Source organism: Burkholderia sp. 3C, assembly GCF_054589155.1.
The window spans coordinates 79,521-135,334 of the sequence record NZ_BAAILN010000125.1 but is presented as its reverse complement, the minus strand read 5'-3'; the positions used below and the strand labels follow the sequence as shown (position 1 = coordinate 135,334).

Annotated in this window: 51 protein-coding genes and 2 pseudogenes; 20 read left to right on the top strand and 33 right to left on the bottom strand. The window is 67.3% G+C overall.

All coding sequences use genetic code 11. From position 1 onward, the window contains the following. Positions 1 to 23: 23 nt before the first annotated feature. Both cydB and ACYP33_RS25620 read left to right on the top strand, forming a co-directional pair. Entirely contained in the window at positions 24 to 1,031 is a 1,008-nt protein-coding gene (gene cydB, locus ACYP33_RS25625; RefSeq protein WP_459624406.1) for a cytochrome d ubiquinol oxidase subunit II, read from the top strand. Beyond that, a complete protein-coding gene (locus ACYP33_RS25620) occupies positions 1,003 to 1,173 on the top strand; it encodes a hypothetical protein (RefSeq protein ID WP_459624405.1) in 171 nt (56 codons plus the stop codon). The genes cydB and ACYP33_RS25620 overlap by 29 nt, the downstream gene beginning before the upstream one ends. A 13-nt stretch (positions 1,174 to 1,186) precedes the next feature. Here the strand turns inward: ACYP33_RS25620 and ACYP33_RS25615 are convergent, their stop codons facing one another. The 5 genes from ACYP33_RS25615 to ACYP33_RS25595 all read right to left on the bottom strand — a co-directional run bounded on the left by ACYP33_RS25615 (position 1,187) and on the right by ACYP33_RS25595 (position 6,385). Further along, positions 1,187 to 2,110 carry a LysR family transcriptional regulator gene (locus ACYP33_RS25615; RefSeq protein WP_459624404.1) on the bottom strand — a complete coding sequence of 308 codons (924 nt, stop codon included), beginning with the start codon at positions 2,108 to 2,110 and terminating at the stop codon, positions 1,187 to 1,189. A 576-nt stretch (positions 2,111 to 2,686) separates the two neighbouring features. Continuing rightward, positions 2,687 to 3,397 (bottom strand): SDR family oxidoreductase, encoded by a 711-nt coding sequence (locus ACYP33_RS25610; RefSeq protein ID WP_459624403.1) that lies wholly within the window; start codon positions 3,395 to 3,397, stop codon positions 2,687 to 2,689. Between the two features lie 43 nt (positions 3,398 to 3,440). After that, a complete protein-coding gene (locus ACYP33_RS25605; protein WP_459624402.1) occupies positions 3,441 to 4,568 on the bottom strand; it encodes an alkene reductase in 1,128 nt (375 codons plus the stop codon). Beyond that, complete coding sequence (locus tag ACYP33_RS25600) at positions 4,552 to 4,998, bottom strand: VOC family protein (protein ID WP_459624401.1); 447 nt, start codon at positions 4,996 to 4,998, stop codon at positions 4,552 to 4,554. The genes ACYP33_RS25605 and ACYP33_RS25600 overlap by 17 nt, the downstream gene beginning before the upstream one ends. Positions 4,999 to 5,335: 337 nt before the next feature. Further along, positions 5,336 to 6,385 carry a phytoene/squalene synthase family protein gene (locus tag ACYP33_RS25595; RefSeq protein ID WP_414440408.1) on the bottom strand — a complete coding sequence of 350 codons (1,050 nt, stop codon included), beginning with the start codon at positions 6,383 to 6,385 and terminating at the stop codon, positions 5,336 to 5,338. Between the two features lie 212 nt (positions 6,386 to 6,597). Between ACYP33_RS25595 and ACYP33_RS25590 the strand changes: the two genes are divergently transcribed. Further along, positions 6,598 to 6,885, top strand: coding sequence for a hypothetical protein (locus ACYP33_RS25590; protein WP_414442030.1), 288 nt, complete (start codon positions 6,598 to 6,600; stop codon positions 6,883 to 6,885). Positions 6,886 to 6,990: 105 nt separating this feature from the next. On the opposite strand, the gene ACYP33_RS25585 is transcribed toward ACYP33_RS25590, so the two are convergent. The 4 genes from ACYP33_RS25585 to ACYP33_RS25570 form a co-directional block, all read right to left on the bottom strand. Further along, entirely contained in the window at positions 6,991 to 7,539 is a 549-nt protein-coding gene (locus ACYP33_RS25585; RefSeq protein WP_459624400.1) for a carboxymuconolactone decarboxylase family protein, read from the bottom strand. Positions 7,540 to 8,110: 571 nt separating this feature from the next. Then, entirely contained in the window at positions 8,111 to 8,422 is a 312-nt protein-coding gene (locus ACYP33_RS25580) for an H-NS histone family protein (protein ID WP_414442031.1), read from the bottom strand. Continuing rightward, positions 8,398 to 8,613, bottom strand: coding sequence for a hypothetical protein (locus ACYP33_RS25575; RefSeq protein WP_459624399.1), 216 nt, complete (start codon positions 8,611 to 8,613; stop codon positions 8,398 to 8,400). The genes ACYP33_RS25580 and ACYP33_RS25575 overlap by 25 nt, the downstream gene beginning before the upstream one ends. Before the next feature lie 111 nt (positions 8,614 to 8,724). Continuing rightward, positions 8,725 to 9,369 (bottom strand): hypothetical protein, encoded by a 645-nt coding sequence (locus tag ACYP33_RS25570; RefSeq protein ID WP_459624398.1) that lies wholly within the window; start codon positions 9,367 to 9,369, stop codon positions 8,725 to 8,727. 164 nt (positions 9,370 to 9,533) lie between these two features. Between ACYP33_RS25570 and ACYP33_RS25565 the strand changes: the two genes are divergently transcribed. Together ACYP33_RS25565 and ACYP33_RS25560 are read left to right on the top strand one after the other, a co-directional pair. Next, positions 9,534 to 9,935, top strand: coding sequence for a heme-binding protein (locus ACYP33_RS25565; RefSeq protein WP_459624397.1), 402 nt, complete (start codon positions 9,534 to 9,536; stop codon positions 9,933 to 9,935). Positions 9,936 to 10,042: 107 nt separating this feature from the next. Beyond that, the gene (locus ACYP33_RS25560) at positions 10,043 to 12,211 is read left to right on the top strand and encodes a malate synthase G (RefSeq protein ID WP_459624396.1); all 2,169 of its coding nucleotides are present in this window, start codon (positions 10,043 to 10,045) and stop codon (positions 12,209 to 12,211) included. Positions 12,212 to 12,321: 110 nt separating this feature from the next. Here the strand turns inward: ACYP33_RS25560 and ACYP33_RS25555 are convergent, their stop codons facing one another. From ACYP33_RS25555 to ACYP33_RS25545, 3 genes are all read right to left on the bottom strand, one after another. Continuing rightward, entirely contained in the window at positions 12,322 to 13,155 is an 834-nt protein-coding gene (locus ACYP33_RS25555) for a helix-turn-helix domain-containing protein (protein WP_459624395.1), read from the bottom strand. 40 nt (positions 13,156 to 13,195) lie between these two features. Beyond that, positions 13,196 to 13,750, bottom strand: a complete 555-nt coding sequence (locus tag ACYP33_RS25550; RefSeq protein ID WP_414448870.1) for a carboxymuconolactone decarboxylase family protein — start codon at positions 13,748 to 13,750, stop codon at positions 13,196 to 13,198. 113 nt (positions 13,751 to 13,863) lie between these two features. Beyond that, positions 13,864 to 14,793, bottom strand: coding sequence for a LysR substrate-binding domain-containing protein (locus ACYP33_RS25545; protein WP_459624394.1), 930 nt, complete (start codon positions 14,791 to 14,793; stop codon positions 13,864 to 13,866). A gap of 195 nt (positions 14,794 to 14,988) precedes the next feature. Here ACYP33_RS25545 and ACYP33_RS25540 point away from each other — a divergent pair, with 195 nt between their 5' ends. From ACYP33_RS25540 to ACYP33_RS25530, 3 genes are all read left to right on the top strand, one after another. Next, positions 14,989 to 16,200 (top strand): YbfB/YjiJ family MFS transporter, encoded by a 1,212-nt coding sequence (locus tag ACYP33_RS25540; RefSeq protein WP_414448869.1) that lies wholly within the window; start codon positions 14,989 to 14,991, stop codon positions 16,198 to 16,200. A 52-nt stretch (positions 16,201 to 16,252) separates the two neighbouring features. Beyond that, positions 16,253 to 17,560: an MFS transporter gene (locus tag ACYP33_RS25535; RefSeq protein ID WP_459624393.1), complete on the top strand. Its 1,308-nt coding sequence runs from the start codon at positions 16,253 to 16,255 to the stop codon at positions 17,558 to 17,560. A gap of 114 nt (positions 17,561 to 17,674) precedes the next feature. After that, positions 17,675 to 17,899 carry a hypothetical protein gene (locus ACYP33_RS25530; RefSeq protein ID WP_414440417.1) on the top strand — a complete coding sequence of 75 codons (225 nt, stop codon included), beginning with the start codon at positions 17,675 to 17,677 and terminating at the stop codon, positions 17,897 to 17,899. A gap of 157 nt (positions 17,900 to 18,056) precedes the next feature. Here ACYP33_RS25530 and ACYP33_RS25525 read toward each other — a convergent pair whose 3' ends face one another. The 8 genes and pseudogenes from ACYP33_RS25525 to ACYP33_RS25490 form a co-directional block, all read right to left on the bottom strand. Continuing rightward, on the bottom strand, positions 18,057 to 21,902 hold the full coding sequence (locus ACYP33_RS25525; protein WP_459624392.1) for a DUF748 domain-containing protein: 3,846 nt from the start codon (positions 21,900 to 21,902) through the stop codon (positions 18,057 to 18,059). A gap of 277 nt (positions 21,903 to 22,179) precedes the next feature. Next, positions 22,180 to 22,982 (bottom strand): annotated as a pseudogene (locus tag ACYP33_RS25520) (IS5 family transposase). 42 nt (positions 22,983 to 23,024) lie between these two features. Beyond that, complete coding sequence (locus ACYP33_RS25515; protein ID WP_414448866.1) at positions 23,025 to 23,726, bottom strand: hypothetical protein; 702 nt, start codon at positions 23,724 to 23,726, stop codon at positions 23,025 to 23,027. Between the two features lie 205 nt (positions 23,727 to 23,931). Then, positions 23,932 to 24,330, bottom strand: a complete 399-nt coding sequence (locus ACYP33_RS25510) for a PIN domain-containing protein (RefSeq protein WP_414440419.1) — start codon at positions 24,328 to 24,330, stop codon at positions 23,932 to 23,934. Continuing rightward, entirely contained in the window at positions 24,327 to 24,572 is a 246-nt protein-coding gene (locus ACYP33_RS25505; protein WP_414448865.1) for an AbrB/MazE/SpoVT family DNA-binding domain-containing protein, read from the bottom strand. The genes ACYP33_RS25510 and ACYP33_RS25505 overlap by 4 nt, the downstream gene beginning before the upstream one ends. A gap of 95 nt (positions 24,573 to 24,667) precedes the next feature. Further along, a complete protein-coding gene (gene lhpI / locus ACYP33_RS25500) occupies positions 24,668 to 25,600 on the bottom strand; it encodes a bifunctional Delta(1)-pyrroline-2-carboxylate/Delta(1)-piperideine-2-carboxylate reductase (RefSeq protein ID WP_459624391.1) in 933 nt (310 codons plus the stop codon). Positions 25,601 to 25,664: 64 nt separating this feature from the next. After that, a complete protein-coding gene (locus ACYP33_RS25495) occupies positions 25,665 to 26,906 on the bottom strand; it encodes an NAD(P)/FAD-dependent oxidoreductase (protein WP_459624390.1) in 1,242 nt (413 codons plus the stop codon). A 103-nt stretch (positions 26,907 to 27,009) separates the two neighbouring features. Beyond that, positions 27,010 to 27,915: a LysR substrate-binding domain-containing protein gene (locus tag ACYP33_RS25490; protein WP_459624389.1), complete on the bottom strand. Its 906-nt coding sequence runs from the start codon at positions 27,913 to 27,915 to the stop codon at positions 27,010 to 27,012. Between the two features lie 160 nt (positions 27,916 to 28,075). Here ACYP33_RS25490 and ACYP33_RS25485 point away from each other — a divergent pair, with 160 nt between their 5' ends. Further along, complete coding sequence (locus ACYP33_RS25485) at positions 28,076 to 29,122, top strand: 2-oxoadipate dioxygenase/decarboxylase family protein (RefSeq protein WP_459624388.1); 1,047 nt, start codon at positions 28,076 to 28,078, stop codon at positions 29,120 to 29,122. A 27-nt stretch (positions 29,123 to 29,149) separates the two neighbouring features. Here the strand turns inward: ACYP33_RS25485 and ACYP33_RS25480 are convergent, their stop codons facing one another. From ACYP33_RS25480 to ACYP33_RS25470, 3 genes are read right to left on the bottom strand one after another with little or no spacing between them, the layout of a single operon-like run. Then, positions 29,150 to 29,803, bottom strand: a complete 654-nt coding sequence (locus ACYP33_RS25480) for a helix-turn-helix domain-containing protein (protein ID WP_459624387.1) — start codon at positions 29,801 to 29,803, stop codon at positions 29,150 to 29,152. A gap of 43 nt (positions 29,804 to 29,846) precedes the next feature. Continuing rightward, complete coding sequence (locus ACYP33_RS25475) at positions 29,847 to 30,770, bottom strand: hypothetical protein (RefSeq protein WP_459624386.1); 924 nt, start codon at positions 30,768 to 30,770, stop codon at positions 29,847 to 29,849. Then, positions 30,767 to 30,913, bottom strand: coding sequence for a hypothetical protein (locus ACYP33_RS25470; RefSeq protein ID WP_414448859.1), 147 nt, complete (start codon positions 30,911 to 30,913; stop codon positions 30,767 to 30,769). Before ACYP33_RS25470 ends, ACYP33_RS25475 begins: the two co-directional genes overlap by 4 nt. On the opposite strand from ACYP33_RS25470, the gene ACYP33_RS25465 reads away from it, so the two are divergent. From ACYP33_RS25465 to ACYP33_RS25450, 4 genes are all read left to right on the top strand, one after another. Continuing rightward, positions 30,912 to 32,063 (top strand): branched-chain amino acid ABC transporter substrate-binding protein, encoded by a 1,152-nt coding sequence (locus ACYP33_RS25465; RefSeq protein WP_414448858.1) that lies wholly within the window; start codon positions 30,912 to 30,914, stop codon positions 32,061 to 32,063. The genes ACYP33_RS25470 and ACYP33_RS25465 overlap by 2 nt on opposite strands. 147 nt (positions 32,064 to 32,210) lie before the next feature. Beyond that, positions 32,211 to 33,710, top strand: a complete 1,500-nt coding sequence (gene amaB, locus ACYP33_RS25460; protein ID WP_459624385.1) for an L-piperidine-6-carboxylate dehydrogenase — start codon at positions 32,211 to 32,213, stop codon at positions 33,708 to 33,710. A 146-nt stretch (positions 33,711 to 33,856) separates the two neighbouring features. After that, the gene (locus tag ACYP33_RS25455; protein ID WP_414440429.1) at positions 33,857 to 35,029 is read left to right on the top strand and encodes an NAD(P)/FAD-dependent oxidoreductase; all 1,173 of its coding nucleotides are present in this window, start codon (positions 33,857 to 33,859) and stop codon (positions 35,027 to 35,029) included. Between the two features lie 31 nt (positions 35,030 to 35,060). Continuing rightward, complete coding sequence (locus ACYP33_RS25450) at positions 35,061 to 36,263, top strand: aminotransferase-like domain-containing protein (protein WP_459624384.1); 1,203 nt, start codon at positions 35,061 to 35,063, stop codon at positions 36,261 to 36,263. A 46-nt stretch (positions 36,264 to 36,309) separates the two neighbouring features. Here ACYP33_RS25450 and ACYP33_RS25445 read toward each other — a convergent pair whose 3' ends face one another. After that, entirely contained in the window at positions 36,310 to 37,233 is a 924-nt protein-coding gene (locus tag ACYP33_RS25445) for a DMT family transporter (RefSeq protein ID WP_459624383.1), read from the bottom strand. A 99-nt stretch (positions 37,234 to 37,332) separates the two neighbouring features. Between ACYP33_RS25445 and ACYP33_RS25440 the strand changes: the two genes are divergently transcribed. Continuing rightward, positions 37,333 to 38,229 carry a LysR substrate-binding domain-containing protein gene (locus ACYP33_RS25440; protein WP_414440432.1) on the top strand — a complete coding sequence of 299 codons (897 nt, stop codon included), beginning with the start codon at positions 37,333 to 37,335 and terminating at the stop codon, positions 38,227 to 38,229. A 16-nt stretch (positions 38,230 to 38,245) separates the two neighbouring features. Here ACYP33_RS25440 and ACYP33_RS25435 read toward each other — a convergent pair whose 3' ends face one another. Both ACYP33_RS25435 and ACYP33_RS25430 read right to left on the bottom strand, forming a co-directional pair. Beyond that, entirely contained in the window at positions 38,246 to 38,572 is a 327-nt protein-coding gene (locus ACYP33_RS25435) for a low molecular weight protein tyrosine phosphatase family protein (protein ID WP_459624382.1), read from the bottom strand. A 241-nt stretch (positions 38,573 to 38,813) separates the two neighbouring features. Further along, positions 38,814 to 40,247 (bottom strand): DUF1254 domain-containing protein, encoded by a 1,434-nt coding sequence (locus tag ACYP33_RS25430; protein ID WP_459624381.1) that lies wholly within the window; start codon positions 40,245 to 40,247, stop codon positions 38,814 to 38,816. A 344-nt stretch (positions 40,248 to 40,591) separates the two neighbouring features. Between ACYP33_RS25430 and ACYP33_RS25425 the strand changes: the two genes are divergently transcribed. From ACYP33_RS25425 to ACYP33_RS25415, 3 genes are all read left to right on the top strand, one after another. Further along, on the top strand, positions 40,592 to 40,945 hold the full coding sequence (locus tag ACYP33_RS25425) for a DOPA 4,5-dioxygenase family protein (RefSeq protein WP_414448851.1): 354 nt from the start codon (positions 40,592 to 40,594) through the stop codon (positions 40,943 to 40,945). Between the two features lie 44 nt (positions 40,946 to 40,989). Further along, positions 40,990 to 41,289 (top strand): putative quinol monooxygenase, encoded by a 300-nt coding sequence (locus ACYP33_RS25420; protein WP_414448850.1) that lies wholly within the window; start codon positions 40,990 to 40,992, stop codon positions 41,287 to 41,289. Positions 41,290 to 41,434: 145 nt separating this feature from the next. Continuing rightward, positions 41,435 to 44,767, top strand: a complete 3,333-nt coding sequence (locus ACYP33_RS25415; RefSeq protein WP_459624380.1) for a heavy metal translocating P-type ATPase — start codon at positions 41,435 to 41,437, stop codon at positions 44,765 to 44,767. Between the two features lie 144 nt (positions 44,768 to 44,911). On the opposite strand, the gene ACYP33_RS25410 is transcribed toward ACYP33_RS25415, so the two are convergent. The 3 genes from ACYP33_RS25410 to ACYP33_RS25400 all read right to left on the bottom strand — a co-directional run bounded on the left by ACYP33_RS25410 (position 44,912) and on the right by ACYP33_RS25400 (position 47,384). Next, positions 44,912 to 45,067 carry a hypothetical protein gene (locus tag ACYP33_RS25410; protein WP_414440493.1) on the bottom strand — a complete coding sequence of 52 codons (156 nt, stop codon included), beginning with the start codon at positions 45,065 to 45,067 and terminating at the stop codon, positions 44,912 to 44,914. Positions 45,068 to 45,274: 207 nt separating this feature from the next. Further along, positions 45,275 to 46,378: a hypothetical protein gene (locus tag ACYP33_RS25405; protein WP_459624379.1), complete on the bottom strand. Its 1,104-nt coding sequence runs from the start codon at positions 46,376 to 46,378 to the stop codon at positions 45,275 to 45,277. Positions 46,379 to 46,688: 310 nt separating this feature from the next. Next, the gene (locus ACYP33_RS25400; protein ID WP_414448847.1) at positions 46,689 to 47,384 is read right to left on the bottom strand and encodes an MgtC/SapB family protein; all 696 of its coding nucleotides are present in this window, start codon (positions 47,382 to 47,384) and stop codon (positions 46,689 to 46,691) included. Between the two features lie 107 nt (positions 47,385 to 47,491). Between ACYP33_RS25400 and ACYP33_RS25395 the strand changes: the two genes are divergently transcribed. Continuing rightward, on the top strand, positions 47,492 to 48,601 hold the full coding sequence (locus ACYP33_RS25395; protein ID WP_459624378.1) for an AGE family epimerase/isomerase: 1,110 nt from the start codon (positions 47,492 to 47,494) through the stop codon (positions 48,599 to 48,601). 181 nt (positions 48,602 to 48,782) lie between these two features. Then, positions 48,783 to 49,226, top strand: coding sequence for a PaaI family thioesterase (locus ACYP33_RS25390; RefSeq protein WP_414440497.1), 444 nt, complete (start codon positions 48,783 to 48,785; stop codon positions 49,224 to 49,226). A 72-nt stretch (positions 49,227 to 49,298) separates the two neighbouring features. Here the strand turns inward: ACYP33_RS25390 and prpF are convergent, their stop codons facing one another. The 4 genes from prpF to prpB all read right to left on the bottom strand — a co-directional run bounded on the left by prpF (position 49,299) and on the right by prpB (position 55,396). Next, positions 49,299 to 50,489, bottom strand: a complete 1,191-nt coding sequence (gene prpF / locus ACYP33_RS25385) for a 2-methylaconitate cis-trans isomerase PrpF (protein ID WP_414448845.1) — start codon at positions 50,487 to 50,489, stop codon at positions 49,299 to 49,301. A 109-nt stretch (positions 50,490 to 50,598) separates the two neighbouring features. Beyond that, on the bottom strand, positions 50,599 to 53,193 hold the full coding sequence (gene acnD, locus ACYP33_RS25380) for a Fe/S-dependent 2-methylisocitrate dehydratase AcnD (protein WP_459624377.1): 2,595 nt from the start codon (positions 53,191 to 53,193) through the stop codon (positions 50,599 to 50,601). A gap of 57 nt (positions 53,194 to 53,250) precedes the next feature. Then, on the bottom strand, positions 53,251 to 54,420 hold the full coding sequence (prpC, locus tag ACYP33_RS25375) for a bifunctional 2-methylcitrate synthase/citrate synthase (RefSeq protein WP_459624376.1): 1,170 nt from the start codon (positions 54,418 to 54,420) through the stop codon (positions 53,251 to 53,253). 82 nt (positions 54,421 to 54,502) lie between these two features. Next, a complete protein-coding gene (gene prpB / locus ACYP33_RS25370) occupies positions 54,503 to 55,396 on the bottom strand; it encodes a methylisocitrate lyase (protein WP_459624375.1) in 894 nt (297 codons plus the stop codon). Between the two features lie 209 nt (positions 55,397 to 55,605). Here prpB and ACYP33_RS25365 point away from each other — a divergent pair. Then, positions 55,606 to 55,814, top strand: a pseudogene (locus tag ACYP33_RS25365) (propionate catabolism operon regulatory protein PrpR); the annotation flags it as partial.

Sequence of the window (55,814 nt, the reverse complement as noted above, 5' to 3'; positions counted from 1 at the left end):
CAGAACACGCACAAGGAACCATCATGGACGTCACCGTCATCTGGGCTGCGATCATCGCGCTCGGCCTTTTCATGTATGTGGTGCTCGACGGCTTCGACCTCGGCATCGGCATCGTCTTCCCGTTCTTCCCCGACGAGAAGGAACGCGACCTGATGATGAACACCGTCGCGCCCGTCTGGGACGGCAACGAAACCTGGCTCGTGCTCGGCGGCGCGGGGCTGTTCGCGGCATTCCCGATGGTCTATTCGACGGTGCTCTCGGGGCTCTACCTGCCGCTGATCTTCATGCTGGTGTGCCTGATCTTCCGCGGCGTGTCGTTCGAGCTGCGCGCCAAGGCGCGCCGCACCAAGCACCTGTGGGATCTCGCGTTCATCGGCGGCTCGGCCGGCGCGACGTTTTTCCAGGGCATCGCGCTCGGCGCCTACCTGCAGGGCATTCCGGTGCAGAACGGCCAGTTCGGCGGCGACCCGTTCGGCTGGCTCACGCCGTTCTCGGTGCTGACCGGGCTCGGCCTGATCGCCACCTACGCGCTGCTCGGCTGCTGCTGGCTGGTCGCGAAGACGGAAGGCGACCTGCAACGCCGCCTGCATCGCGTGGTGTTGCCGCTGACGATCGTGCTGCTCGGCATGATCGGCGTGGTCAGCATCTGGACGCCGCTGCAGGAGCCGGCCGTCGCGCAGCGCTGGTTCGGTTCGGGGCTGTTCGTGTACCTGATGCCGGTGCCGTTCCTGGTGGTGGCCTGCGGCGTGTGGATGGTTCGGGCGATCCGTGCGCGCCGTGATACGCTGCCCTTCGTGCTCGCGCTCGCACTCGTCGCACTCGGCTACATCGGCCTGCTGGTCAGCCTGTTCCCGTATGCGATCCCGCGCAGCGTCACGATCTGGGAAGCGGCCGCGCCACATTCGAGCCAGATGTTCACGCTGGTGGGCGCGGCGGTGATCATCCCGATCATCATCGCCTACACGACGCTCGGCTACTGGGTATTCCGGGGCAAGATCCGCCATGAAGACAACCACTACTACCACCACTGAAACCGGCGCGGGCCGACCGCGCCGCCTGCCGGGCTGGGTGTGGTTCATCCTGCTCTGGGCAGGCGGCGTGACCGGCGCGGTCGCGCTCGGCTACGCGTTCAAGATCTTCATGAACCTGACGCTGTTCGCCGTCACGAAGTAGGCGGCGTTCGCGTTCAGCGCAGGAACGGCGCGATCTCGCCGGCCGCCTCGTCGAAGCGCTGCGTCAGGAAATCGAGCAGCGCACGCACGCGCGGCGCCATGTACTGGCTGCGCTGGAACAGCGCGTGCACCGGCAGGTCCGGGCAGCGCCACTCGGGCAGCAGCAGCACCAGACGCCCGGCGCGCAGGTCGGCGCCCACGTCCCAGATCGATTTCATCACCGCGCCGCGCCCCTCCACGGCCCATTCGCGGGCCAGCGCGCCGTCGTTGGTCTGACGCGCGCGCTCGGGCGGCGCCGTGAACGACACCGTCTCGCCGTCGCGCGAGAACGTCCACTGGTTGGCCACGCCGGCCGACGAACCCAACAGGATGAAATCGTGCGCCGCCAGCGCGTCGGGATGCTCGGGCGTGCCGCGCGCGGCGAGATAGGCCGGCGACGCGCACAGCACGCGGCGGTTGTCGGCCAGCCGGCGCGCGATCATCGCGCTGTCTGCCGGCACGCCGAAGCGGATCGCCAGATCGATGTCGTCGTGCAGCAGGTTCGACAGCGAATCGGCCAGCACCAGCGTGAGCGCCACTTGCGGGTGACGATCGTTGAATTCGTCGAGCCAGCGGCGCAGCACCACGCGCCCGAAATCGGAGGTGGCGGACACGCGCAGCGCGCCGCCGATCGAGGCGCGGCCCAGTTGCAGGGCGGCGCGTGCGTCGTCGAGCGTCTGCAACGCGTGCCGGCAGTGCGTGAGGTAGAGCCGCCCCTCGTCGGTCAGGCGCAGCTTGCGCGTCGAGCGCTCGAACAACTGCGTGCTCAGCGTGCCTTCGAGTTTCAGGAGCCGTGCGCTGGCCGCGGCCGGCGACAGGCCGAGCTTGCGGCCAGCCGCCGACAGGCTGCCGAGATGCGCGGCTTCCACGAAGAGACGGATGTCGCCGAGGTTGTCCATGAGGGTGGCGGTGAGGGTCGGGAATGGGGTGGCGTGGGCGTGCGCTGCTTGCGCACGACGCGCGCGCGGCCGGTGCCGCTGATGCCGCGAGCGGCGATGCGGATCGCGTGGCACCCGGCATGGTAACGCGGTGAGGTGCGGCTTGGCTTGGCTTGGCTTGGCTTGGCTTGGCTTGGCTTGGCTTGGCTTGGCTTGGCTCGGCTTGGCTTGGCTTGGCTCGGCTTGGCTCGGCTCGGCTCGGCTCGGCTCGGCTCGGCTCGGCTTGGCTCGGCTTGGCTCGGCTTGGCTCGGCTTGGCTCGGCTTGGCTCGGCTTGGCTCGGCTTGGCTCGGCTTGGCTCGGCTTGGCTCGGCTCGGCTTGGCTCGGCTTGGCTCGGCTCGGCTCGGCTCGGCTTGGCTCGGCTTGGCTCGGCTCGGCTCGGTGCGGTGCAGCTCGGCACGACGGCGAACGACGCGTGCCCGGTTCATCGGACACGGCCGACGCGCAGCGCGCCGCCGATCGAGGCGCGGCCCGGTTGCAGGGCGGCGCGCGCGTCGTCGACGGCGAGCGCCAACGGTTCGCCGCGCCCCCTTTCGCTCAGGCGATCGCGCCGCCGCCGTCGATCAGCACGGTGGAGCCGGTCGCATACGGCGTGGACGCCAGATAGACGATCGCGTTCGCGACGTCCTCGGGCTGGCCGACGCGCCGCGCCGGCAGCCGTCCGGCCGCGCCCTGATAGAGCTTCTCGCGCGCTGCCTCGTCGAGCTTCGACCACAGCGGCGTGGCGATCAGCCCCGGCGACACGGTGTTCACGCGCACCGGCGCGAGTTCGAGCGCCAGCCCGCGCGCCAGCGCTTCGAGCGCGGCGTTGATCGCGCCTTGCAGCACCGACGCGCCGCTCGGCCGCACGCTCAGGAAACCCGACACGAACGTCAGCGAGCCGCCCTCGCGAATCTGCACGGCGCGCGCGACGCGGTAGGCGCCCCAGAACTTGCTGTCCATCGCCGCCTGCGCGTCCTTCAGGTCGAGCCCGCGCACCGGGCCGGTGGCCGTCTGCGCGGCCGACACCACCACGTGATCGAACGCGCCCGCCGCGTCGAGCCAGGCGCGCACGCCATCGTCGTCGGTGATGTCGAGCGCGGCGGTGCGCACGCCGTGGCCGATGCGCGACGCGCTCTCGGCCAGCTTCTGCGCGTTGCGCGAGACGATCGTCACGGTCGCGCCGCGCTCCGCGAACGCGCGTGCCGCCGCCTCGCCGATGCCGGAGCTGCCGCCCACCACGAGTACCTGCTTGCCGTCGAATGTCATCGGAAATGCCTCCATCAAGGTTGGTTCACGGGAATGCGGGCGCTTACCGCGCCGCTTCGGCCTCGCGCGCGAGCGCGGGGTAATCGGTGTAGCCGCGCGCATCGCCGCCGAACAGCGTGGCGCCGTCCGGCTCGGCCAGCGGCAGGCCGTGTTCGAGCCGGTACGGCAGATCGGGGTTCGCGATGAACGGCCGGCCGAACGCGACGAAATCGGCGTAGCCGTGCCCGAGCACCCAGTTCGCACGCTCGACGTCGTAGTTGCCGGCCACGATGATCGGTTGTACGAAACGTTCGCGGATCTCGCGGCGGAACGTCTCGGTGAATTGCGGCGCGTCGTCCCAATCGGCCTCGACCAGATGCAGATAGGCAATGCCGCGCGCCTGCAGGAACACGGCCGCCTCCAGAATGGTCGGCAAAATGTCGGGGCAGGCCATGCCGCGTGCGGTCAGGAACGGCGCGAGGCGGATTGCGGTGCGTTCGGCGCCGATCTCGTCGGCGATCGCGTCCACCACTTCCTTCAGGAAGCGCAGACGGTTCTCGCGCGAACCGCCGTATTCGTCGGTGCGCTGGTTCGACAGCGTGCGCAGGAACTGATCGACCAGATAACCATTCGCGCCATGCACCTCGACGCCATCGAAGCCGGCTTCGATCGCATTGCGCGCCGCTTGCCGGTAGTCCTGAACGATTTGTCGAATCTCGTCGATATGCAACGCGCGTGGCGTGGGGCAATCGACCATCGCGCCCTGGCCGGTGGCCGGATCGACCTTCCAGATCTGCGCGTCGAACGGCACCGCCGACGGCGCCACCGGCAGCGCGCCGTCGTGGAAATCCGGGTGCGACATGCGCCCGACGTGCCACAGCTGCAGGAACACGCGGCCACCCTCGGCATGGATCGCATCGGTCACGCCACGCCAGCCCGCGATCTGCGCGTCGCTATGGATGCCGGGCGTAAACGAATAGCCCTTGCCCTGCGGCGAGATCTGCGTGGCCTCGGTCACGATCAGCGCCGCCGAGGCGCGCTGCGCGTAGTAGCGCGCGTTCGTCGCGTTCGGCACGTCGCCGGGCTGCGTGCTGCGGGCGCGCGTCATCGGCGCCATCACGATGCGATGGGCGGTATCGCGGCCCGCCAGCGTGGCGAGGCTGAAAAGATCTGGATTACTGATGATCGTCATGGTCGATGTCACTCGTTGCGGATGAAGGAGGTGTGATGGCGCATGGGGCCGGTTCTTCCTGCATCGCCATGACGAACTCGATCGTCACACCGGGGGCGAGCGGCACGAACAATTGCAGCTCGCCGGACAGCGGCACGCGGTTCACCTGATGGCGCAGCCCGTGCTGCTGCACGCGCGCGATCAGGGTGGCCCATGCATCGCTGTCGTCGACGCGCAGCGCCACGTGATCGATGCGCGGCACGCCGCGGCCGGCCATCGCCGGCTGCGTCGCGCGCACCACGTGGATCACCGCACGGCCGTCAGCGTAGAACCAGCCGCCGTCCACCGCGAACGGCGGGCGCGGGCCGCGTGTCAGGGCGGCCACCTCGGCGAAGAAGCGGCATACGCCGTCGAGGTCGTCGGTGACGATCGTCGCGTGATCGAGTCGCATGAGTCAGCCTGGGCAAGAAGAACTGAAGCCCATTCTGAAACCGGCGCTCAATATTGAGAATTGGGCCGACTATTGAAGGATTTTCAAATAAAACGGAAAGATGTGAAGGCGGGGTGTGGGTGGGGAAGTTGGGTTGCGTTTGGCGGGGTGGTGGCTTCGGCGACCACGGTCGCGGTGGGCGCAGTAGCTCCGGTGGTCGAGCAGTGGCCGAGGCTGGCCAACCAATGCCCATGCGGTGGTCAAACGGCAGCCCAGTGGCAGCCGACCGGTATCAAGCCACAGCCGAGCAGTGCTCAAGCGCCAAACCCAACCACCACCGCCGTCAGCGCGCAGCCCGTTACGCGTCGAGCGCTCGCTCGATATCGCCGAGCAACCCGTCGAACCAGCGGCGCAGGCTGCGGTTCGACAGCGAACGCGGAATCGACCACGCAATCAGCTTGTAAACATCGTTGCGGCGCACCTTCGAGGCGCGGCCCGGCGCGAGCCATGCGTCGTTCTCCACCAGCAAGCGCATCGTCTGCAGGCCGATCACGATCGGCCAGATGCAGGCGAGGCGCAGCCGCATCGCCGTGGGCGGAATCGCGAACGTGTAATCGACGGCCGCGCGGAAATGGCCGAGCGACACGCGCACCAGATCGAGCATCACCGGCCGCGCAAGCTGCGAAGCGTCCTCGCGAAGCAGATCGGCCGGCGCAATGCCCGCGCGCGACAGCCGGTCGAGCGGCAGATAGCAGCGGCCGATCCGCACGTCCTTGGCTGCGTCGCGCAGCACATTGGTCAGTTGCAGCGCCTTGCCGAAACGAATGCCGAGCGCCTTCATCTCGTCGCCGTCGCGCAACAGCTTGCCGGGCTGATGAACCAGCGTCATGGTCGTCCAGAATTCCCCGACGCAGCCGGCCACCATATAGGTATAGCGATCGAGCGCCGCGTCGTCGGGCAGCGCGGCGAGCTGCCCCGAGGTTTCGTCGGGGAACGTGACGAGGTCGAACTCCATGCCCTGGCTCAACGTCGTGACGATACCGCGCACGGCCGCGCGATCCGTATCGTCGAGCTGCGCGAGGATCGCGAGCGCCGGCCCGAGCGATTCGAGCAGCACCTTCTCGTCGGATGCGGTTTGCTGGCTCGCCACCTCGGCCGCAATGGTGCGCAACGCCGCCTCGTCGGGCCGGCCATTGGTCTGCTCGCGCAGCGACAGCAGCCATTCGAGACGCCGCGCGGGCGGCAGCAGCGAGGTATCGGCGATCGTGTCCGCCGCTCGCGCAAGCAGGTAAGCGAGGCCGATCGGATCGCGCATGCCGGCGGGCAGCACGGCGAGCGTCAGGTAGAACGAGCGCGACACCCCTTTCAGCAAGGGGCCGAGCAAGTACGCGCGGGAGGCTTGGGTCATGCGGTGTTCGTGTGGGTCGTGGTTCCGGGCTGCCGCATTGTAGCCGCCATCCCCTGGCCGCCGCGCCATGCGCGCCGGAATCGCACCACCCCGCACGGTTTATGCGCAAAAAGATTTATTTTTTGAATTGCCCCGCGCCATCAAGAGCGCCCGCAGCGCCCCGCCGATGCGTACAATCGCACCCATTTGAACGAAAGAGTGTGGTGCCGACGATGGCAATGAAGAAGACGGATCTAGAAAAGAACAAGGCATTGAAGCTGACCAACCCGCTGAAGCAGACGGGTTCCTCGCCCTTCGGCAAGAGTGCGGTCGATTCGGCAGCGCTCGACCGGCGCGAACGCCGCCGCATCGAACAGGCGCAGGGCCTCGTGCCGTTCGCCTGCAAGCTCAACGTGGAACTGGTGGCGGACCTGCAAAAGCGCGCAGCCGAGCATCCGGAAGGCATGACGGGCCTGCTGACCGAACTGATCCAGGCCGGCCTCGCGCAACGCGGGCAATAAGCCGCCGGCCGATCGACAAACCGAAAAGTAAGCGGTCACTAACGGGGCGGAGCACAGTGGACACGACGTCCACGTGCCCCGGCCCGTTTCATTTGCTGCGCGGCATCAGGCTTCGATCGGTGCGGCGGCCGGGTAATCGAGCGTCGTGTCGTTGCTGCGGTTCACGAGGTTCGTGAACGTGATCGCGGCGATCGTCAGGCTCACCTCGATCACCTGCCGCTCGGTGAAGCCGGCCGCGATGAAGGCGTCGAACGCGTCGGCGGGCACCGTGCCGCGCGTCGTCACGAGCGTGCGCACGAAGCGAACCAGCGCGTCGCGGCGGTCGTCACCGGTTGGTTGGCCGGCGCGCACCTGCCGCATCGTGTCGGGCGACAAGCCCGCGTACTTGCCGGCCAGCGTGTGCGCGGCGAGACAGTAATCACAGCCGGCGTTTTCGCTGACGGCCAGCTTGACTGCTTCGATCTCGGCCTTCGTCAGCGTGCCGCCCGCGAGGAGCGCGTCGATACCCAGCATGGCGGACAGCGCTTCCGGGTGATGGGTGCCGATCGTCGCGTAGGCGTTCGGCACCTTGCCGACAGCCTTGCGGATCTTCGTGAACACTTCGGCGGTGGTGCCGGTGGCATCGGCGGGGGCGATCGTGGACAGACGGGACATGGTGGCTTCTCCTGCTTCGGGTTTCGGTTTGAGCGGTTCGTCACGGCTGTGACGGTGAAGCCAGTTTAGGCGTCCAACCAGAGTTATTTAATACTCAATTTTCGCTTAATCATGCTCATTCGTCTCACCACGACACCACCTCTGCAACAGCGTCGTCAACGCCCGGTCGCGCCAAGCCACGCGCATGCCAAGCCGGCACGTGCAAACGACGCGATCGATCTCCAGACTTAAATTCAGTACATCTGAACATTACGGCGCCACATGAAATCGACGTCGTCTCGACTCGACATCACAGCGCCATTAAAGCCGATGTATATGCATCGACCATCTTTCCCGCGAACGTGGCCGGGCCGCCTGATTCGACAGAAAGACATCGGCATCAAACGACTAAGAAACAACGAAGGAACGGCGAAGAAAGCTTAAAGCGGTACAACGAGGAGGGAATGGAACACCGGCACGAACGGCCGGTGCAAGGAACGCAGCGAAGGCGTTCCGGCTTCCCGCCGCGCCGAGCGGCGCGGGGAAGCCTCGCGCATCGTTCAATGATGCGCAAGCCATGCTTTTAAACGGCTTATTTCGCGATCAGGAAGCGGTCGCGGTTCTTTGCATCGCGAATCCACAGCGGTGCGCGGCCACGGCCCGACCAGGTTTCACCGGTCTTCGGATTATGGTATTTCGCTTCAACCGTGCTGGCCGGCTTGGCGGCCTTGTTCGATTTCGACGCGCGCTTGCGGCCGTAAATCTGATCTTCGGTAATGCCGAACTCGGCAACCAGGCCACGGATTTGCGCGATCACGGCGTCCAGTTCGGTAACGCGTGCGGCTTCGGTGCGCTCCTGGAGTGCGTCGAGTTGCGCTTTCAGTGCCTTGTAATTTTCTGCCATTTTATGACTCCCATTTTTTCGTGCAATTGAAACGATTGAGCAATCCCGTCATCGCTCGTCGGCAGTATAACCCTTGATAAACGCCATACGCCAACATCCGGTGCATTGGTGCGGTGCGCGATGCGCCACATTGGCTCGTGATCCCTGGCATGAATCGCCTGGCAATCGAATCCGGCATCGCCAATTTTCATTCGGATTCGGATGAAAATTGGCGATGCCGGCGCAATGTTTTCGAGGTGGAAAGCGTTTTAAAGGAATCCGTAACACCGGATCAACCACATTGAATCGCCGTTCAATCAATCCTATGCAGAAAAGACCACGGCAGCCATGCCGTCCATCTGGGTAAAGCTGCGAACGAAACGGTAAGGCTGATCGCCAATTCGAATGTCATTGCCGCCCGACGAAGTCAAACCGAGCATATCGTCGGCAAGTGAGACGGCAATCGTGCCGATCTTTTTCAATTCTTCACGCGGTTCGGCCGGATCGCCCAGATACACGGTGCAGACGTCCGGCGCGTGACGCATCATCACGACGCTGGTGGCCTTGTCGAGCGCGCGCTCCAGGTATTCGGCCAGCGCCTGCAATGATTCGGGTGCGCCGGTGCGGCCGCCATAGGCAGCCTGATCGTTTTCCATGATGTTGACCTCCCGGTGGGAATCGGTTGCCGGATTTGAATACGGCTCAACGCGACAAGCCGGTGCACACAGTATGGCCTGTGTTTGTCGCCGCGAAGACAAGGCGGCAAACGATCGGTGATGACGACCGGTGCGGTAGGGGAAAAAGCAGCGGAATACGGCCGATACGGAGCGGCGGCCGCTAGAACTCAGCTTGCCATGGATATCGATTCCATAACAAAAAGTAAAAAGTCCTTGTACCTGACATTGGATAACATCCATCACAGACATGAATCGTCGCGCGATAGAATCGTCCATCACGCAGAAACGCATACGTTTCCTCCGCCCCGTTGCAGAGCGTGGGTCGATTCCGACCTGCTGTCTTGACCGTGGCAAGCGGGTCGCCGCGCAGCCAGAACCGCCGCGCCCAACCCGTTCGCAGTCCGCAGTATGCCGAATGCGCCGACACCATACATATCCAGACAGGAATCCTCAATATGCAGACCAAGCCGTTCATCGCCCTTGAAGACGCAACCCGGGTTCTCGCCGCCGCCCGCGCGGAAGCCGAAGCCAACAAGTGGGCCGTGTCGATCGCCGTCGTCGATGACGGCGGCCACCTGCTCGGCATGGTGCGCCTCGACGGCTGCGCGCCGATCGGCGCGGAAATCTCGATCGGCAAGGCGCGCACCTCGGCGCTGGGCCGCCGCGAATCGAAGGGCTACGAAGACATGGTCAACGGTGGCCGCACGGCATTCGTCACCGCGCCGATCCTGACCACGCTCGAAGGCGGCGTGCCGCTGATCGTGGACGGCCACGTGGTGGGCGCCATCGGCGTGTCGGGCGTGAAGCCGGCCGAAGATTCGCAGATCGCAAAGGCCGGCGCCGCCGCCCTCGCCTGAGCGGGCCCCGCCCCAAGCCCTGGCCCGACTCGCCCCGAGACGCATCGCCGCCGCTTCCCACCGACCGACCGCGGCGCCCCAACCGATTTTTCTTTCAGGAGCAGACCATGACGGACATGACCCAGCGCGACAGCCTTCGCGTTGCCGAGAATCTCGCGCAATTCATCGAAACCGAAGCCCTGCCCGGCACCGGTATCGCGGCGGATAATTTCTGGCGCGGCTTTGCGGCCCTCGTGCATGAACTGGCGCCGAAAAACCGCGCACTGCTCGCCGAGCGCGACCGCCTCCAGGCGGAACTCGATACGTGGCACCGCGAGCATCCCGGCCCGGTGTCGGACCTGAACGCCTACCGCAGCTTCCTCGAAAGCATCGGCTACATCGTGCCGGCGCCGGCCAGCTCGAAGGCCACCACGGCGAACGTGGATATCGAGATCGCCGAACAGGCCGGCCCGCAACTCGTGGTGCCGCTGTCGAACCAGCGCTATGCGCTGAACGCCGCCAACGCACGCTGGGGCAGCCTGTACGACGCACTGTACGGCACCGACGCGATCCCCGATTCCAACGGCGCCGAGCGCTCCGCCCAATACAATCCGAAGCGCGGCGCGCAGGTCATCGCCTTCGCTCGCCGCTTTCTCGATCAGGCCGCGCCGCTCGCGCACGGCACGCACGCCGATTCCACCAGCTATCGCATCGAGAACGGCAAACTGTTCGTTGAACTGAACGGCAGCACCACCGGCCTGAAAGACCCGGCCCAGTTGATCGGCTTCCAGGGCGACGCCGCCGCGCCGTCGGCCATCCTGCTCAAGCACCACGGCCTGCATTTCGAAATCCAGATCGACGCCAACGATTCGATCGGCAAGACCGATTCCGCCCACGTGAAGGACGTGCTGATGGAAGCGGCCGTCAGCACCATCATCGACTGCGAGGATTCGGTCGCGGCGGTGGACGCCGACGACAAGGTCCAGCTCTATCGCAACTGGCTCGGCCTGATGGCGGGCAATCTCACGGAAGAAGTGTCGAAGGGCGGCAAGACGTTCACGCGCCGCCTCAACGCCGACCGGCAGTACACCGGAACGAACGGCGACACCGTCACGCTGCATGGCCGCTCGCTGCTGTTCATCCGCAACGTCGGCCACCTGATGACGAACCCGGCCGTGGTCGATCAGGAAGGCCACGAGATCCCGGAAGGCATTCTCGACGGCGTCGTCACCACGCTGTGCGCGCTGCATGACCGCACCCACAAGCTCAACTCGCGCACCGGCTCGATCTACATCGTCAAGCCGAAGATGCACGGCCCGGCCGAAGTGGCGTTCGCCAGCGAGCTGTTCGGGCGCATCGAGAGCCTGCTCGGCCTGCCGCGCAACACCATCAAGATGGGCATCATGGACGAGGAGCGCCGCACCAGCGTGAACCTCGAAGCGTGTATCGCGCAGGCGTCGGAACGCGTCGCGTTCATCAACACGGGCTTCCTCGATCGCACCGGCGACGAAATGCACACCTCGATGGAAGCCGGCCCGATGATGCGCAAGGGCGACATCAAGTCGAGCAAGTGGATTGCCGCCTACGAGCGCAGCAACGTGCTGGCAGGCCTCGCGGCCGGGCTGCGCGGTCGCGCGCAGATCGGCAAGGGCATGTGGGCGATGCCGGACCTGATGCACGCGATGCTCGAACAGAAGATCGCGCATCCGAAGGCCGGCGCGAACACCGCCTGGGTGCCGTCGCCGACCGCCGCCACGCTGCACGCACTGCACTATCACGAGATCGACGTGCAGGCGGTGCAGAAGGAACTGGAAAAGACCGACCTTGCAAGCCTGCGCGACGAACTGCTGAGCGGCCTGCTGACGATTCCGGTCGTCGCGAAGGCCGAATGGAGCGAGGACGAAATCCGCAGCGAAGTCGAGAACAATGCGCAGGGCATTCTCGGTTACGTGGTGCGCTGGGTCGATCAGGGCATCGGCTGCTCGAAGGTGCCCGACATCCATAACGTCGGCCTGATGGAAGACCGCGCGACGCTGCGCATTTCGAGCCAGCACATCGCGAACTGGCTGCGCCACGGCGTGGTGTCGCCGGAGATGGTGCGCGAAACGCTGGAGCGCATGGCAAGCGTGGTCGACAAGCAGAACGCCGGCGACCCGAGCTATCAGCCGATGGCGCCCGACTTCGACAAGTCGCTCGCGTTCAAGGCCGCCACCGCGCTCGTGTTCGAAGGCCGCGAGCAGCCGAGCGGTTATACCGAGCCGCTGCTGCACGCGTTCCGCCTGCAAAAGAAAGCCTGAGCGCGCGGCGCCGATAAGCGGCTGAATCGCGGCCGCTGATGTCATCTGCACCCCGAAGCGTCGGACGCGAGTCCGGCCTTCGGGGTGTTGTCATTGGTGGCGCGCGGCGATCACCCCGCCATCTGCGCGAGATGCCATGCCTCCGTTTCATCGTTCGCCGGAAACATGCTCTCGATGCGCAACTCCTGCGCGGCGATGCTCTGCGGCGTGCCGACGGTGGCCACCATCGAGAAGTATTCGACCACGCGGCCATCGACCTCGAAACCGATCGGAATCACCGGCACGGCCGCCGACTGCGCGGGCGCGCTGCGCAGCCGCCAATCTGCAGGCACGCCGGGATACGCGAGCAAGGCATCGAGCAATTGCCGCGTGCCGCCGTCGACGACGTTCCCTACCGCCTCGCGCTGCACGCGTTGCAGCATCGCGCAGGCCGCCTGCGGCCAGTCGTGCACGAAGGGCCGCAAGCCCTGCGGATCGAACAGCAGATGCAACAGGTTGCGCGGGCTCGGGCGCGCCGCCAGATCGACGAAGCGCCCGAACAGGCGCGGCGCGGCGGCGTTGGTGCTCAATACGTTCCAGTAGCGGTCCATCGCGATGGCGGGAAACGGCTCGTGCTGCCGCAGCATCCGGTCGACGGCGCGCGTGACGGCCTGCATCTCCTGCGCATTCCACGCCGTCTCGGGAAACAGCGGCGCATAGCCGGCCGCCAGCAGCAGGCCGTTGCGCTCGCGCAGCGGCACGTCCAGCGTTTGCGCGAGATCGAGCAGCGTCTGCCGCCCCGGCACGCTGCGGCCGCTCTCGATGAAGCTGATCTGCCGCTGCGACACGCCGGCCTCGTACGACAGATCGAGCTGGCTCACGCCGCGCACGTCGCGCCAATGGCGCAGCAAGTCGCCGAGCGCGGTCGGCGGGCGTTTCTTAGGCGCGGAGGCGATGAAATCCATATCGATCAGTCCTGCGAAGCGATGCCCGCACGATACCGGCTTACGCCGGGGCGTGCCAGCGATGGGCGTCGAACGGCGCATCGAGCGGCGGCTGCGCGACGCTGCCCGTGTAGTTGGTGACGGTCGAGGCGGCCACCACGGCGATCGTTTCGAGCACTTGGGCGGGCGCAAAACCGGCGTCGAGAAAGCGTTGCAGCTCGGCGTGCTCGATGCGGCCGCGCGTCTCGATCAGCCGCCGCGCAAACGTCGAGAGCGCGTGAGCCCGTGCATCGCCGGATGCGCCGCCCGCGCGGATCGCATCGACATCGACCTGCGGTACGCCCTGCTGCAGCGCCAGCGCGCTATGGAACGCCACCGCCCATTCGCAACGGTTGGCGACGGCGTTGGTCAGCAGCAGCGTCTGGATCTCGGCTTCCGAAAAGCTGCCCGCATGCACGCTGGCGAACAGGCCGACGAAGCCGTTGAGCAACACGGGCGAGCCCGCCATCGCGCCAGCGATCGCGGGAATCGTACCGAACGCGGCATGCAGTTGTTCGAGGGCGGCCACCGAAGCGGGCGGCGCCGAGGCAAGCGTATGAACGGGAAAGTGGGACATGGTGACTCCTGGGTTCGCCGCGCGGCGGGGCTGCCGCGCGATGAACCCAGCTTAGGGTCGCGGGCACGGCCGGCCAATTACATGCGAGGTAATCGGCAGGCCGCGCCGGGCGCCTAGGCGGCCGTGGTGTGCGGCTCGGCAGCGCGCCGCACCCGGCCCGGCGGCAGCATCGATTGCCGGTAGATGCGCTTGGCCATCTCCAGGAACGCCGTCATCGCACTCGATACATAGGTATCCTCACGGCGCACGAACATGGTTTCGACGTGCGCCAGCTCGCGCGGCAAGCGGTGCAGCGCCACGTCGCCCGAGGTGGCCGCGTCGGCCACCACGCCCTTCGGCAGCAGCGTGATGCCCACGCCGGCCGACACGCAGTTGACGATCGCGTCGAGCGAGCCGAATTCGAGCGGCTTCGCCACCACCACGCCGATCCCGGTCAGGAACGCGTCGAGCCGCTGCCGGTACGAGCAACCGGCCTGGAACACCACCGTCTTCAGGTCGCGCTGGCCGGCCAGTTCCTTCAGCGAACGGATCGCGGGGCTGGTGACGAGCACCAGCTCTTCCGCGAACACCGGCTCGACATACAGCGCCGGATGCTTGACCGGGCCGGCCACGAACGCGCCGTCGAGCCGGTAGTCGATCACGTCCTGCATGAGCCCTGCGGTGGTGCCCGAACTGACGACCAGCCGCACATCGGGCCAGGTGCGTGCGAATTCGGTCAGCAGCGGCGAAAGGCGCAGCGCCATGGTGGTTTCGAGCGTGCCGAGCGTGAGCGTGCCGGACGGCTCGCCGGTGTCGGTGGCCGCCGAGCGCGCCTCGGACACCAACTGCGCGATCTTGCCGACGAACGGCAGCATCCGCTGCGCGGCCGGTGTGACGGTCACGCCGCGCGCATGGCGCTGGAACAGCGTCACGCCGAGTTCGTCTTCCAGCGAGCGGATGCGCGCGGTGACGTTCGACTGCACGGTGTGCAGTTCGGCCGCCGCCTTGTTCATGCTGCCGTGGCGGGCAACGGCTTCGAGAGTCTTGAGATCGGCCAGGTCCATGATCGATGACGGCCATGCCGCCGCAAAGGATGATCGACGCCACGATTGTAGCGACGCGCCCGGCGCGCCGGGAAACGAGAATTCAGCATAACAGCTATCTGAATTGAAGATAGCCCCTATCTCGACAATTCAGTTCTGTGGATTGGTGATGGCGCGTAACCTCCCGCTATCGAATCGAGTGAAGGAACCCCTGCCATGCATCGCGCCGCCGACTCCTCCGCTCACGCCACGCGCGCGGCGCGCGGCGTGAGCGTCGCCCGGGCCACCCTGTCCGGCTTCTGCGCCAGCCTGATCGGCATCGGGCTGGCGCGCTTCGCGTACACGCCGCTGCTGCCGGCGATCGTCGATGCGCACTGGTTCGCGCCCGCGCTCGCCGCCTATCTGGGCGCCGCCAACCTGGCCGGTTATCTGGCCGGCGCATTGGCGGGCCGCCAGGCCGCCGCGAAATTCGGCGTGACCACCACGCTGCGCGCGATGATGCTGCTGGCGACGCTCGCGTTCGCGGCCTGCGCGTTTCCGGTGTCGTTCGGCTGGTTCTTCGCATGGCGCTTCCTGGCCGGGGTGGCCGGCGGCGCGCTGATGGTGCTGGCCGCGCCCACCGTGCTCCAGCATGTGCCGGCGGCGCGGCGCGGGCTGGCGGGCGGCGTGATCTTCATGGGCGTGGGCGTCGGCGTGATCGCCTCGGGCACCGTGGTGCCGCTGCTGCTGCAACGCAGCCTGCAGGATGCGTGGCTCGGCCTCGGCGTGCTGTCGCTGGCGCTGACCGCGATCGGCTGGACCGGCTGGCCGCGCGACGCCGCGCAGCACGCCAGGCCGGTGCAGCATCGCCCGGTCAAGGCCACGCGCACGCTGCGCGCGCTCTACGCCGAATACGCGCTGAACGCGGCCGGCTGGGTGCCGCACATGATCTTCCTGGTCGATTACGTGACGCGCGGGCTCGGCCAGAGCCTGCAGGTCGGCGCGCAATATTGGGTGCTGTTCGGCATCGGCGCGACGCTCGGGCCGGTGCTGGCCGGCGCGCTCGCCGACCGGATCGGCTTCGGCAACGCGCTGCGGCTCGCCTTCGTGCTCGAAATCGGCGGCGTGGCGATCCCGGCGCTCGGCCTGGGCGCCGTGTGGCTGATGCTGTCGAGCGTGGTGGTGGGAGCGTTCGTGACCGGCACCGTGCCGCTGATGCTCGGCCGCCTGCACGAGCTGCTCGCCCATCATCCCGCGCAGCAGGACCCGGCATGGCGCACCGCCACGGTCGGCTTCGCGCTGTGCCAGGCGCTGGCCGCCTACGGCTTGTCGTTCGTGTTCTCGCACAGCGGCGGCGACTACCGCGTGCTGTTCGTGATCGGTGCCGCCGCAATGATCCTGGCGCTGGCGATCGATATCGTCGCCGCCGCCACCGCGCGCCGCGACTGATTCGCCGCCTACCGTCATTCCATCTTCCGACCGGCCCTGGAGATCCGCCCCCATGTCCCGCCCCGCCGCCACGCCCGCACCTCGCCCCGAACCGACCGCCGCGCCCGCCGGCGCGAGCGCGGGCGGCTATGCCGAGCGCAACGCGCGCTACTGGAAGCGCAATCTCGCCGTCTGCGTGTTCGGCTCGTTCACCACGCTGGTCAGCCTCAGCATGTTGCTGCCGTTCCTGCCGCTGTACGTCGAGCAGCTCGGCGTGGCATCGCCGGCCGCCGTGGTGCAATGGTCGGGCGTGGCGTTCGGCGCGACCTTCTTCGGCACGGCGATCACCGCGCCGCTGTGGGGCCGGCTCGCCGACCGCTACGGCCGCAAGCCGATGCTGATCCGCGCCGCGATCGGCATGGCGGTGGTGATGTCGCTGATCGGCGTGGCCCACAGCATCACGCAGCTCGTGGCGCTGCGGCTCGCGGCCGGGCTGATCGGCGGTTATGCATCGGCGTCGATCGTGATGGTCGGCACCCAGGCGCCGCGCGAGCGCGCCGGCTGGGCGCTCGGCGTGCTGTCCACCGGTGCGCTGGCCGGCAACCTGATCGGGCCGCTGGTGGGCGGCTTCCTGCCGGCGCTGGTCGGCATTCGCGGCACGTTCTTCGTGGGCGGCGCGGTGATCGCGGTGGCCGCCGCCGCGACGATCCTGCTGGTGCGCGAGGATTTCGACCGCAGCCGCGACGTGCGCCCCAAGGCGTCGCGCGGCGCAAATGCGGGCGCCCAGGCCGACACCGGCCGCCGCGCCGCGCTCGGCGTGCTGCTGCTCACGGCGATGATGGTGTTGCTGGCGAACATGTCGATCGAGCCGATCATCACCGTGTATATCGGCCAGCTCGGCGTGCCGCACGGCGAGCTGGCGCGTACCGCCGGCATCGTGATGGCCGCCTCGGCGTTCGGCAGCATGCTGACCGCGCCACGGCTCGGCGGCCTGGCCGACCGGGTGGGCGGCTGGCCGGTCATCATCGGCTGCCTGCTCGTGACCGGCCTCGTGATGCTGCCGCAGGCGTTCGTCACGCACTGGTGGCAACTGGCGCTGTTGCGCGGCGCGATGGGCATGTCGCTGGCGGGGCTGCTGCCGTCGATCGCCAAGCTGGTGCGGCACGCCGTGGACGAGCATTCCTCAGGCAGCGTGCTCGGCTACCTGCAATCGGCGCAATTTTCGGGTCAGGTCGTCGGGCCGCTGCTCGGCGGCCAGATCGGCGCGCACGTGGGCCTGCACGCGGTGTTCTTCGTGACCAGTGCACTGCTGGTGCTGTGCGCCGGGCTGAACGGCTGGGTCCTCGCGCGCGGCAAGGCGGCCGGCAAGCTGTTGCGCTGAGGCGCGCTGCGGCACGCATTCGCCCCCCTATGCCTCAGACAATTTTTTTCGGCTTGGCGAACGACTATTGACGTGCGATAACAGGGTTATCCCTGACTTCACCGGAGCCCGACGATGGCCACGCTAGAGGCGTTCCGCTCCGTGCTCGACGACACGCGCACGCCGGAAATCATCCGCAATCACATCATCGATTCGCTGCAATACACGCTGCGCAATCACGGCCAGATCTTCACCGCGAAGGAGATCGAATGGCTGAGTACCTGGGACGACCCGCGCATTCCGCTCGCCGCGCGCAAGGAACTCGCCAAGCGCGAACCGGCTTCGGCCGACGCGCATTGAACGGTGTTCGTGCCACGGTAGCGGCAGTTGCCGCCGCCGAGCCGCCGCAATAGACAACGCCCGCGCATGCGCGGGCGTTTTTCATGGCGAGCCGGTTTTTCTTCCGGCCCCGTATCAACCGGCCGCCCGCCCGCGCTCGCGATGCAGGCCGCCGTGCTTACTGCAGGCCGAAATCCACACGTGTGGTCGCGCCCTTGTCTTCGATGCCCTTCGCATCGAGCTTCGGCGCGACGATGAACATGCGGCCCGGATCGACCTTGCCATCCAGATACTGCCGCACGGCCTGGGCGCGCTGCTGGGCGAGGGCGCGCAGGCCGGCGTCGTCGGCCGGCGCGTGCGCTTCGAGCGCCTGCTTCATGTCGGCCTCGGGCAGCGTCTTCTGCATGCCGATCAGGTTGCGCGGCTTCTTGAAATCGGCCGCCTTGTAGGCTTCGGTCAGGTATTTGAGGTATTCGTCCGGCGCGACCTTGACTGTCATCGGATCGACGCTCTCGCCCTGCCCCACCACCCCCTTCAGCTTCTGCTGACGCACCAGCCGTTCGACATAGGCTTCGCGCAGGCCCGGCAGGTCGCGCGCGGGATCGACGCGGCCAGTCAGATCGAGCCGGACCGACGGCTTCTGGGCCAGCAGCTTCGAGATCGTGTCGAGCTTCTGCTTCGAAGCGTCCGTCAGCGTGGCGAGGCCCGGCGCGAATTCGACGTAGCCCAGTTCCTCGCCATTGCCACCGAACGCGCTGGCCAGCAGCGAGAACGGCGAGGTGACGGCCTTCTTCAGCAGGTTCAGCACCGCATGCCAGATCAACCCGCTCACGCTGAACTCGGGGCTCGACAGCGACCCCGACACCGGAATGTTCACGTCGATCTCGCCGCGCGAATTCTTCAGCAGCGAAATCGCGAGCCGCACCGGCAAGCGCGTGGCCGTGTCGTTGTCGATGTGATCGCCGAACGTGAGCTGGTCGATGAAGATGTGGTTGTTGGCGCTCAGTTGGTCGTTCGCCAGTTGGTAATGCAGATCGACATTGAGCTTGCCCTTCGTGATCGGATAACCCGCGTACTTGGTCGAGTACGGCGTGAGGTTGGTCAGCTCGATGCCGTGCGCCGAGGCCGTCAGGTCCAGCGCCGGCTTCGCGATCAATGGATTCACCGAGCCCTTGATCGAGATCGGGCCGTTGCCCTCGAGGCCGGCCGCGATGTCCACCGGCGCGCTGTCGCGCGATTCGGTGCCGAATGCGCCCACCGTGCCCTGAATGTCGATCAGATCGGCCGTGTAGTTCGGCTTGATGAAGTTGTCGGTGTAAGTGACCCGGCCGCCTTGCAGCACCAGCTCGCCGAAGCGCATCCGCACCGGCTGGCTCGGCGGCTCGGCCGCCTTGACCACGACCGGCACCGAGGCGGGCAGCGGCGCGCTGGCGGCGTTCGTTGCGGCGGCGGTAACCGCCGCTTTCGACGCAGCCCCCGACGCCGGCTGCGCGCTCGCCGCCGCGACGGCCGATGCCGTAGCTGACGCCGCACTCGCTGCCCCGGGCGACAGCGGCACCGGCTCCGCGCCGCTCGCGTCGCGGGTCAGCGATTGCGCCGGGCCGGTTTGCTTGGCCACCACGTCGCTGAGATTCAGGCGCCCCTGCGCATCGAGCAGCACGCGGCCGTAGAAGTTCGCGAACGTCACCCGCGCGGCATCGACATCCACGCCCTGCGCGCTGTCGTAGTTCGCCTTCAGGTTCGACAGCGCCAACGAGCGCCAGCCCGCGAACGGATCGGAGGTGGCCTTGTCGAGCATCCGCACGTCGACCAGCGCGACGTCGCCGCGATAAGCCGCCTTCGTCGCCGCCTTGTTTTGCGACACGGCGAGATTGCCTTTCGCATTGAGCAGCGCGCTCGCGACCGTGGCATTCAGCGCGCCGCCGAAATACGGTTCGAAGGCCGCCGCGTCGAGCCGGTTGCCGTCGATGCGCAGATGCGCGTCGAGCGGTGTGGCCGTGATGTCGCCCGTGACCGCGAACGTGCCCTTGCGATTCAGCGTGGTGCGCAGCGAGAGCGGCAGCGGCTTCGACAGGTCGTCGGTGATCGGCCCGATCTTCGCCTGCAGCGGCGCGAGCGCCAGCTTGACCGGGCGCGGCGTGGACAGATCGGTGAAGCCGGCCTTCGAATCGGTCAGATTCAGTTCTCCGATGCGGTAATGCCACGGCTCGGAGGCGGTGGCATTACCGCCCTTGGCGTTCGCGGCCGGCCGTGCGGGCTTGGCGGGAGCGACCAGCGAGGCCAGGTCGATATCGCCGTTCTTGAGCCGCGCCGCATCCACGGCGAGGCCGTTCACGTCGACGCTGGCGATGTCAGCATTGCGCGCCGCGACGTCGATGCGCTGCACGTTCACCGTCGCCTTCTGCAACGTCAGCACCGGGGCCTTCGCATACGGCGCGCCGACCTTCAGCGCGCTCAGCGTCAGCGTGCTCGGCCCGACGTTCGCCGCGAACGGCGTCTTCGACCAATCGGCGAACGCATCGACCGACGCACCGAGCTTGCCGTCGATCAGTTTGGCCGAGGTCGCACCCGACAGATACGGCGCGAGCGCCGGCAGCGCCAGCGCGTCGAGCGTCAGATGGCCGCCCGCCTGCTGCTGCGTAAGGCTGAACGCCCCGGCCGCGCTGAACGCGCCGCCCTGCGCCAGCGTGGTCGACACCCAGAACTTCGCCGGCTGCCGGCCCTGCAGCGTGAAACCGGACAACGTGGTCTTGAGGTTCGCCAGCGTGAGCGCGGCGGCGGGCGCGACCGACGCATCGCTGACGTGGATCGTGCCGTCGTCGATCGCGAGACGCGCCACCGTGAGGTCGAGCGGCTGGGGTTTGGCCGCCTGTTTCGTCGCGGCGGCTGCGCTGGCCGCACCGGCCGACGCCGCCACCGGCTTGTCGGCCCCGCTGCCTGGCTGCGACGCCGCCAGCTTCTGCACGTTCAACACGCCCGCCGCATCACGCGACAACGTGACGACCGGCTTCACGAGACGAATTTCGCTGAAATGCAGCACGTTGCGCAGCGGTTCGAGCGACGCGGCGTCCAGATGCAATTGCTGCGCCGCGAACAACGGCCGGCCAGCCGGATCGGTCACGTTCGCATCGGCCAGATCGACGGTGCCCGACACGCGCAGCGCGGGCGCATCGCCGTCGATCGAGAAGCGCACGGCCAGGTCGCTCGACAGCCGGCCCGACGTAACCTCCACCGGCAGCTTGGCCGGCGCGTAGGACAGCAGCTTCGGCACATCGAGGCCGTCGAACTTCAGGTTGATTTCCGACTCGCGCGACTGCGCGAACGGCTTGGTCTTGCCGTCGACCGCGATCGGGCTGCCATCGAGGCGCAACTTCAGCGTGGGCTGCACGAAGATGTTCGTCTTGGACGGCAGCGTGGCGACGAACGGCACGCCGAGCGACCATTGATCGATCGTGTGCGCGGCGCCGAGCAGACGGTCGTCGAAATCGATGCGCCCGTTCGTCACCTGGATATTCGACACCGAGAAGCGCGCCGGCCCCGACGACGATGGCGTGGAAGAGGGCTTCGAGAACTTGTCGACGATATCGCTGAAATTGAAGCGTTGCGCGTCGTAGCGAACGATATGGAAGCGCGGGGAATCGATGCGCACTTCGTCGACGATCGGCGCGCCGCGCAGCAGCGACGACCACGCCGCGCGCACGGTGAGCTTGCCGATATCGACGAACGAACCCTGGCCGCTGCGCTCGCCGAGGTGTACGCCGTCGGCCTCGAGCCGCAGCGTGTAGGGGTTCAGCGAGATGCGCGCGATGCTGGCCGGGCGGTCGAGCTGGCGGCTCAGTTGCTGTTCGGCGAGATGGCGGATCAGCGGCGGCGCGGCGAAGAAACCGAGCAGGCCGAACACGGCCAGGAACGCGACGATACCGAGCGCCACACGCTTCGTGCGACGCGAGCGGGCCACGCCGCCGAGCCGCTGCGCGACGGAGGAACGGGATGTTTCAGGCGGGTTTTTCCGAATGCTGGACATGCTGAGTACCGTTGTGACGACGGCAGAATGCCGTCTGCAAAATCGAGACGGGAAGCCCGGCTTCCGGAAGTATAGGCGGTCGGCGGGGCGCGGCGGTGTCGAGGGGGAACGGAGGTGGAGGGAGATCAAGGGGCGGGAGCGGGGGCGCATCTACTCCTACTGGCTGTCTGCCCCACCGATTAGCCAAGCGCGTCGCGCTGGAGTTCGTGGGTCCGGCACTCGGCGCATTAAGCGCGTAGCGGTTGGCTTGCATCACTTAGATGCCTGTTATGCACATTCAAAAATACTGGGCAGCGCGAGCGATCATCAGCGAGACAAAGACGACGAAGTGCAAACCAGCCAGAGTTTCAGGCAGACGCTCGCAGTCACGCGCCAGCCTGCGAAAGCAATTGAGCCAGCCGAAGCTACGTTCGACCACCCAGCGTCGCGGCAAAAGCACAAAGCCTTTCTTCGCCTCGGGTAGTTTGACCACCTGCAACTCGATGCCTTCGACTCTCGCGGCCGCTGCCGCATCCTTGCCGGTGTAGCCCTGATCTGCGAAAGCGAGTTTCACCGTTTTTCCCGTGGCTTGCTGGACTTGTTGCGCTAGTTCCTGGACCTGAGCGCGCTCTTGCTCGTCGGCTGGCGTGATGTACACGGCCAACAAATGTCCCAATGTGTCGACAGCAATATGCGTTTTGCTGCCATGCTTGCGTTTGCAACAGTCGTATCCTGCGCGCGGACCGCTCTTGCATGTGGATTGAAGCGTGCGCCCATCGAGAATGACCGCGCTGGGTTGGCCCTGGCGCGCCTGCGCGACGCGAATGATCGAGCGTAGATCGTCGGTCATCGGTCATCGCTTCAAAACACCCGGCGCGAAGCCATCGTTGTGTCTGCTGATAAACAGCTTCCCACGGTGGAAAATTGGTCGGCAGTAATCGCCACGGCGCTCCCGCGCGCGCCAGCCAGCGCAATGCGTTGTACAGCTCTCGCAGTTCATATTGTCTGCGGTGCGTCCTCTTTCATCAAGGTCAGATAGGGCGCCACGAAGTCCCATTCTTCATCCGTTACATCGCTTGGGTAGCGTGGCATTTTTTCCATCCCTCCTCGACCGATATAAGCTAGAAAAGTGCATAACACGCTCTAACCAATGGCACTTTTCCTGCCGCCTAGTTCACCTATCGCGCTGTTGAGCGTCAGTTGCCTCAAGATACCGAATTGCTCTATACCCAATGTTTCTTTTAGGAGACTCATCATCGTCGCCACGGCAATTTCTTTGTTAGCCTCTTCGCCGTTCCAATTCCCCATCGCCAACAAATCTGAAAAAGCTTTGTACATGCGATTGATAAGTTCCGCTCGATTCGGAACGCTCGCCGCTAGCTCCGAAGCCGATAGCTGCGCATCGGCTCCCATCTGCCTTAGTACTTTCTCGAATTTTTCTAGAAGAGCATTAATGTCGTCCGGAACCCAGAGCGACCAGCGCGTACGAAGGCGCAAAAGTTCGGCCGAATAGGTGAGTGCATTCTTGTGTGGACCTGTTTGAATTATTCCCGCTAACACCTCACGGAATTGTGTTGTGTACTCTTCGCAAAATTGCATGTACCTGTCAAAGGCCACAATTGCCATATGTGATCCCGCTGTATCGAACGCACGACTGATAGCATCCCTACGCGTTGCGTCAGCGCGATTCCTATGAGCGATCACCAATGCGACACCTTGGGCAATTGCCGCACCTAAAACAGTCCCGATAAACCCAATCAGGGCCACGTAAATACCACCAGTTGCTATCGTCGAAACACCGCTGACAGCCACGGCACTCGAAGCGACAACCGCCGAAGCCGACATTCCTATCCCCTCCTCATTTTCAGTTGCGTGGATGCTGTGCGAATTCGCGCCGTCAGAGTCATTAATCGACAAACCCTCAGCCGAGGTTCATAAGCTATGCACCGCCGGCTGTCGGGAGTCTTTGCAGGTTCCCTACCCTCACGAGGAGATGCCTCATCAAGGTCCGCCTAGCTGGCATTTCCCATTTACCCATTCGCGCCACGATTCACTTGATCAACCGCATCCCCGCGACCTTCGAGGCCGTCACGTCAAACGTAGCCGTGTACTCACACGCCGCAACATGCCCCGACCGCTCGATCAGGCAGTCCGCGAAATCCGCCTTCTGCGACGCGACGAAAACGCGAAGTGCCTTTCGCACCGTGTCCGCACCTTCGACCACCAGTTCTTTGGTGGCGATCATCGAGTCGATGATATTTTTCATCTGTTCGCGCTCGACGCCGTAGCAACGCCCCAGGACCCACACGACCTCGACCAGCGCGATTTGCGAAATGTACCCCGGCCGCTCGGCCGACAGCGACTCCATCAGCATGGTCGCCTTCTTCGACTGCGCGGCATCGTCCTGGGCGAAGTAGCGGACCAGCACGTTCGTATCCAGTCCGATCATCGCGCAGATGCTCCCTGCTGCGCGACGGCCATGTTCATGTCCTCGATCGACACCGGTTTTGCGGGCTTCTTCACGATACCCTTGAGCGACGCCAGCGATTGCGTGGCGGGATAGACCTCATACCGGCCGGTCGCCTCGTTGAAGCTGAATTCGATCCGGTCGCCGGACTCCAGACCAAGCTGATTGCGCACGTCCACCGGGATCGTGACCTGGCCCTTTGAAGTCATCGTTGCTGTTGTCATGGCGACACCTCCTTTACTCCTTACTTTATGGTAAGGAATTTGGAAAAGCAAGCGTGTCCCAAGCGCGCCGCACCACTAAAAACACCCATGTTGACTCACGTCACTCGCCGAGCCCCTCGCGCCACCCGCCCCGCCGCCAAGTCCCACGCCCCGCTCCCCACCGTCTTCAACACCACCGCCCCGCCCTTTTCCACACCGTCGCGCACCGCCGCGCCGATCGTGCCCACCTGCGACCAATCCGCGCCGGACTGAATCAGGTCACCGGCCTCGGCGCGCGCCGCCTGCCGGTCGTCGACGAACAGGCGGCTCGCGCGAATCGTCTGCGCCGCGATCTCCGCCGCATCGGGCGTGAACGCGCCCACGCCGATCACGAGCCGGTTCTCCCTGGCAGCCTCGGTATACACAGGCACTTTGCTGGTCGTCGCCATGACGACCGTATCGACCTCGTCCGGTATCGCGCCACCGCCCGCCGCCGCGCCAGCCAACCCCGCCACGATCACGCCCTGCTGCGCGAGCCGCGCGCAAAACGCCGCCTCCGTTTCCGCACTGCGCCCCCGCACCCAAAGCCGCGCCGCCGGATACAGGTTGCCCATCGCCAGCGCATGCGCGTGCGCCTGCTGCCCGGTGCCGACGACCAACATCGCCTTTGGCTGCGACGCATGCAGCACACGCACGCCGAGCATCGACAACGCCGCCGTGCGACGCGCGGTGACGGTCGGCCCATCGAGGATGAACTCGGGGCGGCCCGTCTCGCCGTCGCACACGGTCACGGCGCCGAAGATCGTCGGCAGGCCGCGCTGCGCGTTGCCGGGCGCGACACTCACGAGCTTGTGGATCGCCACGTCGCGTGCGCTGGCCGGCATCGACAGCAGCACGCCATCCGCGCCGAGCGGCACGCCGACGCGCACGGGCGAATGAATCTCGCCGGCCTCGTGCTGCACGCTGGCTTCGGCCAGCGCATCCACGAGCGTCTTGAAATCGAGCAGCGCCGCCGTCGCCGCGGCGTCGAACACGGGAATCGAACTCATCGAGGTTGCCTTGATCGCGTGGAAGAAGAAGAAAAAGAACGGCCCGCGCCAGCGATGACCGCCATCAGAAGCGGCCGGCGCGGAACGGCGTCAGATCGACGGCAGGCGTCTCGCCGGCCATCCGCTGCGCGATCAGCTCGCCGGTCAGCGGGCCGAGCGTCAGGCCCAGATGCTGGTGCCCGGTGGCGACGAACACGTTCCGCACCACCGGCAATGCGTCGATCATCGGCAGATAATCGGGCAGCGTCGGGCGGTCGCCGAACCAGCGCGTCGCGATCTCGGGCCGCGGCTCGGACGGGAACAGCGCGCCGAACTGCCTCGCGAGCATCTCCGCGCGGCGCCAGTCCGGCGCCTCGGGCGGCCCAAGCTCGACGGTGCCGGCCAGCCGGATGCCGTCCTGCATCGGATTGCATGTAAAACCGCGCTCGACGAAGCTGACCGGCACCGAAATCGCCGCCCCCGACGGTTGCGCAAGCTGGACGTGATAACCGCGCTCTCGCGTGATCGGAATCCGGAAGCCGAGCGTTTGCGCGAGCACCGCGCTGCTTGCGCCCGCCGCAATCAGCAGCTTGCCGAACTGCCGCGTGTCGCCGCCGATGCGTACGCTGACGCGGCCATCGGCCAGCGGGCGAATCTCGCTGACGGGCGCCTGCACGAACCGCGCGCCGGCGGCGATGGCGGCATCGACAATCCGCATCACGGCCAGCCTCGGGTTCGTGATCGACGCCATGCCGGGGAAATACCGCGCGTGGCTGATCCGCTCGGTCAGCGTCGGCAGGTAGTCGCGGCGAACCTGCGCCGCGTCGAGGTTGCGGTAGGCCACGCCATGGCGATCGAGCAGGCGCAGATGCCGGCGCTCCTGCCCGGCGTCGGCCGGCCTCTCGAACACGTAGAGCGAGCCGATGTCGCGATACAGGTCATTCAGGATCGGCTGCGCGAGCAAGCGCCGCCAGGCGGCCGCGGCCATCGTCACGATGCTGGCCAGCGATTCGGTATTGCGTCGAAAATTCGTCGGCAGCGATTGCCGGGCGAACGCGGCCATCCACGGCGCCATCTTCGGGATGCCGCGCTTGTGCAGCTTCAGCGGGCTGTCGGCCTGCAACAGCATGCGCGGCATGCCCGCGAGCGTGTCGGGGCTCGCCAGCGGCGCGACGTGATCGACGGCGATGATGCCGGCATTGCCGAACGAACACCCGCGCCCCGGCTCGCCGGTGTCCGCGAGGTGAACGCGAAAGCCCCTTGCCGTCAGGTTCAGCGCAGCGTTCGCGCCGATGATCCCTGCGCCCACCACCAGAATGTCTTCCATGGCCTGCCGCGACGAGTCATAACGATTCGCCCGATCCTAGCCGAACAATTTCCGATAAGAAACAAAATATCCGATCGGGACATCCCGAATTTCGCAGGCCCGGTCAGCCGCTCACGGCGTTGTACGCGCCGGCCTGCTCCAGCAGCCAGCCCCGGAACGTCTCCAGCGGCCGGCCGTGGCTCAACTCGGTCGGATAGACAAGGTAGTAGGAAAACTGCACGGGAAACGTCACATCGAACGGAATCACCACGCCGAGCTGCTCCAGCTTGCCCTCGACGAAGAACTTCGGCACCAGCGCCACGCCGAGCCCGGCCGCCGCGCCCGCGATCAGCATGGTGTGCAACTCGTAGCGCACGCCCTGCATCGTCAAGGGATCCTTGATATCGAAGTTCTCGAACCAGCGCGGCCACGCATCGGGGCGCGTGGTGGAATGCAGCAGCGGGTAGTTGAGCAACTCGTGCGGCTTCCTGACGGGCTTGCTCAACAGCGCGGGCGAGCACACCGGCACCACCTCCTCGCCGAACAGGTAATCGGACGTGGTGCCCGGCCAGCTCGGCTTGCCGTAATGGATCGCCGCCTCGAAGTGGGTTTCCTCGAACGGAAACATCTCGGTGCGCACGCCCATGTTGACGCGCACGTCGGGCGCGCGATCGTTGAAATCCTTCATGCGCGGAATCAGCCATTGCGACGCGAAGGTGGGCAGCACGGCCAGTTCGAGATACCCGCCGCCGCTGCCGTGCGCGATGATCGACAGCGTGTCGCGGTCGAGCGTCTCCAGCGAACGACGCACCTGCGTGGCGTACAGCCGCCCGGCCCGCGTCAGCACCACGCGCTGCTTCGAGCGCACGAACAGGCGCACGCCGATCTGCGATTCGAGCGTGGCCACCTGGCGCGAGATGGCGCTTTCCGTCAGGAACAGCTCCTTCGCCGCATAGGTGAAGCTCTCATGCCGCGCCGCCGCTTCGAAGGCCATCAACGCGCTGAGGTTGGGGATCTTGAATTTGCGCATGGTTGTTCATAAAAGTCATCAACTGGCAATTTAATCTCGCTTTACGAGGCATGCAAGCGCCTCAATAATGCTGATCACGCAAGATTCGGCCTGCATCGGCGGGCCGCCCCTTCCCCTCGATTCCCTCGCCGAAAGGCGGAACGGCACTGTGAGATACGCGATGCGCAATGCGAATGTAGAGCGGCTTCTGGCCCGGCTGCTCGGCCAGGACAAGACCGACGCCCTGTTCTCCACCCTCAACGCCCCGGCGCTGCTGGCCGATTGGGAAGATGGCACGGTCACGCGCGCGGAACTGGCGCAGGCCATGAACATGGCGCTGTTCGAGGATCTGCTGCAGCGCTCGGAAAACGGCCGCATCTACACGCGCGAAACGATCGCCAACGGCGGCTCGGTGTTCTTCGATCACGGCGCGCTGCGCACGGTGCGCTGGGCGCAAAACGGCGCGCTGCCGCCGGGCGAGGCGGCGTTCACGCGCATCCTGCGCCCGCTCGGCTTCAAGCTGAACGGACGCTATCCGCTCGACAAGCTCAAGATGACGGGCCGCGCCTACGCGCACGAAGATGCACCGGACGAAATCGCGCAGTTCTTCGTCAGCGAACTGCATCCGGAGCGCTTCTCGGTCGAATTCCAGCAGGCGGTCACCCGCATCGTCAGTACCTCGAAAGATCCGCTGACGCCGCTCGCGGTGTCGCAACTGTCGGAACTGGAGCGCGACGGCGCGCTGCCGATCGAGGCGGCCGAAGCGCTGCTGCCGGTGATCGTCGGCGCGTTCGCGCGCCAGCACGACGTGCCGTCAGAATCGGACTACGAAACGATCCTGCTCGAATCGGCCGAAATGGCCTGGATCTCGACCGAAGGCAACGCCTTCAATCACGCGACCGACCGCGTGGCCGACGTGTTCCGGCTGTCCGACGACGAAAAAGCCAAAGGCCGGCCGATGAAGCCCGAGGTGGAACGCTCGCGCTCGGGCCGCGTGTTCCAGACGGCCTATCGCGCCGACACCGTGGAGCGCCCGTTTCGTGCCGCCAACGGCGCGCTGGTCACGCGCAAGGTGCCGGGCTCGTTCTACGAATTCATCACGCGCAAGCGTAGCTTCGAGCGCGAGACACGCCGCTGGGAAACGGACCTGCGCTTCGATGCGGGCAACGCCACCGGCATCTTCAAGATGACGGCGAACGCCGCGCAGGAAGCGGCCGGCGGGAGGTAAGGAAAGAAGGTGCGCGGCCGGCGCCGCTCAGGCGCGCGGCTTGCCGCGCGAGGCCGGCGATTTGACTTCCGCGCTGTACGGCGCGGTGTCGCCGCCTTCGTTGATCAGCCACAGCACTTCGGCGTCCTGCTTGCTGGTGGACACGGCGGCGTGGCCGGTGCGGCTGTCGAAATAGATGCTGTCGCCCGCTTCGAGCACGGTCGGCGAATACAGTTCGGAATACACACAAACCTGCCCGCTCAACACGAACAGGAATTCCTCGCCTTCATGCCGGCCCCATTCGGCGAACGCGTCGAGCGAGTGCGCCGTGATGCGGATCCGGAACGGATACATCGACTTCTGCGCCAGTTCGGTGGCCAGCAACTCCATCTCGTAGCAACCGGCCGAATGCGGCTGGCCCTCGCCCTTGCGCGTGACCGCGCGGCGGCCGCTCGCGCGCGGCTTCGGCGTCGAGCCGAACAGTTCGCCGAGATCGATTTGCAAGCCGTGGACGATCTTCTGCAACACGTCGAAGGTGGGCGACATCGCGCCGTTCTCGATCTTCGACAACGTGGAGCGCGACACGCCGCACACGCGGCTGGCGGCTTCGAGCGTGTAGTCGAGATGCTGGCGGGCGGCCTTGACGCGCTTGCCCAGTGCGGAGGACGCGCTCTCTACGGGCTTCAGGGCAGGGGTGTCCATGCGGGGAAACGAAGGTAGGTGAAATTCGGGGCTGTTTCCAATACTACCATTGCGCCAGCACCGTCTTGCCTGACCGAGCCCACCCCGTTTCCCATCCGAAACAGCGGCCCGTGAATGCACGGCTCGTCGCGATCGTCGACAGGCTGGCCTGGTACTGCGCATCGAACATCGCGTCGAGCCGACGCCGGCTCGACGGCGTGCGCGGGTCCGTCGCCAGGACCACCGAGATATCGTGCGCCAGCGTTTGCAGCAGCAGGCGCAGCATTCGGCAGCGCCGCAGCGTCGAGGCGAAGCTGTAAGCCTCGCGAAACAAGCGCATGCGCACGGCGCGGCTTTCCACGCCAAGCTCGCGCGATACCTCGCTCAAGGCCCACGCGTGGCCGGGCCACAGAAACATCTGCTGCGCGAGCGTCCTGCCGAACGGAATGCAGGACGCGTTGCGGGATGCGCTGTCCGCTGCCGCGAACGCCTCGCGCAATGCACCCCAATCGGGGCCACCGAGCAGCGCGCCGGCCGGGCAGGATTCCAGAGTTAATGTGCCAGACGCACAACCGTCCTCGCCCGGCGTCAACGAAACCGTGAACAGCGTCTCGGCCGGAATGCGCCAGCCCGGCCCGTGCGCGCGCTTCGCGAGTACCGCTTCGGCCTCCACTGCGTGCACCCCGGCGTGCTGCGCCCAGTCGATCGGGAACGGGCAGCGCAGGTGATGCAGGCGCAGCGGTCTCGCTAGCGAAAAGCTCAATTTCATGGGGTCGGGCGGCGGATTGAGTGCGCGCGGCGCAGCGAAGAACGAACCGGCGAGGCAGCGGAATCGTACCGGAGATCGGTGCGCGAAAACATTGATTTGAACGCCGAGGCTGCTCGCACGACAGGCCCCGCATGCGGGTATGTCCCGAACCCGCAAAATCGCGGCGAACGTGCCCCGCTCAGGCCCGATATACCAGGGTTGATGATCAAACCGCATCATGTATCGAATAGATATCGTTTGATCGCACGGTTTTGGTTTTGGAGAATCGCCTCAACTTCTTCGCCGGGGAACGGGCTGGCGCAGCGGAAAGCCCGGGAGCGGCGCTCCCGATCATCGACTCTCAGCATCAGGAACGCTTCCATGCCCTTCTGTTTTTGCACTCGTCGCCGCGCGCTCGCCATTGCCCTGTCCGGTCTGTTCGTCGCGGCCGCGGCCCAGGCGCAGGAAGCCGTCATCAAGATCGGCGTGGCGGCGCCGCTCACCGGCGGCGCGGCGGCGTACGGCAAGGACATCGAGAACGGCGTGCGGCTCGCGGTGGACGAGGCCAACGCCCGCCACCCGCAGGTCGCCGGCAAGCCCGTGAAATACGTGGTGGCCCCGCAGGACGACCAGGGCGACCCGCGCATCGGCGTGCAGGCCGCGCAGCAACTGGTGGACGACAACGTGGCGGTGGTCATCGGCCACTTCAATTCCGGCACGACGCTGCCGGCCTCGCGCATCTACGCCAAGGCCGGCATTCCGATGATCACGCCGGCCGCCACCAATCCCGCCATCACGCAGAGCGGCCTGAACTCGGTGTATCGCGTGATCGCCACCGACACGCAGAACGCCGGAAACGCCGGCCACTACGCGGCCACGGTCACCCAGGCCAAACGCATCGCGATCATCGACGACCGCACCGCGTTCGGTCAGGGCGAAGCCGACGAGTTCGAGAAGGCCGTGAAGGCCGCGGGCGGCACGATCGTCGCGCGCGATTTCACCAACGACAAGGCCGTGGATTTCAGCGCGCAACTGACCAAGATGAAGGGCGCGAACGCCGACCTGGTGTTCTTCGGCGGCCTCGACACGCAGGCCGCGATGCTCGTCAAGCGCATGCGCCAGCTCGGCATGAAGGCGCAGTTCCTGGCTGGCGGCGGCGTGATGGACGCGAACTTCCTGAAGATCGCCGGCGACGCGGCCGAAGGCGCGGCCGTGTGGGAATACGGCCAGCCGCTCGCCACGCGCCCGAAAGGCAAGGCGTTCGAAACAAAGTTCAGGCAGAAATTCGGCATGGACATGCTGGCCTACGCGCCGTTCGCCTACGACGCCACCTACATCGCGATCGCGTCGATCGAGAAGGCGAACTCGGCCAAGCCGGCCGACCTGAACGCCGCGCTGAAATCGACCGATTTCAACGGCATCACCGGCACCATCGGCTTCACGGCCGGCGGCGATCTCAAGAACCCCAGCTCGACGCTCTATCAGGTCAAGAACGGCGCCTGGGCGCCCGTGACCACTCGAGCGGCGAACTGATGCACGGCACCTGCATTTTTTTGTTACCGATGCGAAGCAATCGGGTGCGCGAAGCCGCGTTTTATGGCGCGTTGTCGCGCCCGAAACGCGCGTGTATAGTTTCCAAGCTTACTCATTTCTCCTATCGGAAACACAAGGATTGATACCGTGACGCCTTCGACCATTCTTTCCAAGCTGGACATTGCCCATCTCGCGGAAGCGGGCGACATCGCCGTGCATTCGCCGATCAACGGCGAACTCGTCGGCCGCGTCGCGAGCCAATCGGTGGCCGACGTGGACGCCGCGCTCGCCAAGGCGCACGAAGCGTTCAAGGCCTGGCGCGAGGTGCCGGCCCCGCGCCGCGGCGAACTGGTGCGCATCCTCGGCAACAAGCTGCGCGAGCAGAAACAGGCGCTCGGCAGCATCATCACGCTCGAAACCGGCAAGATCCTGCAGGAAGGCCTGGGCGAAGTGCAGGAAATGATCGACATCTGCGATTTCGCGGTGGGCCTGTCGCGCCAGCTCTACGGCCTGACCATCTCGTCGGAGCGCCCGGGCCACCGCATGGCGGAAACCTGGCACCCGATGGGCGTCTGCACGGTCATCTCGGCGTTCAACTTCCCGGCCGCCGTGTGGTCGTGGAACGCCGCGCTCGCGCTGGTGTGCGGCAACGCGGTGCTCTGGAAGCCGTCGGAAAAGGCCCCGCTGACCGCGCTGGCCGTCGACCGCATCCTGCAGGATGCGCTCAAGGAATTCGGCGACGCGCCGGCCGGCCTCACCGCCGTCATCAACGGCGGCCGCGACGTCGGCGCGAAGCTGGTGTCCGACCCGCGTTCGAGCATCGTCAGCGCCACCGGCAGCACCGAAATGGGCCGCGCGGTGGGCGTGGAAGTGGCGCGCCGCTTCGGCCGCTCGATCCTCGAACTGGGCGGCAACAACGCCGGCATCGTCACCGGCACGGCCGATCTCGAACTCGCGCTGCGCGGCATCGTGTTCTCGGCGGTCGGCACCGCCGGCCAGCGCTGCACCTCGCTGCGCCGCCTGTTCGTGCACGAGAGCGTGTACGACACGGCGGTCGAGCGCCTCAAGACGTTCTACGGCAAGGTCGTGATCGGCAACCCGCTCGAACAGGGCGTGCTGATGGGGCCGCTGATCGACGAAGCCTCGTTCGATCGCATGCAGGCCGCCCTCGAAAAGGCCAAGAGCCAGGGCGGCAAGGTGTTCGGCGGCGAGCGTCACACGGTGGCCGGCAACGAGAAGGGCTTCTACGTGCGCCCGGCGATCGTCGAAATGCCGTCGCAAACCGATATCGTGCTGACCGAAACCTTCGCGCCGATCCTCTACGTGCTGAAGTACAGCACGTTCAACGACGCCATCGACGCGAACAACGCCGCGCACCACGGCCTGTCGTCGTGCGTGTTCACCACCGACCTGCGCGAAAGCGAGCGCTTCCTGTCCGATTCGGGCAGCGATTGCGGCATCGCCAACGTCAACATCGGCCCGAGCGGCGCGGAAATCGGCGGTGCATTCGGCGGCGAGAAGGAAACCGGCGGCGGCCGCGAATCGGGTTCGGATGCGTGGAAGGGCTACATGCGCCGCGCGACCAACACGGTCAACTATTCGTCGGCGCTGCCGCTCGCGCAAGGCATCGATTTCAACCTCGACTAAACAGCCGCGCCGGGTCGACAGCCCGGCTGGAGGGGGACGCCGCACGCCCCCTCCAACCCCATCCGCTCCATCGCCATTCAGCATTTTCATCGATCGATCCGGATGCAATCATCAGTCATCCTGAATTCTCCAATGTGGAGCCAGACGTGAGTTCTCAAGTCGTTATCGTTGGCGGCGGCGTGATCGGCAGTTCCATCGCGTATTTCCTGCGTGCGTCGGACCCGACGGTGTCCGTTACCGTGATCGAGCGCGACCCGAGCTACGCGCGCTCGTCGTCGGCGCTGTCGGCCGCGTCGATCCGGCAGCAGTTCTCCACGCCGCTGTCGATCCAGATGTCGCTGTACGGCATCGCGTTCCTGCGCGAGATCGGCGGCTTGCTCGAAGTGGACGGCCACCGTCCGCAGATCGAACTGCACGAAGGCGGCTACCTGTTCCTCGCCACGCCGGCCGGCGAAGCCATCCTGCGCGAGAACCACGCGCTCCAGCAAAGCCTCGGCGCGGACATCGACCTGATGCACGCCGACGCGCTGAAGGCCAAATTCCCTTGGCTCAACGTGGACGACCTCGCCGCCGGCGCCTACGGCCGCAGCGGCGAAGGCTGGTTCGACGGCTACGGGCTGGTGCAGGCGCTGCGCAAGAAGGCGCAGGCGCTCGGCGCGCGCTACGTGGCCACCGACGTGACGGGCCTCGTGCTCGACGGCCGCAAGGTCACGCACGTGGTGGACGCCAAGGGCGAACGCTACGCGTGCGACACGCTGGTCAACGCGGCCGGCGCCTGGGCCCGCAAGATCGCCACCCTGATGGGCATCGAGATCCCCGTGCATGCGCGCCGCCGCAGCATCTTCAACGTGTCGTCGCCGGCGCGCCTGGCGCACAGCCCGCTGCTGATCGACCCGACCGGCGTGTACTTCCGCCCCGAGGGCAACACCTACATCACCGGCACCTCGCCGTCGCCCGACAACGATCCGGACGACCTGCCGCTCGACGAGGTCGATCACGCGCTGTTCGACGACGTGATCTGGCCGACGCTCGCGCATCGCGTGCCGGAATTCGAGGCGCTGCGCGTGGAGAATTGCTGGTCCGGCTACTACGAATACAACGTGTTCGATCACAACGCGATCATCGGCTACCACCCCGACATCGACAACTGCGTGTTCGCCAACGGCTACAGCGGCCACGGCCTGCAGCAGGGGCCGGCCACCGGGCGCGGCGTCAGCGAGCTGATCCTGTCGGGCCGCTACGGCTCGCTCGACCTGTCGTCGCTCAGTTGGGCACGCGTGCTCGAAAACCGCCCGATCGTGGAGCGCAACGTCGTCTAGCCTTCCCCACCCGCCTTCCTGATCGACCGACATGTACGCATTCACCGCGCCGTTCCAACACCCCACGGGCTCGCCGATCCGGGAGCTGTTCAAGTACCTGAGCGTGCCCGGCATGATTTCCTTCGCGGGCGGCTACCCGGCCAGCGACCTGTTCGACGTGGAGGGGCTCGGCGAGGCGTCGGCGCGCGCGTTTCGCACGCCGGTGCGCTGCCTGCAATACGGCCCGACCGACGGCCTGCCCGAGCTGAAGCAGCAGTTGCTCAAGCTGATGGCACAGCGCGGCGCGGCCTGCGCGCCCGAGGAATTGCTCGTCACCACCGGCTCGCAGCAGGGCCTCGACCTGCTGCTGCGCGTGCTGGTCGGCCCCGGCGACGTGGTGCTCACCGAGCAGCCGGCCTATCCGGCCACGCTGCAGGCGCTGCGCTTGCAGCAGGCGCGAATCGTGACCGTGCCGGTGGACGGCGACGGCCTCGATGTGGCGGCGCTGGCCGCCCTGCTCGATTCGGGCGCGGTAGCGGCGCCGCGCCTGCTCTATACGGTGCCGACCTTCGCCAACCCGACCGGCGCCACGCTGTCGCGCGCGCGTCGCATCGCACTCCTGAAGCTTGCCGCGCAACACCGCTTCGTGATCGTCGAGGACGACCCCTACGGCGACCTGCGGTTTTCGGGCGAGGCGTTGCCGTCGATGCTTGCGCTCAGTGCCGAGGTGCCCGGCTCGCGCGACTGGATCGTGCATTTCGCGAGCCTTTCGAAGATCGTCGCGCCGGGCTTGCGGGTGGGCTGGAGCGTCGCGCCGGCCGAGATCACGCGCCGCTGCGTGGTGGCCAAGCAGACGGTGGACCTGTGCAGCGCGCCGTGGCCGCAGGCCACCGCCGCCGAATATCTGGCCGACGGCGCGCTCGATCGCCACCTGCCGCGCATCACGGCCGCCTATCGGCGCAAGAGCGAGGCGCTGTGCGGCGCGTTGCGCGCGCAGCTCGGCGAGGCCGTGGCGTTCCACGAACCGCAGGGCGGCATGTTCGTGTGGGCGCGCATGGCCGACGTGGCCGCCGACGCGCTGCTGGCCCGCGCGATCGAGAACAAGGTGCTGTTCGTGCCGGGCAAGGCGTTCTATGCGGACCAGGTCGATCCGCATGCGCTGCGCTTCTCGTTCGCCGCGCCGGGGGTGGCGGACATTCAGGAAGGAGCGGGCCGGCTCAGGCGGGCTTATGAGGAAGCGCGTTCGGCCGGTTGAGCTTTGCAAGCCGAAAGCGACCGCGATCGGCACGTGCTTCGTCGTTCTATCGCACTTGTGCGCGATGCCCCGCAGCGCCGTTTTGCGCCGCCGCGCGCGGCTTGCCGCGCTGAAGCAGATAGACCCCCGCGAAGATCCCCACCATCGCCGCCAGATCGAGCACCTGCGCCGTCTCGTGCCCGATCGACACGCCCAGCACCAGCGCCACGACCGGCGGGATGTAGGTCACGCCCGACGCGGCCACCGCGCCGAGCCGCCCGACGATGAAGTAATACAGGATGTAGGCCACGCCCGTGCCGGTCAGCCCAAGGCCCAGCACCAGCCCGAGCGCGGCGCGCGTGTCGTGCTCGATGGCCGAGATGCCGTGGAAATCGGTCACGCCGCTCAGCACCGCCAGCGCGAAGCCGATCTGCCAGGTCGACAGCGCCAGCGGCGACAGGTCGAGGCCCGACAAATACCGGCGCGCATAAACGAACGAACAGCCCACGCTGAACGAGCCGGCCACAATATACGCCACGCCGGCCAGGTTCACGCCCGCACCGTGCGCCCGCCACGGCTGCGCGATCATCAGGACCCCTGCGAAACCGCAGGCGATGCCGATCAACATCCGCGCCGTGGGGCGTTCCTGCCGCAGCAACGCCCACGCGGCGATGAACGCGAACACCGGAATCGCCCCGCTCAACATGCCGGCCACGCTCGAAGGCAACAGCGCCGCGCCCTTCGCGAACGCGTAGTAGTAGATCACCGTGGCCAGCAGCGACATCACGAGGAAATGATGCGCGTGGCGCAGGTGTCGCCATTTCAGATCGCCCCGGATCAGTGCCGCGACCAGGATCGGCAGGAATCCGAACAATGTGCGGAGGAACACGATCTGCATGGTGGAGATATCCACGCTCGCCCACTTCATGAACAGGAAGTTGGTGCCCCATATGAGGCCGAGCGCGACGAAGGCGAGATAAGCGGGATTCATGGCGGCGGGTTCGAAGGATTGTCGTGCTCCGGATTGTCGGGATTGCGCCGATGCGGTACAAACCATATAAATTCCGCCATGACATAGAAAAACTTCATCATGAAACCCGTTCCGCCGATGAAAGCCTTGGTAGCCATGGAAGCCGCGATGCGCCTGGGCAGTTTTACTCTTGCCGCGCAGGAGTTGAGCGTGACGCCGGGGGCGGTCGGCCAGCAGATCCAGAAGCTGGAGGACTGGCTCGGCATCGCGCTGTTCGTGCGGCAGATCCGCCAGGTCACGCCCACCGCCGAGGGGCGCGCCTATTTCGCGCGCATCCAGCCCGCGCTCGCGGAAATCGTCCAGGCGAGCCGGCGCGTGCGCGAGCGCCGCAACCACAGCCTGCGGATTTCCATGCCGCCGAGCTTCGCCGCCAAGTGGTTCGCGCCGCGCATGGCCGACCTGTTGCAGGCGCATCCAGGCATCGCGTTGAGCCTGTCCACGTCGGTCGCGATCGTTGATTTCGAACTCGATGGTGTCGATCTGGCCGTGCGTCACTTCGATGGCATCGACGCCAATCTGGCGGTCGAGCGGCTCTGCGCCGATGCGGCGCACGCCTATTGCAGCCCCGCCTATGCGAAGCGCCTGAAGCTCAAGCGCCCCGGCGACCTCGTTGCCGCCACGTTGCTGCACAACACGCTGCATCCGCACTGGCACGCGTGGCTGGCGCGCTTCGGCCCGCTCGACGACGCTGGAATCGACGCCATCGCCGGCATCCAGTTCGATCAATCGCTGATGGCGATCGAGGCGGCCGTGCGCGCGCAAGGCGTGGTGCTGACGAGCCCGGTGCTGGTGGAAGCGGAGTTGGCGGCAGGCACGCTGGTCGAGCCGTTCGACGCCGCGCTGCCGTTGCCGAACGGCTATTACCTCGTGCATCCGCGCACGGAAGCGCTGCCGCCGAGCGCGGCGGCACTGAAGGCGTGGATGATCGCGAGCATGGCGGCGGGCGCGGGCAATTAATGCGCGGCCATCGAGATCACGGCCGCAGCAAGGGCCCGGCCTTGCGCTCCAGCAGCGCGATCAGCTCGGGCTGCATGTACGCGTAGTTGTCCGGAATATCGAGGCAGACCACACGCTTGCCGCGCAAGTGCACGGCAAACGCCTTCGACAACTTTGCCTTGTGCGAACGTTCCATCACGAACACGATCTCGGCCCAGGCGAGATGCTCGGGCGACACGGGTGTGTCGGCATCGGGCGCCAGGCCGGCCGAATCGGTTTCGACGCCGGGACGTCCGGCGAACACGGTTTCGGCGGTAGGGCTGCGCAGCCGGTTGCGGCTGCAGATGAAGAGGGCGCGGGTCAAGATGCGGGGCTTGGGCTGGCGTGCGGCGCGTGGCTCGCCCGCAGGCTGGCGGTTGCCTGCGGTTGCAGCAGGACACGCCCTAGCATCGTGGCGCGGCCCTGCCTGCCGCGCAGCGTATGGACATAGCGATGGTCTCCAGCGAGGCCATGCAGTCGATCCACGCACGACGGACCGGGCAACATCCGGCGAGCCCTTCGCGGCCTCGAGGCGAATTGATTTCTCGTGCGCGGAACGGCACCCCTCAACGCTTGATCACCGCCGGCGGCTGCCACGTTCCATCGGTCGCTTCCGGCTTCGGCGCATACAGCCGCAACGCGAGCCGGAAATCGGCGCGCGGCGCGGGCAGCCAGTTCGCCGCATGCGCGCGGCCCGGCGAAGCGGCCGACACGACGATGTCGACCGAGCCGTCACGGTTGCGCTGCAGCCGGTCGTAACCGCCGATCGAGCGGCGCGCCTTGCCCACATCGGGCAACGCGCCCTCGGCCGTGTACGGCGTCAGCGACCAGAACGCGCGCACCGGCGGCAGGTCGCGCGACGCGAAATGCAGCACGTAGCGGTTCGCGCCGTTCAGCGTGTTGCCGTCGTTGTCGGCGGCTACCACCGCCACCGTTTCGTCGTCGCGCGTGCCCGTGCCGAAGCCGGTGGCCGCCGCGTAGGCGCGCAACGCGTAATCCTGGCCGTAATGGCCGGCGTCGCCGCCGAGCCAGTGCCAGCCGTCGGCCGACAGCACGTTCGCCGGCGGCGCGGTCAACCGCGTGCGCGCATCCTCCACGCCGCGCGTGGCCGCCGCCAGCTTCTCGCCGCTCCAGTCCACCGTCGTGCCGGGCTGCAAGCCGATCTCGTCGAGCACCTGCGCGACGTGCGGGTCCGCTTGCGGCGGCGGATTGTCGTGCAGCGCGGCCGCGAAGCGCGAGAAGAACGCCTTCGCGTCGAGCGCGGCAACGCGATCGGCCGCGGTAGCCGCCGTGGCGGCATCGGCCGGCGTATCCGCAAGCCTGGCGGCATCCTTCGCGGCCTTCGCCTCGGCGCGCGACGGCCGCGCCGAATAGGCCGACAGCGGCGTCACGCGCACCGCGTGCTGGCGCCGCCGCGCTTCGGCCAGATCGCGGCCACCACCGGTGCGCACCTGCACGCCGATCCACGCGTACTGCGACGGCAGGTCCACGCGCCGCACGTTGGCCGGCAGCGTGCCGTGGAAATCGGGGCCGACGAAGGCAATCGTTTGCCCGCGCCCGACCGTATCCGCGCCCGACGACCACGCCACGTTGGTCCACATGTCGAGCACGCGCACGTCGAGATAACGGCCGCGCGCGTCGGGCAGCGATACGATCGCCGGCTCGGCGCTCACGTCGAGCCAGCCGCTCGCATCGAGCGTATCGACGCCCGGCAGCGGCGGATTGATCGCACCGGGCGCGGGCAGCGCGGCGTCGTAGCGCAGCGTGTTGTAGGGCGTCGCGCCCCCGCCGGACGTGGCGGCCTCCCGCGCGACATCCATCATCACGAGCGGGTAGGCATACACATAGGAATCGGCGACTTCGCTGCGCATCCAGCCCGTCTTGCTGGCGACGACGTCAGGCTGTTGCTGCCGCTGCGAAGCGCAGCCGGCCAGCAACACGAGAACGGCAGCCGCGCCGGCGCTGAGCCGGGCGGCAAAAATTTGGCGAGAGATTGTCATTGGTTTGGGCGCACGGCGCAGCCTGTTCCGGCTGCACATGTTGACCGGCAGCCGATACGCGCGGGTCTTCCTCGTAGCGTGTGGCGGGCTGCATTCGACGCGTCGAACGGCGTGCATCGTACCGCGCGCATTGCAACAAAAACAGTGTGAATGCACACCTTATCCGGGGTCGAAGCGCATTGCATCCTAAAAACACGACAATCCGATGAAAACGATACCGATTGATGAAATAAGCACACGCATGCTCGAAGCAGCGCGCGACGGGCGCGGCCGCTGGGCGCCGGAAGGAAGCCATCGGCGAAATCGCGCACAATGAGCGTTCGCTTCCTTCTCCCTATCCGCCCATGACTCTTCTCGATCCCGCCGGCATCACGAGCTGGCACGCGCATATCTACTTCGACGCCGCGAGCCGCGACGCCGCCTGGGCCTTGCGCGAGACGATCGGCGAACAGCTCGGCCAGCGCGTGCAGATCGGCCGCTTTCACGAGCGCCCGGTCGGCCCGCATCCGATGTGGTCGTATCAACTGGCGTTCGAAGGCGCCGAGCTGACGCCCGTACTCGGCTGGCTGGCGCTGAACCACGGCGCGCTCGACGTGTTCGTCCACCCGAACACCGGCGACGCGCTGCGCGACCATCGCGATTCGGCCGTCTGGATCGGCCGTTCGCACAGCTTGCGGCTCGAGGCCTTGTTAGGCTGAATCGGGCTTGTCGGCATTTCCATCCCTTGTCAGGAGTTCACACGATGTCATCCGAAATTCAATTGGTCGCCGTTCTGCAGGGTGCCCCGGGCACCGGCGATGCGCTCGCCGAAGCCGCCCAACGCGTCGCCGGCCCGAGCCGCGAGGAAGCCGGCTGCCTCGCCTACATCCCCTACCGCGACACCGATCGCGCCGACCGGATCGTCTTCATCGAACGCTGGCGCGACCGCGACGCGATCGCCCAGCACGAGCGCACGCCGCATTTCCAGGCGTTCGCGGCAACCGTGAAACCGCTGCTGGCGGAGCCGCTGCATATCTCGCTCCTCAGCGAACTGGGCGACTGAGGGGCGTCGGCCTCGGTTTGTCGATTCGTCGGTTTGCCGATTCGTCGGTTTGCCGATTCGTCGATAAAACGCTTGACCTTCCCATCATGGGAAGCTTGATACTTCGGTCATTGTCGGCTTCGGCCGCGCTTGACCGGATTTCACGATGAACGATCTGTCCCATCCCGCTGCCTTCGACACCACCGAGCTGGGCGTCGAAGGCATGACCTGCGGCGGCTGCGCGCGCCGCGTCGAAAAAGCGCTGGCCGAGGTGCCGGGCGTGCATGCCGCGCAAATCGATCTGGCGGGCCATTCCGCCACGGTCAGCGCGTCCCCGGATGTCGATGCGGGGCAGTTGGTCGAGGCGGTGGCGGCGGCCGGATATCGGGCGGAGGTGCGCGAGCGGGTGGCGGCTGCGACACCCGCTGCGCCCGTGACACCTCCGGTCACGCTCAACGTGAGCGGCATGACCTGTGGCGGCTGTGCCCGCCGTGTCGAGAAGGCACTCGCGCAAGTACCGGGTGTGGCTCAGGCGACAGTCGATCTGGCCGCCTCGCAAGCCACGGTCGAACTGGCTCCCGGTGCTGAAACCGATATCCAAGCGCTGATCGATGCTGCAACCACGGCCGGCTATCCGGCTGAACGAATCGCGCCCGCTCCGTTGACGCTTCACGTCAGCGGAATGACTTGCGGAGGCTGTGCCCGCCGTGTCGAGAAGGCACTCGCGCAAGTACCGGGTGTGGCTCAGGCGACAGTCGATCTGGCCGCCTCGCAAGCCACGGTCGAACTGGCTCCCGGTGCTGAAACCGATATCCAAGCGCTGATCGACGCCGCAACCGCGGCCGGCTATCCGGCTGAACGAATCGACGCGGTCGGCGCGATCAAGGCAACGTCCGCCATCGAAGCCGAACCACCAAAGCCCGAACCCGCACCGGTTGCCGTCACGTTTGTACCGATGCCGAAACCGCGTCCGAAGAAGGTCGCGAACGTCGCACCGGAAGCCGAAGCACCTTCCACGAAGACAATCGAACTCGATATCGGCGGCATGACCTGCGCGTCCTGCTCCAGCCGCGTCGAGAAGGCGCTCGCGCAAGTACCCGGCGTGTCCCGCGCCTCGGTCAACCTCGCCACCGAGCGCGCCAGCATCAGCGGCAACGCGTCGCTGTCGGCCGCGCAACTGGTCGCCGCCGTTGAAAAGGCCGGCTATCGCGCCACGCCCGACGAAACCGCCGAAGCGGCCCCAGGCACCGCCGCCGCCACACCCCAACCGATCGAACTCGATATCGGCGGCATGACCTGCGCGTCCTGCTCCAGCCGCGTCGAAAAGGCGCTCGCGCAAGTGCCCGGCGTGTCCCGCGCCTCGGTCAACCTCGCCACCGAACGCGCCAGCGTCAGCGGCAACGCGTCGCTGTCGGCCGCGCAACTGATCGCCGCCGTCGAACAGGCCGGCTACCGCGCCACCGCGACGGCCGCCGCCACGCCAGCCGACGCCCAGCCGTCGTCCGCGCCCCGCCCGAGTGGCGAAACACGCAAGGCCGCCGAGGCCCGCCGCGACCTGCTCCTGCTGATCGGCTCGGCCGTGCTGACCGCCCCGCTCGTCGCGCCGATGGTCGCGGCGCTGTTCGGCGCGTCGCTGATACTGCCCGTGCCGCTCGAATTCGCGCTCGCGGCGGTGGTGCAGTTCGGCTTCGGCGCGCGCTTCTACCGGGCCGCGTGGCACGCCGTGCGCGCCCGCGCCGGCAACATGGATTTGCTCGTCGCGCTCGGCACCTCGGCCGCGTTCGGCCTCAGCGTCTGGCAACTGCTGCGCGCGCCGGGTCACGCCGAACATCTGTATTTCGAGGCGGCGGCGGTGATCGTCACGCTGGTGCGCTTCGGCAAATGGCTCGAAGCGCGCGCGAAGCGCCAGACCACCGACGCGATCCGCGCCCTGAACGCGCTGCGCCCCGAGCGAGCACGGCTCGTCGAGCACGGCACGGAACGCGAGGTGCCGCTGGCCGCGCTGCGCGTCGGCTCGCGCGTCGCGGTGCGGCCCGGCGAGCGCTTCCCGGTGGACGGCACGATCGTCGAAGGCGCGTCGCACGTGGACGAATCGCTGATCACGGGTGAAAGCCTGCCGGTCGCCAAATCGGCCGGCGACCGCGTGACGGCCGGCGCGATCAACGCCGAAGGCGCGCTGACGGTGGAAACCACGGCCGTGGGCGCGGAAACCACGCTGTCGCGCATCATCCGGCTGGTCGAATCGGCGCAGGCGGAAAAGGCGCCGATCCAGCGCCTGGTGGATCGCGTCAGCGCCGTGTTCGTGCCGACCATCCTCGCGCTCGCGCTGCTGACGTTCGCCGGCTGGCTGCTGGCCGGCGCGCCGGCCGAAACGGCGATCCTCAACGCCGTGGCGGTGCTGGTGATCGCCTGCCCGTGCGCGCTCGGGCTCGCCACGCCGGCCGCGATCATGGCCGGCACCGGCGTGGCCGCGAAGCACGGCGTGCTGATCCAGGACGCGCTCGCGCTCGAACTCGCGCAACGCATCGAGGTGGTGGCGTTCGACAAAACCGGCACACTGACCGAAGGCAAGCCGTCGGTCACCGCCTTCGAGGCGATCGGCACGGCGCGCGGCGACGCGCTCGCGATCGCCACGGCGATCCAGCGGCGCAGCGATCATCCGCTGGCGCAAGCGCTGGTCGCGGCGTTCGACGCCGAAACGGCAACCGATCGCGTCGACAACGCCGGCAACGTCAGCGACGCCAAAGCCGTGGCCGGACGCGGCGTCGAAGCCCGCGTCGACAGCACGCGCTACGCGATCGGCAGCGCACGCTGGCTGGCGGAACTGGAGATCGACGTTCCGGGCGCGGCCGGCGCACGCGCCGCCGAACTCGAAGCGGCCGGCAACACGGTGTCGTGGCTGATGCGGCTCGACGCGCCGCGCGCGGCGCTCGCGCTGATCGGTTTCGGCGACACGGTGAAGCCCGGCGCACGCGACGCGATCGCGCAACTCCAGGCGCTCGGCATCCGCACGGTGCTGGTGACAGGCGACAACCGCGGCAGCGCGGCGGCCGTCGCGCGCGAACTCGGCATCGACGAAGTGCACAGCCAGGTGCTGCCGGACGACAAGGCGCGCGTGATCGGCGAACTGAAGGCCGCCACGCAGGGCGGCGTGGTGGCGATGGTGGGCGACGGCATCAACGACGCGCCGGCGCTGGCCGCCGCCGACATCGGCATCGCGATGGCCACCGGCACCGACGTGGCGATGAATACGGCCGGCATCACGCTGATGCGCGGCGATCCGGCGCTGGTGGCGGCCGCGATCGACATCTCGCGCCGCACCTATCGCAAGATCCGTCAGAACCTGTTCTGGGCGTTCGTCTACAACCTGGTGGGCGTGCCGCTCGCGGCGGCCGGGCTGCTGAACCCGATGATCGCGGGCGCGGCGATGGCGTTCTCGAGCGTGAGCGTGGTCACGAACGCGTTGCTGCTGAAGATGTGGAAGGGCGAAGCACGCTGAAACCGGCGCGCCGCCTGGCGCGCACCCATGCCAAGAAGCTCGCGCACCGTCATGCGGCGCGCGAGCTTCTTGGTTTTCAGCGGGACGAATCGTGACGCATCGGGGACACGAATCGAACGTACGGCAGCAGGAATGCGGCGGAAATCAGCGGCGCAGCAGGCCGAAACGCGAGATGTGCGACTTGCGCTGACGCTCGGCTTCCGCGTGGCGGGCAGCGTACGAGTAGTCGCGATCGAGCGGCAGATGCGGCGAAACGAACAGATCGTCGATCTTTTGAAGCAGGGCGAAGATGAGGGTCATGTGCGGCTCCCGGCTGGGCAGTGGTGATCAGGGTTTTCCCTAGGAACGAATATTAAGGGTTTTCCCCAATCAAATCTAGTGCGCCGCAGCATTCTGTGCGGTAAACGCGACGCGACATGCCGACGCACAGCATGCCGCCCCGAATAAAAAAGCCGGCGCGTCGCAAGACGGCCGGCTTGATCATTTCAGGGTCGAAGCCTGTTGTACCTAGCGAGGGCGGCGTTCGCGACGCGCCGGTTGCGGGCGCGGAGCCACGGCGCTGCGATTGGTCAGGCGTTGCACCTGCACGCCAAGTTCGTCGGCGCGCTGTTGCATCGCAGCAAGATTGGCCTGCTGGGTTTCCTGCGAGGAAGTCAGGCGATCGACCCGGCGTTGCAGTGCGTCGGCGTCGCGATGCGCGCTCGACAGCGCCGTCGTCTGCAGGCCCAGTGCCACGATCGCGATCAGCACCACCGCCGCGAGCGCGAGCAGCAGGCGATTCACGCGACGCATCTCGCGGTCGGCCGCGCGGCGCAGGTCGACGGTTTCGAGCTGCAGCGTGCGCAGGCGATCGGACAGCGGATTCAGTTGCGCGTCGAGATCGATGACAGGGGCCGCCTCGGCGGGCGTGGGCGCGGCTTCGGCGGCGAGGCTCGGGCTCCGATTTACGGCCGATGCCGGCTTGCGAATGGCCTCGGTGACCGGCGCGGGCGTCGCCGCGTTCGCGTCCACCGCCACGGCCGGCGCGGCCTTGCGCTTCGCCGCGCCCGATTCGGCACGTCGGCCACCACCGCGCTTGGCGGCACCTGCCTTGGCTTGCGTGGCTACGGCGTCGGGGGCCGAAGCGCCCGACGCCGCAGCCACGTCGGCAGCCGCCAAACCCGCCACCGCCTCCTGCACCGCCGCGACCACTTCGGTCACATCGACGGCAGGTTCCGCTTCGTGCGCCATCGCCTCGGCAACGGCATCCGTATTCGCGATGGCTTGCGCGAGTGCGTCGCTCGCCGTCGACGAGGCGGTTGACGAAGCCGGCACAGCAACCGGAGCCGCCTGCCCCTCCACCGTCGCGGCTTCGGCAGGCAGATCGAAGCCATCGAAGCTGCCTTGCTGCGAACTCTGCGCCAAGGCCTCAACAGCCTCCATGGCGGCCTCGTGCTCGGCGGCCCCCGCCACCGCACTCCGCGCCTGCCCGTCGTGCCCACCGGCCGGCACTTCACCGAACAAGTCGATCGCGTGCTCGCCCTGCGCATCCGTCACCGCAGCCACCACCGTTTCATCCACCGCAGCGGACACGGAAGCCGGCACCGCCACGCCGTCACCCTCGACACGCAAGGTCGCGCGCGCGGGCGAATCGCCGCTCGCGGCCGCGGCGGCGCTGCGCCGGCGAGCCGGCTTCGTCGCACGGGAAGAGCGGGGGGAACGGGGACGGGATGGCACTCGGGATTCGATCATGGAGCAAGGGCCGCGGACATCGCGATCCGCGCCGCCCCGTCAGGCGCGACCACTCGATGTCGATCGCCTGCGAGCCGGCCCGGATGCCCGGCAACCAGCAGCCTCGGGGACGGAAAGGCCGCATTGTCGCACGGCCGCCCGCTCGTCCCGCGCGAAGTGCGGCGCGCCCGCAACGCGCCTTTGTTCCGCCTCATTCCGCGCCGGCCAAACCCTCCTGTTCCTTGAACAACTGCACGCCCGGCAGCTTGCGCAATTGCGTGGCGATCCGCTCGTATTCGAGCGACGAGACGCGCGCCAGCGAGATCGTCACGTCGTCGCATTCGGGCTGCTCCTCGCTCTGCTGCACGATGAATTGCTTGACGCGCGCGCTGTCGGTGCCGAGCGCCGCGTGCAGCGTCGAAAAGGTCAGCGAGCCGCGCTCGACCAGCAGCGCCATGTGCCGGCGCTGGCGCACGGTGATGTAGCGCTTTTCGAGCGGCTTGATGCCGGCCAGGATCACCAGCACGATCACGGTAGCCGCGATCGCGGCCACGTAGAGCCCGCCGCCCACCGCCAGCCCGACCGCCGCCACCGACCACAGGCTCGCGGCCGTGGTCAGGCCGCGCACGATCTCGCCGCGCATCAGGATCGAGCCCGCGCCGAGAAAGCCGATGCCCGACACGACCTGCGCGGCGATCCGCGACGGATCGAGCACGATCTGCGGCTTGCCGAGCACGTCGGCGAAACCGAACGCGGACACGATCATGATCAGCGCCGAGCCGACGCACACCAGCATGTGGGTGCGCAGGCCGGCGGCCCACGACAGCCGTTCGCGTTCGAAACCGACCACGCTGCCGAGTACGGCCGCGAGAACGAGCCGCATGATGAGTTCGAAGTTGTTGAGCATGCGTTCTCTCCTTCCTGTTATTGTGTCGGCGCAATGACGCCGGCCACGGGCGCTTCGCCCGGCCGCCGGCGCGCCGCCGCACCTTGATAGACCAACGAGTTTTGATGATGTCCGCTACCCGCCCCGCCATCGACCAGGCCGCCGACTTGCGCCGGCATTTCGCGGAAATCGTGCTGCCGCTGTGGCGCGGGCCAGGGTTCGACCCGTCGATGGGGCTTCCGTTCGAGGCCGTTGCGCCCGATACCCACGCCCCGCTGCCCGTCACGCGATTCCGCGCGATGGCCTGCGCGCGCCAGTTGTTCGTGTTTGCGAACGCAGGCGACCTGGCTCATGCGGATACCCTGTTCGACGGATTGTGCCGGAACTTCCTCGATCGGCAACACGGCGGCTGGTTCTACAGCGTCGATGCGCAAGGCGCGCCGCTCGACCGCAGCAAGGATCTCTACACCCACGCGTTCATCGTGTTCGCCTGCGCGGCGTATTTCGCCGCCACCGGCAATCGCGACGCGCGCCAGCGTGCCGAACACACCGCCGCGCTGATCGAGGATCGTTTCGCGCCGGCCCCCGGCGACGCCTGCCTCGACGCCGCGCGCGCCGAAAATTTCGCGCGACTCGACGGCCCGCCGCTGCAAAACCCGCTGATGCACCTGACCGAAGCGTGGCTCGCAGCCGCCAGCGCGTTCGGCGACGCCGCCTTCGACGCGGCCCTGCTGCGCACCGCGCAGGCGGTCGAGCGGCGCTTCGTCGATCCGGGCACCGGCTGCGTCGCGGAACTGCCGCTGGGCAGCGAAGGCAACCGCTTCGAGCCGGGCCACCAGTTCGAATGGTTCTATCTGGTGCACGAGGCCGGCGCGCGGCTGGCCCCGACCGGGCTGGCCGACGCGCTCGAACGCGCGTACCGGTTCGCGGAGCGGCATGGCGTGGATACCGTCACGGGCGGCGTGTGCGCGGCCACCGACGCGCACGGCGTGTGCCTCGACGCCACCCAGCGGATCTGGGCGCAAACCGAATACCTGCGCGCGCTCGCCACGCGCGGCGCGCAACCCGGCTCGCCCGATCTGGCCGTGCAGACCGAACGCTTCGCGGCGCGCTTCCTGCATCCGCGCGGCTGGTTCGAATGCAAGACGGCCGACGGCGCGGTCGCGCGCGCCGACCTGCCGTCCACCACGCCCTACCACCTCGTCACCGCCTACGCGGCGCTGCCCGGCGCGCGTTGAGCGCGGGGCGCCGGGCAGCGCCCGTCAAGCAAGCCGCGTGCCGCGCGTGCGGTGCGGATAAGCGGCCATCGCGCCGCGAATCTCCTTGCGTATCGGCCGGGCGCTTCCTAGAGTGAAGCGCAAGCGCCGGCCCCCTGTCGGTTGCACGGGGCATGGCCCCGCCCACTGCCAAGGAAGGTCGATGACGGACATCGTGGATCACGCGCGCGGCGCGCTTCTCGCCCAGCCGTTCAGCATGCTGCTCGGTACGGAATTGATGACCATCGGCGGAGACGAAGTCGCGCTCAGCCTGCCGATCCGGGACGAGCTCAGGCAGCAGCACGGCTTCGTGCACGGCGGCGTGATCAGCTATCTGGCCGACAACGCCCTGACCTTCGCGGGCGCGCTCGCGCTCGGCCCGCGCGTGGTCACCGGCGAATACAAGATCAACTATCTGCGCCCGGCCACCAGCGGCCGCCTGCTGGCACGCGCGAAGCTGCTGCACGGCGGCCGCAATCAGGCCACCTGCCAATGTCATGTCTTCGTGGTGAACGGCAAGGAGGAGCGACTGGTGGCGGTGGCGCAGGGCACCATCAACCGGCTCGGGGACGACCGCGCCGAACTGGCGCAGGAAACGGCGGCCTGACACGCGGGCCGCACCGGATTCGGGCGGGGCGGGCAGCGCGCCCCGCGCCGTTCAAACATCGATCGACACCACTCAGAACACATCCCCCGGCACGCGCACCATGCCTTCCATCAGCACCCGCGCGCTGCGGCTCATGATCGCCTTGGTGACCACCCACTCGCCGCCATTCTGACTGGCCTGCGCGCCCACCCGCAGCGTGCCCGACGGATGCCCGAAGCGCACCGCCTCGCGCTCGCCGCCACCGGCCGCCAAATTGACGAGCGTGCCCGGGATCGCGGCGGCGGTGCCGATCGCCACCGCCGCCGTGCCCATCATCGCGTGGTGCAGCTTGCCCATCGACATCGCGCGCACCAGCAGGTCCACATCCTTCGCGCCGACCGCCTTGCCGCTCGACGCCACGTAATCGGCGGGCGGCGCGACGAACGCGATCTTCGGCGTGTGCTGGCGCTGCGCGATCTCGTCGAGCGAGCGGATCAGGCCCATGCGCAGCGCGCCGTAGGCGCGGATCGTCTCGAAGCGCTGGAGCGCGGCGTCGTCGCCGTTGATCGCGCCCTGCAGTTCGGTGCCGGTGTAGCCGATCGCCTCGGCGTTGACGAAGATGGTCGGAATGCCGGCGTTGATCATGGTGGCCTTCAGCGTGCCGATGCCGGGCACCTCCAGGTCGTCCACCAGATGCCCGGTCGGGAACATCGCGCCGCCCGCGCCGTCTTCGTCGGCGGCCGGGTCCATGAATTCGAGCTGCACTTCGGCGGCCGGGAACGTCACGCCGTCGAGTTCGAAATCGCCGGTTTCCTGCACCTCGCCGTTCGTGATCGGCACATGCGCAACGATGGTCTTGCCGATGTTGGCCTGCCAGATGCGCACCACGGCCACGCCGTTTTCCGGCACCCGCGACGCCTCGACCAGCCCGCCGGAAATCGCGAACGGCCCGACCGCCGCCGACAGGTTGCCGCAGTTGCCGCTCCAGTCGATGAACGCCTTGTCGATCGCGACCTGGCCGAACAGGTAATCCACATCGTGACCGGGCCGCGTGCTGCGCGACACGATCACCGTCTTGCTGGTGCTGGAGGTGGCGCCGCCCATGCCGTCGGTCTGCTTGCCGTACGGGTCGGGGCTGCCGATCACGCGCAGCAGCAGCGCGTCGCGCGCCGCGCCGGGCGTGCGGGCGGCTTCCGGCAGGTCGTCCAGCCGGAAGAACACGCCCTTGCTGGTGCCGCCGCGCAAATAGGTGGCGGGAATCCGGATTTGGGGAACGTGGGCCATGGTGATGCTTCCTGAAATGACGAGGGCGGCGTGCGGGCCGCCCGAACGCGAGGCGGCCGCAGCCGCCCCGCCCGATGCAATGGGCCGGCGCACGCGCCGGCCGTGACGCTCACGCCGCCTGCGACGATTCGAGGAAATCCTGCGCGAAGCGTTGCAGCACGCCGCCCGCCTCGTAGATCGACACTTCCTCGGCCGTATCGAGCCGGCATGTCACCGGCACCTCCACGCGCGTGCCGTTGGCGCGGTGGATCACCAGCGTCAGGTCGGCGCGCGGCTTGCGCTCGCCGATCACGTCGAAGGTTTCGGTGCCGTCGATGCCGAGCGTCAGGCGGTTCGCGTCGGGCTTGAATTCGAGCGGCAGCACGCCCATCCCGATCAGGTTGGTGCGGTGGATCCGCTCGAAGCCTTCCGCGACGATCGCCTCCACGCCCGCGAGCCGCACGCCCTTGGCCGCCCAGTCGCGCGACGAGCCCTGGCCGTAATCCGCGCCCGCCACCACGATCAGCGGCTGCTTGCGCTCCATGTAGGTTTCGATCGCCTCCCACATCCGCACCACTTTGCCTTCCGGCTCGATGCGAGCGAGCGAGCCCTTCTTCACGGCGCCGTCCACCACCGCCATCTCGTTGACGAGCGTGGGGTTGGCGAACGTGGCGCGCTGCGCGGTCAGGTGATCGCCGCGATGGGTGGCGTAGGAATTGAAATCCTCCTCGGGCACGCCCATCTTCGCGAGATATTCGCCGGCCGCGCTATTGGCCATGATCGCGTTCGACGGCGACAGGTGATCGGTGGTGATGTTGTCGCCGAGTACCGCCAGCGCGCGCATCCCGGCCAGCGTGCGTTCGCCCGCCAGCGCGCCTTCCCAGTACGGCGGGCGGCGGATGTAGGTGCTTTGCGGCCGCCAGTCGTAGAGCGGCGCGACGCTCGCGCCCGCCTGCTCGGTGCGCGCGAACATCGGCTCGTACACCAGCCGGAACTGCTCGGGCTTGACGCTCGCGGCGACGATCGCGTCGATCTCGGCGTCGTCGGGCCAGATGTCGGCGAGCTTGACCGGCTGGCCGTCGGCATCCTCGCCGAGCACGTCGTTCTCGATGTCGAAGCGGATCGTGCCGGCGATCGCGTAGGCCACCACCAGCGGCGGCGAGGCCAGGAACGCCTGCTTCGCATACGGGTGGATGCGGCCGTCGAAGTTGCGGTTGCCGGACAGCACCGCCGTGGCGTACAGGTCGCGCGCGACGATTTCCTGCTGGATATCGGCGTCGAGCGCGCCCGACATGCCGTTGCAGGTGGTGCAGGCGAACGCGACGATGCCGAAACCGAGCGCTTCGAGATCGGCCAGCAGCCCCGCTTCCTTCAGGTAAAGCTCGACCGTTTTTGAGCCGGGCGCGAGCGAGCTTTTCACCCACGGCTTGCGGGCCAGGCCGCGCGCACGCGCGTTGCGCGCCAGCAGGCCGGCCGCGATCACGTTGCGCGGGTTGCTGGTGTTGGTGCAGCTCGTGATGGCGGCGATGATCACCGCGCCGTCGGGCATCTGCCCGGCGATGTCCTCGTGCGGCGCGGCGATGCCGCGCTCGGCCAGCTCGCGCGTCGGCAGCCGCTTGTGCGGGTTCGACGGGCCGGCCATGTTGCGCACCACCGTCGACAGGTCGAACGCGAGCGTGCGTTCGTACTGCGCGTTCGCGAGGCTGTCGGCCCACAGGCCGGCCGTCTTCGCGTAGGTTTCGACCAGCGCGACCTGCTCGTCGCTGCGGCCGGTCAGGCGCAGATAGTCGAGCGTGCGGCCATCGATGAAGAACATCGCGGCGGTGGCGCCGTATTCGGGCGCCATGTTGGAGATCGTCGCGCGGTCGCCGAGCGTCAGGCTGGCCGCGCCGGCGCCGCGGAATTCGAGGTACGCGCCCACCACCTTCTGCTGGCGCAGGAATTCGGTCAGCGCGAGCACGATGTCGGTGGCCGTGATGCCGGGCTGGCGCTCGCCGGTCAGCTCCACGCCGACGATGTCGGGCAGCCGCATCCACGACGCGCGGCCGAGCATCACGTTCTCGGCTTCGAGGCCGCCCACGCCGATCGCGATCACGCCGAGCGCATCCACGTGCGGCGTGTGGCTGTCGGTGCCGACGCAGGTATCGGGATAGGCCACGCCGTCCTGCGTGCCGATCACGGGCGACATCTTCTCCAGGTTGATCTGATGCATGATGCCGTTGCCGGGCGGGATCACGTCCACGTTCTCGAAGGCCGTCTTGGTCCAGTCGATGAAGTGGAAGCGATCCTCGTTGCGGCGATCCTCGATCGCGCGGTTCTTGGCGAACGCATCGGGATCGAAGCCGCCGCATTCCACGGCCAGCGAGTGATCGACGATCAGTTGCACCGGCACCACCGGATTGACCTTGGCCGGATCGCCGCCGCCCGCCGCGATCGCGTCGCGCAGGCCGGCGAGATCGACCAGCGCGGTCTGGCCGAGGATGTCGTGGCAGACGACGCGCGCCGGGTACCACGGGAAGTCGCTGTCGCGGCGGCGTTCGATCAACTGGCGCAGCGCGTCGTCGAGCCGCGCGGGCTCGCAACGGCGCACCAGGTTCTCGGCCAGCACGCGCGAGGTGTAGGGCAGCGTGTCCCACGCGCCGGGCGCGAGGGCCTCGACGGCGGCGCGCGCGTCGAAATAATCCAGCCCGGTGCCGGGCAGCGGTTTGCGATTGGCGGTATTCATGTTCTGGGCTTGCGGGGAGTTCAACGAAGGGCGGCCCGTGGGCCGCCCCGGGCACGATCAGCGTTGCTCGATCGGCACGAACTTCAGGTCTTCCGGCCCGGTGTAGTTGGCGCTCGGTCGGATGATCTTGTTGTCGACGCGCTGCTCGATGATGTGCGCGCTCCAGCCGGAGGTGCGCGCGATCACGAACAGCGGCGTGAACATCGCGGTCGGCACGCCCATCTGGCGGTACGACACGGCGCTGAACCAGTCGAGGTTCGGGAACATCTTCTTGGCGTCCCACATGACCGATTCGAGCCGCTCGGCGATCTCGTACAGCCGCGTGTCGCCGGCCTCCTTCGACAGCTTGCGCGCGACTTCCTTGATGACCTTGTTGCGCGGGTCCGAGATCGTGTAGACCGGATGGCCGAAGCCGATCACGACTTCCTTGTTCTCGACGCGGCGGCGGATGTCGGCCTCGGCGTCGTCGGCGTCGCGGTAGCGGCTCTGGATTTCGTACGCCACCTCGTTCGCGCCGCCGTGCTTCGGGCCGCGCAGCGCGCCGATCCCGCCGGTGATGGCCGAATAGATGTCGGAGCCGGTGCCCGCGATCACACGCGTCGTGAACGTGGACGCGTTGAATTCGTGCTCGGCGTAGAGGATCAGCGAGATGTGCATCGCATCGACCCACGCCTTCGACGGCGTCTTGCCGTGCAGCAGGTGCAGGAAATGGCCGCCGATCGAATCGTCGTCGGTTTCGGTTTCGATGCGGCGGCCGTTGTGCGACCAGTGATACCAGTACAGCAGCATCGAGCCGAGCGAGGCCATCAGGCGGTCGGCGATGTCGCGCGCGCCGGGCAGGTTGTGATCGTCCTTCTCGGGCAGCACGGTGCCGAGCACCGACACGCCGGTGCGCATCACGTCCATCGGGTGCGCCGAGGCGGGAATCGCCTCCAGCGCCGTTTTCAGCGCGGACGGCAGGCCGCGCATCGCGCGCAGCTTGCTCTTGTAGGCGGCCAGTTCGGCCAGCGACGGCAGCTTTTCGTGCACCAGCAGGTAGGCGATTTCCTCGAACTCGCAGGTTTCGGCCACGTCGAGGATGTCGTAACCGCGATAGTGCAGATCGTTGCCGGTGCGGCCGACCGTGCACAGCGCGGTGTTGCCGGCGGTCACGCCCGACAGCGCCACCGATTTCTTCGGCTTGAAGCCGCCCGCTGCGGCCGGGGCCGCGTCTTTCGTCTCGCTCATCTGATGTACTCCTGATCCGGGTGGAGGGTCCGTTCTTGGTTTGCGTTGCCTGGCAACAGGCGGCTCGGGCGGCTCGGGCGGCTCAGTGCCGGCCCTGGCTGAACAGTTCGTCGAGCTTGTCTTCGTAGGCGTGGTAGCCGAGGAAGTCGTACAGCTCCGCGCGCGTCTGCATGGTCGGGACGGCGGCCTTCTGGGTGCCGTCGCGGCGCACGGTCTCGTAGAAGTTCAACGCCGCCTTGTTCATCGCACGATACGCGCCGCAGCAGTAAAGCGCGATATCGACGTTCACGCCGCGCAGTTCGTCGAGCGTGAACATCGGCGTGGAGCCGAATTCCGTGAGGTTCGCGAGGATCGGCACCTGAACCGCCGCCTTGACGCGACGGTAATCGTCGAGCGTCTTCATCGCCTCGGGGAAGATCATGTCCGCGCCGGCCTCGACATAGACCTGCGCGCGCTCGATCGCCGCGTCCAGCCCCTCGACGGCGGCCACGTCGGTGCGGGCCATGATGACGAACTGATCGTCGGTGCGCGCGTCGACCGCCGCCTTGATGCGGTCGACCATCTCGGCGGTCGGCACGCATTCCTTGCCGGGCCGGTGGCCGCAGCGCTTCTGGCCGACCTGGTCTTCCAGGTGCACGGCCGCCACGCCGGCCTTGATGAACGAGCGGATGGTGCGCGCGATATTGAAGGCGCCGCCCCAGCCGGTGTCGATATCGACCAGCAGCGGCAGATCGGTGGCGTTGGTGATGCGGTTCGCGTCGATCAGCACGTCGTCCATGGTGCTGATGCCGAGATCGGGCATGCCGAGCGAATTGGCGGCCACGCCGCCGCCCGACAGGTAGACGGCCTTGAAGCCGCTGGCCTCGGCCATCTTGGCGGCGTAGGCGGTAATCGCGCCCACCACCTGCAGCGGCGATTCGGCGGCGACGGCGGCGCGGAATCTCGCGCCGGCGCTGGAAAGCGGGGAACTGCCCATCGAGTGTCTCCTGACATGTGTCGTTGCCGCTGGATAGTGCAAGACCCGGGCCAGCCTCGATGTTCGGCGCTAAGTGGCTGATTCGCAATCGAAATGCGATTCGGCGCGACAGAAATCGAGTTCATTATGGAAACCCGCGATTTCAAATTTGAAATGCAACGGCGATAATGCACGCCCGCTTCCGTCGATCGCCATCGATCCCAGCCGCCATGACGCCCGATCCCGCCCCGCCCCTTCGCCCGCGCATCTGGGCGGTCGGCATCAGCCGGCTGCGCGCGCTGTTTCGCGACCTGGCCGACGAATACGCCGCGCGCGCCGATCTGCGGATCGTGGTGAGCGGCTACGACGAGGCGATCGCCGCGCTGGCGACGGCCGGCACGGAGCGGCCCGACGCGATCGTCGCGGCCGGCTCGAACGG

Coding starts and splice junctions, on each gene's coding strand:
- cydB (WP_459624406.1), top strand. CDS start 24: ATGGACGTCACCGTCATCTGGGCTGCGATCATCGCGCTCGGCCTTTTC.
- ACYP33_RS25620 (WP_459624405.1), top strand. CDS start 1,003: ATGAAGACAACCACTACTACCACCACTGAAACCGGCGCGGGCCGACCG.
- ACYP33_RS25615 (WP_459624404.1), bottom strand. CDS start 2,110: ATGGACAACCTCGGCGACATCCGTCTCTTCGTGGAAGCCGCGCATCTC.
- ACYP33_RS25610 (WP_459624403.1), bottom strand. CDS start 3,397: ATGACATTCGACGGCAAGCAGGTACTCGTGGTGGGCGGCAGCTCCGGC.
- ACYP33_RS25605 (WP_459624402.1), bottom strand. CDS start 4,568: ATGACGATCATCAGTAATCCAGATCTTTTCAGCCTCGCCACGCTGGCG.
- ACYP33_RS25600 (WP_459624401.1), bottom strand. CDS start 4,998: ATGCGACTCGATCACGCGACGATCGTCACCGACGACCTCGACGGCGTA.
- ACYP33_RS25595 (WP_414440408.1), bottom strand. CDS start 6,385: ATGACCCAAGCCTCCCGCGCGTACTTGCTCGGCCCCTTGCTGAAAGGG.
- ACYP33_RS25590 (WP_414442030.1), top strand. CDS start 6,598: ATGGCAATGAAGAAGACGGATCTAGAAAAGAACAAGGCATTGAAGCTG.
- ACYP33_RS25585 (WP_459624400.1), bottom strand. CDS start 7,539: ATGTCCCGTCTGTCCACGATCGCCCCCGCCGATGCCACCGGCACCACC.
- ACYP33_RS25580 (WP_414442031.1), bottom strand. CDS start 8,422: ATGGCAGAAAATTACAAGGCACTGAAAGCGCAACTCGACGCACTCCAG.
- ACYP33_RS25575 (WP_459624399.1), bottom strand. CDS start 8,613: ATGAAAATTGGCGATGCCGGATTCGATTGCCAGGCGATTCATGCCAGG.
- ACYP33_RS25570 (WP_459624398.1), bottom strand. CDS start 9,369: ATGCGTTTCTGCGTGATGGACGATTCTATCGCGCGACGATTCATGTCT.
- ACYP33_RS25565 (WP_459624397.1), top strand. CDS start 9,534: ATGCAGACCAAGCCGTTCATCGCCCTTGAAGACGCAACCCGGGTTCTC.
- ACYP33_RS25560 (WP_459624396.1), top strand. CDS start 10,043: ATGACGGACATGACCCAGCGCGACAGCCTTCGCGTTGCCGAGAATCTC.
- ACYP33_RS25555 (WP_459624395.1), bottom strand. CDS start 13,155: ATGGATTTCATCGCCTCCGCGCCTAAGAAACGCCCGCCGACCGCGCTC.
- ACYP33_RS25550 (WP_414448870.1), bottom strand. CDS start 13,750: ATGTCCCACTTTCCCGTTCATACGCTTGCCTCGGCGCCGCCCGCTTCG.
- ACYP33_RS25545 (WP_459624394.1), bottom strand. CDS start 14,793: ATGGACCTGGCCGATCTCAAGACTCTCGAAGCCGTTGCCCGCCACGGC.
- ACYP33_RS25540 (WP_414448869.1), top strand. CDS start 14,989: ATGCATCGCGCCGCCGACTCCTCCGCTCACGCCACGCGCGCGGCGCGC.
- ACYP33_RS25535 (WP_459624393.1), top strand. CDS start 16,253: ATGTCCCGCCCCGCCGCCACGCCCGCACCTCGCCCCGAACCGACCGCC.
- ACYP33_RS25530 (WP_414440417.1), top strand. CDS start 17,675: ATGGCCACGCTAGAGGCGTTCCGCTCCGTGCTCGACGACACGCGCACG.
- ACYP33_RS25525 (WP_459624392.1), bottom strand. CDS start 21,902: ATGTCCAGCATTCGGAAAAACCCGCCTGAAACATCCCGTTCCTCCGTC.
- ACYP33_RS25515 (WP_414448866.1), bottom strand. CDS start 23,726: ATGTCGGCTTCGGCGGTTGTCGCTTCGAGTGCCGTGGCTGTCAGCGGT.
- ACYP33_RS25510 (WP_414440419.1), bottom strand. CDS start 24,330: ATGATCGGACTGGATACGAACGTGCTGGTCCGCTACTTCGCCCAGGAC.
- ACYP33_RS25505 (WP_414448865.1), bottom strand. CDS start 24,572: ATGACAACAGCAACGATGACTTCAAAGGGCCAGGTCACGATCCCGGTG.
- lhpI (WP_459624391.1), bottom strand. CDS start 25,600: ATGAGTTCGATTCCCGTGTTCGACGCCGCGGCGACGGCGGCGCTGCTC.
- ACYP33_RS25495 (WP_459624390.1), bottom strand. CDS start 26,906: ATGGAAGACATTCTGGTGGTGGGCGCAGGGATCATCGGCGCGAACGCT.
- ACYP33_RS25490 (WP_459624389.1), bottom strand. CDS start 27,915: ATGCGCAAATTCAAGATCCCCAACCTCAGCGCGTTGATGGCCTTCGAA.
- ACYP33_RS25485 (WP_459624388.1), top strand. CDS start 28,076: ATGCGCAATGCGAATGTAGAGCGGCTTCTGGCCCGGCTGCTCGGCCAG.
- ACYP33_RS25480 (WP_459624387.1), bottom strand. CDS start 29,803: ATGGACACCCCTGCCCTGAAGCCCGTAGAGAGCGCGTCCTCCGCACTG.
- ACYP33_RS25475 (WP_459624386.1), bottom strand. CDS start 30,770: ATGATGCGGTTTGATCATCAACCCTGGTATATCGGGCCTGAGCGGGGC.
- ACYP33_RS25465 (WP_414448858.1), top strand. CDS start 30,912: ATGCCCTTCTGTTTTTGCACTCGTCGCCGCGCGCTCGCCATTGCCCTG.
- ACYP33_RS25470 (WP_414448859.1), bottom strand. CDS start 30,913: ATGGAAGCGTTCCTGATGCTGAGAGTCGATGATCGGGAGCGCCGCTCC.
- ACYP33_RS25450 (WP_459624384.1), top strand. CDS start 35,061: ATGTACGCATTCACCGCGCCGTTCCAACACCCCACGGGCTCGCCGATC.
- ACYP33_RS25445 (WP_459624383.1), bottom strand. CDS start 37,233: ATGAATCCCGCTTATCTCGCCTTCGTCGCGCTCGGCCTCATATGGGGC.
- ACYP33_RS25440 (WP_414440432.1), top strand. CDS start 37,333: ATGAAACCCGTTCCGCCGATGAAAGCCTTGGTAGCCATGGAAGCCGCG.
- ACYP33_RS25430 (WP_459624381.1), bottom strand. CDS start 40,247: ATGACAATCTCTCGCCAAATTTTTGCCGCCCGGCTCAGCGCCGGCGCG.
- ACYP33_RS25425 (WP_414448851.1), top strand. CDS start 40,592: ATGACTCTTCTCGATCCCGCCGGCATCACGAGCTGGCACGCGCATATC.
- ACYP33_RS25420 (WP_414448850.1), top strand. CDS start 40,990: ATGTCATCCGAAATTCAATTGGTCGCCGTTCTGCAGGGTGCCCCGGGC.
- ACYP33_RS25415 (WP_459624380.1), top strand. CDS start 41,435: ATGAACGATCTGTCCCATCCCGCTGCCTTCGACACCACCGAGCTGGGC.
- ACYP33_RS25410 (WP_414440493.1), bottom strand. CDS start 45,067: ATGACCCTCATCTTCGCCCTGCTTCAAAAGATCGACGATCTGTTCGTT.
- ACYP33_RS25400 (WP_414448847.1), bottom strand. CDS start 47,384: ATGCTCAACAACTTCGAACTCATCATGCGGCTCGTTCTCGCGGCCGTA.
- ACYP33_RS25395 (WP_459624378.1), top strand. CDS start 47,492: ATGTCCGCTACCCGCCCCGCCATCGACCAGGCCGCCGACTTGCGCCGG.
- ACYP33_RS25390 (WP_414440497.1), top strand. CDS start 48,783: ATGACGGACATCGTGGATCACGCGCGCGGCGCGCTTCTCGCCCAGCCG.
- prpF (WP_414448845.1), bottom strand. CDS start 50,489: ATGGCCCACGTTCCCCAAATCCGGATTCCCGCCACCTATTTGCGCGGC.
- acnD (WP_459624377.1), bottom strand. CDS start 53,193: ATGAATACCGCCAATCGCAAACCGCTGCCCGGCACCGGGCTGGATTAT.
- prpC (WP_459624376.1), bottom strand. CDS start 54,420: ATGAGCGAGACGAAAGACGCGGCCCCGGCCGCAGCGGGCGGCTTCAAG.
- prpB (WP_459624375.1), bottom strand. CDS start 55,396: ATGGGCAGTTCCCCGCTTTCCAGCGCCGGCGCGAGATTCCGCGCCGCC.